Origin of the sequence: Glaciibacter kafniensis (assembly GCF_039538945.1) — a bacterium.
In the GTDB taxonomy this organism is placed as follows: domain Bacteria; phylum Actinomycetota; class Actinomycetes; order Actinomycetales; family Microbacteriaceae; genus Cryobacterium; species Cryobacterium kafniensis.
In genome coordinates this window covers 1-57671 of sequence record NZ_BAABCN010000006.1, presented here as the reverse complement: position 1 = coordinate 57671, position 57671 = coordinate 1, and the positions used below count along the sequence as shown (strand labels likewise).

Annotated in this window: 50 protein-coding genes, 2 pseudogenes and 1 riboswitch; of the genes and pseudogenes, 30 read left to right on the top strand and 22 right to left on the bottom strand. The window is 64.9% G+C overall.

The window, feature by feature from the left end:
* The first annotated feature begins 68 nt into the window (after positions 1 to 68).
* From ABD791_RS11470 to ABD791_RS11465, 3 genes and pseudogenes are all read left to right on the top strand, one after another.
* Positions 69 to 941, top strand: a complete 873-nt coding sequence (locus ABD791_RS11470) for an oxidoreductase (protein ID WP_345066488.1) — start codon at positions 69 to 71, stop codon at positions 939 to 941.
* 186 nt (positions 942 to 1127) lie between these two features.
* Positions 1128 to 1409 (top strand): annotated as a pseudogene (locus ABD791_RS21260) (DUF1016 N-terminal domain-containing protein); the annotation flags it as partial.
* A complete protein-coding gene (locus ABD791_RS11465; RefSeq protein WP_425562249.1) occupies positions 1386 to 2063 on the top strand; it encodes a PDDEXK nuclease domain-containing protein in 678 nt (225 codons plus the stop codon). The pseudogene ABD791_RS21260 and the gene ABD791_RS11465, both read left to right, overlap by 24 nt.
* Here ABD791_RS11465 and ABD791_RS11460 read toward each other — a convergent pair.
* Positions 2041 to 2973 (bottom strand): zinc-binding dehydrogenase, encoded by a 933-nt coding sequence (locus tag ABD791_RS11460; RefSeq protein ID WP_345066485.1) that lies wholly within the window; start codon positions 2971 to 2973, stop codon positions 2041 to 2043. The two genes, ABD791_RS11465 and ABD791_RS11460, sit on opposite strands and share 23 nt — an antisense overlap.
* A gap of 125 nt (positions 2974 to 3098) precedes the next feature.
* On the opposite strand from ABD791_RS11460, the gene ABD791_RS11455 reads away from it, so the two are divergent.
* Positions 3099 to 3707: a TetR/AcrR family transcriptional regulator gene (locus ABD791_RS11455; RefSeq protein WP_345066482.1), complete on the top strand. Its 609-nt coding sequence runs from the start codon at positions 3099 to 3101 to the stop codon at positions 3705 to 3707.
* Positions 3708 to 3826: 119 nt separating this feature from the next.
* On the opposite strand, the gene ABD791_RS11450 is transcribed toward ABD791_RS11455, so the two are convergent.
* Complete coding sequence (locus ABD791_RS11450) at positions 3827 to 4045, bottom strand: hypothetical protein (protein ID WP_345066479.1); 219 nt, start codon at positions 4043 to 4045, stop codon at positions 3827 to 3829.
* A 187-nt stretch (positions 4046 to 4232) separates the two neighbouring features.
* Between ABD791_RS11450 and ABD791_RS11445 the strand changes: the two genes are divergently transcribed.
* Positions 4233 to 4949, top strand: a complete 717-nt coding sequence (locus ABD791_RS11445) for an NADPH-dependent F420 reductase (RefSeq protein ID WP_345066476.1) — start codon at positions 4233 to 4235, stop codon at positions 4947 to 4949.
* A gap of 201 nt (positions 4950 to 5150) precedes the next feature.
* On the opposite strand, the gene ABD791_RS11440 is transcribed toward ABD791_RS11445, so the two are convergent.
* Positions 5151 to 5627 (bottom strand): winged helix-turn-helix transcriptional regulator, encoded by a 477-nt coding sequence (locus tag ABD791_RS11440; RefSeq protein WP_345066473.1) that lies wholly within the window; start codon positions 5625 to 5627, stop codon positions 5151 to 5153.
* Positions 5628 to 5736: 109 nt separating this feature from the next.
* Between ABD791_RS11440 and ABD791_RS11435 the strand changes: the two genes are divergently transcribed.
* Positions 5737 to 6261, top strand: coding sequence for an SRPBCC family protein (locus tag ABD791_RS11435; RefSeq protein ID WP_345066471.1), 525 nt, complete (start codon positions 5737 to 5739; stop codon positions 6259 to 6261).
* A gap of 186 nt (positions 6262 to 6447) precedes the next feature.
* On the opposite strand, the gene ABD791_RS11430 is transcribed toward ABD791_RS11435, so the two are convergent.
* Complete coding sequence (locus ABD791_RS11430) at positions 6448 to 7191, bottom strand: RNase H family protein (RefSeq protein ID WP_345066468.1); 744 nt, start codon at positions 7189 to 7191, stop codon at positions 6448 to 6450.
* Positions 7192 to 7258: 67 nt separating this feature from the next.
* Positions 7259 to 8443, bottom strand: coding sequence for a MarP family serine protease (locus ABD791_RS11425; RefSeq protein WP_345066465.1), 1185 nt, complete (start codon positions 8441 to 8443; stop codon positions 7259 to 7261).
* A 170-nt stretch (positions 8444 to 8613) separates the two neighbouring features.
* Here ABD791_RS11425 and ABD791_RS11420 point away from each other — a divergent pair, with 170 nt between their 5' ends.
* Entirely contained in the window at positions 8614 to 11130 is a 2517-nt protein-coding gene (locus ABD791_RS11420) for a DEAD/DEAH box helicase (RefSeq protein WP_345066462.1), read from the top strand.
* A gap of 30 nt (positions 11131 to 11160) precedes the next feature.
* On the opposite strand, the gene ABD791_RS11415 is transcribed toward ABD791_RS11420, so the two are convergent.
* Both ABD791_RS11415 and ABD791_RS11410 read right to left on the bottom strand, forming a co-directional pair.
* Positions 11161 to 13020: a glycerophosphoryl diester phosphodiesterase membrane domain-containing protein gene (locus ABD791_RS11415; protein WP_345066459.1), complete on the bottom strand. Its 1860-nt coding sequence runs from the start codon at positions 13018 to 13020 to the stop codon at positions 11161 to 11163.
* Positions 13021 to 13093: 73 nt separating this feature from the next.
* On the bottom strand, positions 13094 to 13987 hold the full coding sequence (locus ABD791_RS11410) for a DMT family transporter (protein WP_345066456.1): 894 nt from the start codon (positions 13985 to 13987) through the stop codon (positions 13094 to 13096).
* 45 nt (positions 13988 to 14032) lie between these two features.
* Between ABD791_RS11410 and ABD791_RS11405 the strand changes: the two genes are divergently transcribed.
* On the top strand, positions 14033 to 14524 hold the full coding sequence (locus tag ABD791_RS11405; protein ID WP_345066453.1) for a MarR family winged helix-turn-helix transcriptional regulator: 492 nt from the start codon (positions 14033 to 14035) through the stop codon (positions 14522 to 14524).
* Positions 14525 to 14671: 147 nt separating this feature from the next.
* On the opposite strand, the gene ABD791_RS11400 is transcribed toward ABD791_RS11405, so the two are convergent.
* From ABD791_RS11400 to ABD791_RS11375, 6 genes are all read right to left on the bottom strand, one after another.
* Entirely contained in the window at positions 14672 to 15364 is a 693-nt protein-coding gene (locus tag ABD791_RS11400; protein WP_345066450.1) for a DedA family protein, read from the bottom strand.
* Complete coding sequence (locus ABD791_RS11395; RefSeq protein WP_345066447.1) at positions 15343 to 16146, bottom strand: COG4705 family protein; 804 nt, start codon at positions 16144 to 16146, stop codon at positions 15343 to 15345. Before ABD791_RS11395 ends, ABD791_RS11400 begins: the two co-directional genes overlap by 22 nt.
* Positions 16147 to 16314: 168 nt before the next feature.
* Positions 16315 to 17334 (bottom strand): sensor histidine kinase, encoded by a 1020-nt coding sequence (locus tag ABD791_RS11390; protein WP_345066444.1) that lies wholly within the window; start codon positions 17332 to 17334, stop codon positions 16315 to 16317.
* Complete coding sequence (locus ABD791_RS11385; protein WP_345066441.1) at positions 17331 to 17996, bottom strand: response regulator transcription factor; 666 nt, start codon at positions 17994 to 17996, stop codon at positions 17331 to 17333. The genes ABD791_RS11390 and ABD791_RS11385 overlap by 4 nt, the downstream gene beginning before the upstream one ends.
* Before the next feature lie 103 nt (positions 17997 to 18099).
* Entirely contained in the window at positions 18100 to 18822 is a 723-nt protein-coding gene (locus tag ABD791_RS11380) for a phosphatase PAP2 family protein (RefSeq protein WP_345066588.1), read from the bottom strand.
* A gap of 135 nt (positions 18823 to 18957) precedes the next feature.
* Positions 18958 to 19941, bottom strand: a complete 984-nt coding sequence (locus ABD791_RS11375) for a helix-turn-helix transcriptional regulator (protein WP_345066438.1) — start codon at positions 19939 to 19941, stop codon at positions 18958 to 18960.
* A 60-nt stretch (positions 19942 to 20001) separates the two neighbouring features.
* Between ABD791_RS11375 and ABD791_RS11370 the strand changes: the two genes are divergently transcribed.
* Both ABD791_RS11370 and ABD791_RS11365 read left to right on the top strand, forming a co-directional pair.
* The gene (locus ABD791_RS11370) at positions 20002 to 21117 is read left to right on the top strand and encodes an ATP-binding cassette domain-containing protein (protein WP_345066435.1); all 1116 of its coding nucleotides are present in this window, start codon (positions 20002 to 20004) and stop codon (positions 21115 to 21117) included.
* Complete coding sequence (locus ABD791_RS11365; RefSeq protein ID WP_345066432.1) at positions 21114 to 21923, top strand: ABC transporter permease; 810 nt, start codon at positions 21114 to 21116, stop codon at positions 21921 to 21923. Before ABD791_RS11370 ends, ABD791_RS11365 begins: the two co-directional genes overlap by 4 nt.
* Before the next feature lie 10 nt (positions 21924 to 21933).
* Here the strand turns inward: ABD791_RS11365 and ABD791_RS11360 are convergent, their stop codons facing one another.
* The 3 genes from ABD791_RS11360 to ABD791_RS11350 form a co-directional block, all read right to left on the bottom strand.
* Positions 21934 to 23391: an MFS transporter gene (locus ABD791_RS11360; RefSeq protein ID WP_345066429.1), complete on the bottom strand. Its 1458-nt coding sequence runs from the start codon at positions 23389 to 23391 to the stop codon at positions 21934 to 21936.
* A 100-nt stretch (positions 23392 to 23491) separates the two neighbouring features.
* Positions 23492 to 23983 carry a LysM peptidoglycan-binding domain-containing protein gene (locus tag ABD791_RS11355; protein WP_345066426.1) on the bottom strand — a complete coding sequence of 164 codons (492 nt, stop codon included), beginning with the start codon at positions 23981 to 23983 and terminating at the stop codon, positions 23492 to 23494.
* A gap of 152 nt (positions 23984 to 24135) precedes the next feature.
* Positions 24136 to 25515 (bottom strand): L-serine ammonia-lyase, encoded by a 1380-nt coding sequence (locus ABD791_RS11350; RefSeq protein WP_345066423.1) that lies wholly within the window; start codon positions 25513 to 25515, stop codon positions 24136 to 24138.
* 153 nt (positions 25516 to 25668) lie between these two features.
* On the opposite strand from ABD791_RS11350, the gene ABD791_RS11345 reads away from it, so the two are divergent.
* The gene (locus ABD791_RS11345; protein ID WP_345066420.1) at positions 25669 to 26715 is read left to right on the top strand and encodes an ATP-binding cassette domain-containing protein; all 1047 of its coding nucleotides are present in this window, start codon (positions 25669 to 25671) and stop codon (positions 26713 to 26715) included.
* Positions 26712 to 27557, top strand: coding sequence for an ABC transporter permease (locus ABD791_RS11340; RefSeq protein WP_345066418.1), 846 nt, complete (start codon positions 26712 to 26714; stop codon positions 27555 to 27557). Before ABD791_RS11345 ends, ABD791_RS11340 begins: the two co-directional genes overlap by 4 nt.
* A gap of 147 nt (positions 27558 to 27704) precedes the next feature.
* Here the strand turns inward: ABD791_RS11340 and ABD791_RS11335 are convergent, their stop codons facing one another.
* Positions 27705 to 31052: an ATP-binding protein gene (locus ABD791_RS11335; protein ID WP_345066416.1), complete on the bottom strand. Its 3348-nt coding sequence runs from the start codon at positions 31050 to 31052 to the stop codon at positions 27705 to 27707.
* A 223-nt stretch (positions 31053 to 31275) separates the two neighbouring features.
* On the opposite strand from ABD791_RS11335, the gene ABD791_RS11330 reads away from it, so the two are divergent.
* Positions 31276 to 33867 (top strand): CBM96 family carbohydrate-binding protein, encoded by a 2592-nt coding sequence (locus tag ABD791_RS11330; RefSeq protein WP_345066413.1) that lies wholly within the window; start codon positions 31276 to 31278, stop codon positions 33865 to 33867.
* A 57-nt stretch (positions 33868 to 33924) separates the two neighbouring features.
* Here ABD791_RS11330 and ABD791_RS11325 read toward each other — a convergent pair whose 3' ends face one another.
* Both ABD791_RS11325 and ABD791_RS11320 read right to left on the bottom strand, forming a co-directional pair.
* Positions 33925 to 34551 carry a CoA-binding protein gene (locus ABD791_RS11325; protein ID WP_345066410.1) on the bottom strand — a complete coding sequence of 209 codons (627 nt, stop codon included), beginning with the start codon at positions 34549 to 34551 and terminating at the stop codon, positions 33925 to 33927.
* The gene (locus ABD791_RS11320; RefSeq protein WP_345066407.1) at positions 34548 to 35843 is read right to left on the bottom strand and encodes an O-acetylhomoserine aminocarboxypropyltransferase/cysteine synthase family protein; all 1296 of its coding nucleotides are present in this window, start codon (positions 35841 to 35843) and stop codon (positions 34548 to 34550) included. Before ABD791_RS11320 ends, ABD791_RS11325 begins: the two co-directional genes overlap by 4 nt.
* A 296-nt stretch (positions 35844 to 36139) precedes the next feature.
* Here ABD791_RS11320 and ABD791_RS11315 point away from each other — a divergent pair, with 296 nt between their 5' ends.
* Together ABD791_RS11315 and ABD791_RS11310 are read left to right on the top strand one after the other, a co-directional pair.
* Positions 36140 to 37291 (top strand): FAD-dependent oxidoreductase, encoded by a 1152-nt coding sequence (locus ABD791_RS11315; protein ID WP_345066405.1) that lies wholly within the window; start codon positions 36140 to 36142, stop codon positions 37289 to 37291.
* A 237-nt stretch (positions 37292 to 37528) separates the two neighbouring features.
* Positions 37529 to 37593: riboswitch (guanidine-III (ykkC-III) riboswitch) on the top strand.
* Positions 37594 to 37603: 10 nt separating this feature from the next.
* Positions 37604 to 37927, top strand: coding sequence for a DMT family transporter (locus ABD791_RS11310; protein WP_345066402.1), 324 nt, complete (start codon positions 37604 to 37606; stop codon positions 37925 to 37927).
* Positions 37928 to 38141: 214 nt separating this feature from the next.
* Here the strand turns inward: ABD791_RS11310 and ABD791_RS11305 are convergent, their stop codons facing one another.
* The 3 genes from ABD791_RS11305 to ABD791_RS11295 form a co-directional block, all read right to left on the bottom strand.
* Positions 38142 to 39149 carry a YeiH family protein gene (locus ABD791_RS11305; protein ID WP_345066399.1) on the bottom strand — a complete coding sequence of 336 codons (1008 nt, stop codon included), beginning with the start codon at positions 39147 to 39149 and terminating at the stop codon, positions 38142 to 38144.
* Positions 39150 to 39379: 230 nt separating this feature from the next.
* Positions 39380 to 40480 (bottom strand): fatty acid desaturase family protein, encoded by a 1101-nt coding sequence (locus tag ABD791_RS11300; RefSeq protein WP_345066397.1) that lies wholly within the window; start codon positions 40478 to 40480, stop codon positions 39380 to 39382.
* Between the two features lie 199 nt (positions 40481 to 40679).
* A complete protein-coding gene (locus tag ABD791_RS11295) occupies positions 40680 to 42275 on the bottom strand; it encodes a dolichyl-phosphate-mannose--protein mannosyltransferase (RefSeq protein ID WP_345066395.1) in 1596 nt (531 codons plus the stop codon).
* A 39-nt stretch (positions 42276 to 42314) separates the two neighbouring features.
* Here ABD791_RS11295 and rsmI point away from each other — a divergent pair, with 39 nt between their 5' ends.
* The 15 genes and pseudogenes from rsmI (at position 42315) to ABD791_RS11220 (ending at position 57225) form a co-directional block, all read left to right on the top strand.
* Entirely contained in the window at positions 42315 to 43190 is an 876-nt protein-coding gene (rsmI, locus tag ABD791_RS11290) for a 16S rRNA (cytidine(1402)-2'-O)-methyltransferase (RefSeq protein WP_345066392.1), read from the top strand.
* A 78-nt stretch (positions 43191 to 43268) separates the two neighbouring features.
* Positions 43269 to 44354, top strand: coding sequence for an NADP-dependent oxidoreductase (locus ABD791_RS11285; RefSeq protein ID WP_345066389.1), 1086 nt, complete (start codon positions 43269 to 43271; stop codon positions 44352 to 44354).
* 41 nt (positions 44355 to 44395) lie between these two features.
* Positions 44396 to 45970, top strand: a complete 1575-nt coding sequence (gene metG, locus ABD791_RS11280; protein WP_345066386.1) for a methionine--tRNA ligase — start codon at positions 44396 to 44398, stop codon at positions 45968 to 45970.
* Complete coding sequence (locus ABD791_RS11275; RefSeq protein ID WP_345066383.1) at positions 45963 to 46910, top strand: TatD family hydrolase; 948 nt, start codon at positions 45963 to 45965, stop codon at positions 46908 to 46910. The genes metG and ABD791_RS11275 overlap by 8 nt, the downstream gene beginning before the upstream one ends.
* 161 nt (positions 46911 to 47071) lie before the next feature.
* Positions 47072 to 47854, top strand: a pseudogene (rsmA, locus tag ABD791_RS11270) (16S rRNA (adenine(1518)-N(6)/adenine(1519)-N(6))-dimethyltransferase RsmA); the annotation flags it as partial.
* Between the two features lie 150 nt (positions 47855 to 48004).
* A complete protein-coding gene (locus ABD791_RS11265) occupies positions 48005 to 48475 on the top strand; it encodes a hypothetical protein (protein WP_345066380.1) in 471 nt (156 codons plus the stop codon).
* 117 nt (positions 48476 to 48592) lie between these two features.
* Positions 48593 to 49528 (top strand): 4-(cytidine 5'-diphospho)-2-C-methyl-D-erythritol kinase, encoded by a 936-nt coding sequence (locus ABD791_RS11260; protein WP_345066377.1) that lies wholly within the window; start codon positions 48593 to 48595, stop codon positions 49526 to 49528.
* 219 nt (positions 49529 to 49747) lie between these two features.
* Entirely contained in the window at positions 49748 to 51559 is a 1812-nt protein-coding gene (locus tag ABD791_RS11255) for an ABC-F family ATP-binding cassette domain-containing protein (protein WP_345066373.1), read from the top strand.
* Between the two features lie 509 nt (positions 51560 to 52068).
* Positions 52069 to 52434: a VOC family protein gene (locus ABD791_RS11250; protein ID WP_345066370.1), complete on the top strand. Its 366-nt coding sequence runs from the start codon at positions 52069 to 52071 to the stop codon at positions 52432 to 52434.
* Positions 52435 to 52452: 18 nt separating this feature from the next.
* Positions 52453 to 52647: a GNAT family N-acetyltransferase gene (locus tag ABD791_RS11245; protein WP_345066585.1), complete on the top strand. Its 195-nt coding sequence runs from the start codon at positions 52453 to 52455 to the stop codon at positions 52645 to 52647.
* 181 nt (positions 52648 to 52828) lie between these two features.
* Positions 52829 to 53392, top strand: coding sequence for a dTDP-4-dehydrorhamnose 3,5-epimerase family protein (locus ABD791_RS11240; protein WP_345066367.1), 564 nt, complete (start codon positions 52829 to 52831; stop codon positions 53390 to 53392).
* A 39-nt stretch (positions 53393 to 53431) separates the two neighbouring features.
* A complete protein-coding gene (locus ABD791_RS11235; protein ID WP_345066364.1) occupies positions 53432 to 54148 on the top strand; it encodes an ASCH domain-containing protein in 717 nt (238 codons plus the stop codon).
* A 340-nt stretch (positions 54149 to 54488) separates the two neighbouring features.
* Positions 54489 to 55385, top strand: a complete 897-nt coding sequence (locus tag ABD791_RS11230; protein ID WP_345066361.1) for a MetQ/NlpA family ABC transporter substrate-binding protein — start codon at positions 54489 to 54491, stop codon at positions 55383 to 55385.
* A gap of 137 nt (positions 55386 to 55522) precedes the next feature.
* The gene (locus ABD791_RS11225) at positions 55523 to 56566 is read left to right on the top strand and encodes a methionine ABC transporter ATP-binding protein (protein ID WP_345066358.1); all 1044 of its coding nucleotides are present in this window, start codon (positions 55523 to 55525) and stop codon (positions 56564 to 56566) included.
* On the top strand, positions 56566 to 57225 hold the full coding sequence (locus ABD791_RS11220; protein ID WP_345066355.1) for a methionine ABC transporter permease: 660 nt from the start codon (positions 56566 to 56568) through the stop codon (positions 57223 to 57225). The genes ABD791_RS11225 and ABD791_RS11220 overlap by 1 nt, the downstream gene beginning before the upstream one ends.
* The last annotated feature ends 446 nt before the right edge of the window (positions 57226 to 57671 follow it).

Genomic DNA, 57671 nt, shown 5'->3' with positions numbered 1-57671 from the left:
CCGATGGGTAGCAGCTCCTTCAGGATGGTGGACATCACATTGTTCCGCAAGTACTGAAAGGCACATCCATGAGCAGCACCACCCCTGACCTGCCCGGCGGCACCTGGACCCTTGGCGACACCACCGTCTCTCGCTTCGGATACGGCGGCATGCAGCTCGCCGGCCCGTGGGTCGTCGGCCCACCGAAGGATCACGATGCAGCCCTCGCCGTCCTCCGTCATGCGGTCGAGAGTGGGATCACCCACATCGACACTGCGGAAACCTACGGGCCCCGGGTCGTCAACGACCTGATCCGCGAAGCCCTTCACCCATACGCCAAAGATCTCTTTATCGCGACTAAGGCCGGCGGACGCCGCGACGCCCAGGGCGGCTGGCCGTCGGCACGGAAGCCCGACGAGCTGCGTGCACAGATCGATGACAACCTTGAAACCCTCGGGGTTGACGTTCTCGACCTCGTGCACCTTCGCCTCGGTGACGCCAACGGGCCGGTCCCAGAACAGATCAGCGAAGCGTTCGAGACCCTCGTCGACCTACAGCAGCAGGGCATCATCCGTCACCTCGGCGTCAGCAACGCCACTGCCGAGCAGGTCCAGCAAACGCAGTCGATCGCGCCGATCGTGTCCGTGCAGAACATGTACAACCTCGCCAACCGGTGGGACGACGCTCTCATCGACCGCCTCGCATCGGAAGGCATCGCTTACATTCCCTTCTTCCCGCTGGGCGGTTTCACCCCGCTGCAGTCCGACGCGCTTTCCGCCGTCGCCACACGCCTTCGCGTGGCCCCGATGTCGGTCGCTTTGGCATGGCTGCTGCACCGCTCCCCGAACATCTTGTTGATTCCGGGAACGTCCTCTGCGGCTCACCTCCGTGAAAACATCATCGGCGCCGCACTGACCCTGTCCGATGCCGACCTTCAGGAACTCGACCAGATCACCGTCTAGCGGATGCAGGTGGCATGGCGGGGCCCGAGCGCCGAACGCGCCGTGCCTCGTTGTGATGCCGCCCGAACGCATCCGTTCCTCGCCGCAGCAGTCCAAGCTCGCGACATCCCGGGATAACAAATGCACGCCATTTACTGATCAACTCCACACCAGTTATGGTCGCGAGAGAATGGGGGTGAGCAGGGTTGGGGCAGCGGAGTCATCAACCGTCTGTCACGGGATCTGCGACTGGAATTCCCTCACATGACGGGGTTCTCACCGAGCAACCTTCAGTACATGCGCAAATTCGCTGCGGACTGGACTGCCGCGACACCAATTTCCCAGCAGCCTGCTGGGAAATTGGCTTGGGGCCACATCATGGTCCTCCTCGACAAACTCGACGATGTCGAAACTCGCGACTGGTATGCCGCGGCAGCCGTGAAAAACGGCTGGTCCCGCAACGTACTGCTCAACCAGATCAAGAACCGAACCCTCGAGAGAACCGGCGCCGCGCCCTCGAACTTTAGTGCCGAGCTGGAACCGGCTGACTCCGACCTGGCCAGGGAGATCGCCAAAGACCCATACGTGTTCGACTTCCTTGAGCTGACAGCGGAAGCCGCCGAACGGGACCTGGAACAAGCGCTGATGGAACGCATCGTCGACACCCTTCGAGAACTGGGCACAGGCTTCGCATTCGTGGGACGGCAGGTCCACTTCGACGTAGCCGGCGATGACTTCTATCTCGATTTGCTGTTCTTCCACATCGAGCAGCTGCGGTACGTTGTCATCGAATTGAAAACCGGGAAGTTCCAGCCAGATCATGCCGGCAAGCTTGGTTTTTACGTATCGTTGGTCGATGACCGGCTTCGCAGGGAGGCCCACGCGCCCACGGTTGGCATACTCATCTGCGGTGACCGAAACGATCACACGGTCCGTTACGCGCTCGGCCGTTCCGGCTCTCCGATGGCTGTGTTGACCTACACGTACGACTCGCTGCCGCCTTCCGAAAAGAATGCGCTTCCCGATGCCGACGAACTCGCGTCGGCTCTTACGGGCATCTCACGCCCGAGCGCTCTGGGGAACCCGCGCTCTTGGGCGGGAGTGTCCGATAGGCGTCCATCTAACGGGCGCGCGTGGGGGTGAGCACGATCCGTCCGAACACTGAACCGGAATCCATTTGGCGGTGGGCCTCGGCAGCGTTTTCGAGAGGCAGGACGTCGTGCACCACGGGGTGCAGCTCGCCGCGCACAGCCTCAGCAAACTTCTCAGCTCGGATTGCGTCGCGCATCGCGAACGGGACCGTGTCGAGGCTGAACGTCGCGAACGAGCGCGACTGCTGGAACGCGAGCATCAGGCGCATCCCAAAATCCGCTGGCGGCAGCCCGGCGACCACGCCCACGGAGACCATGCGGCCGTTCGGTGCGAGTCGGTCGATGAATGTCGGCACATCGGCGCCGCCAACGATGTCGATGATGACGTCGAAGGTGGTCGGTGATGCGGGGTCGCCCTTTCCGGCGCGATCGAGCACGTGCGTTGCGCCGAGCCCGCGGAGTCGGCGGCCGCGTTCGGGAGAGGATGTGGTGACGGCGACGATGCTTGCTCCGCCACGCACGGCGAGCTCCACCGCAGCGATGCCGATGCTTCCCGCAGCGCCGCGCACGAGCACGGACTCGCCGGGTGCGAAGTGAGCGTGGGCGAGTGCGAAGTGGGCGACGGGTGCCGCGCTCCCGAGCGTCACCGCGTCGATCGATGACAGTTCGTCGGGGAGCAGCACGAGGTCGCCAATCCGTGCCACGGCCTGTTCGACGTAGCCACCGTCTGTACCGGTGAACGCCCACACGCGCTGCCCGATCCAGGAGGGATCGACATCCGCTCCGACTGCTGTCACCGTGCCAGCGACCTCGCTGCCGGGGATCAGCCCCTCACTGAACCCGTAGCCGCCGAGGGTGCCTCGGCGGATTACCGCATCAACACCACCGACCCCGATCGCCTCCGTTGCGATGGTCACCTGGCCGGATGCCGGACTCGGTTCGGGAACATCAATCACCGCCATGCCGCTCGGGTCCCCGAATTGTTGAATCGCTACTGCTTGCACATTGTCTCCGTCTCGTCGTCTGAACCTGCGGTACTCTCAGGACAGTAACGGACACCCCCGTCCACTTATCGGAAGTGAGATCAATGACCGAGCGATTGACTCACGTGCTCCGCTCCGACGCGCAGGACAACCGCGAGAGGATCCTCGAAGCCGCGCGCTCCCTCTTCTCGGAGCGCGGCCTCGACGTGCCGATGCGCGAGGTCGCTCGCCACGCAGAAGTGGGACCCGCGACCCTCTACCGCCGATTTCCGACGAAGCAGGCGCTGATCGACGAGGCTTTCGCCGACGAACTCGCATCGTGTCGTCGCATCGTGGAGGACGGTTGTGCGGACCCTGATCCGTGGCGGGGCTTTTGCTCGGTAATCGAACGTCTCATTGTGCTCAATGTCCGCAACCAAGCCTTTGTCGATGCCTTCATGTCTGCCAACCCGGAGGCGGTGATGTTCTCCCACCATCGCACCGCACTGCTGAACCTGCTCGCCGGGCTCGCCAGTCGCGCGCAGCGTGTCGGTCGGCTCCGTCACGACTTCACGATCGACGACCTCGTGCTCGTTCTGTTGGCCGGGCGGGGACTCTCACCGGCTTCCGCCCTGCCCGGCACGCGCGAAGCCGCAGCACACCGCTTCGCCGCTCTCGCGATCGATGCATTCCGGGAAGCCAACACAAACAGTACCCTGACGCAGAAGTTATGACTCGTACGCAATTAAGCGCGGTCTGCCCAGCCCCGTGGGATTGGCCAGCGCTGTCTATCCCATACAACGTTCGTCTAGCGTGCGTCGGAGCGCCGTCTAGGCTCGCGACTGTTGGGGTCTCACCTGCTCTTGCGGCCGTGCCCTGGCCGACGTAGGCCGAGCACAATCAGGATGATGCCGACGATGGCGAGGATGAGACCGATGGAAAGCCACGTGCGGCTTCCTGTCATGAAACTTCCCGGGATCAGATTCATACCCTGCCCGGCCCACACTCCACCAAGAATCAGAGCGATCACGCCGAAGGTGATCAGGGCGATGCGCCCGGTACGACTAGTCACGTTTCCCAACGTACCCGCGACCGTCTCACCCGTCGCCGGTAGAAGTTCCTCTTGCGCGGACTCGAGCGACGCCCGCGAGTTACGCGTGAAGGGAATCATTGCGGCTGAGGTCGGGTTCAAACCTAAGGAGTGTCGCTCGGTAGCCGGCTGGCACCCTGACCATTGAACTTTATCGAAGGGAATGCGCATGCCGACATTGGGAATCATTGGAAGTGGGAACATTGGATCGGCGGTCGCTCGACTCGCCGTTGCGTCGGGTATGAACGTGGTCCTTGCGAACTCCCGCGGACCTGAATCCCTCCGTGACCTCATTACAGAGCTCGGACCACTCGCCAAGGCTGGCACAGTCGAAGAAGCGGCCAGCAACGGAGAGGCGATTGTGCTCTCCATTCCACTACTCGCGGTCAAGGACCTACCTGCCGGACTGCTCCGCGACAAACTTGTGCTGGACACGAGCAACTACTACCCGTTCCGCGACGGCCGGGTCACGCAACTCGATAGCGAGACCGTGACGGCAAGCGAGCTGGTGCGTGGATGGCTCGCGGGAGCCCGCTATGTCAAAGCATTCGGCAATATCCTCGCCCACCACATCCCCCTCCTTTCACGTCACAGCGGTGCCGCCGACCGCTCCGCCCTCCCCATCGCGTCCGACGACCGCGAAGCAAAGCATGAAGCGGCTGTGCTCATTGACCGGCTCGGCTTCGACACAGTCGACGCCGGCACGCTCTCCGACAGCTGGAAGTTCGAACCCGAGTCCGGAGGCTTCACGCGCATCTACCTCGCGGATTCGAACACTCCCGATGACCAGCTTCTTTCCTCCGAACCCGGCCCGACATCAGCAGATCAGGTCAATGCCGCGCTAGCATCGGCCACTCGTGTGAAGGTCGCCGACCGCGTCTTCTGAGTTTCTCGCACTTTCTGTGCGGGACGAGATCGCGGTGTGGGCCGTGCTTCTACGAACATAGCAAGTGGGCAGGTCTACTTGTTTGCCGATCCTCCATGGAGCCACGGGACGAACTGTCAGTTCCGGTTTGGGTTCGGCTTACGGGTCAGGATTGAGAGAGCGGGTGGGTCCGCGACGAATCCCACCGGCCGCGCGGTTCGATCAGCTCGCGCGGGTTCCTCCGCGTCGCTCCGCCAGGTAATCGACGGGCATACCGGGGCCGATGCGAATGGTGATCTCCTCCGCGGGCACAATGCCACACGCCTCGCATGCAACGACGGCGTGCGCCGCGCCGTCGTGACAGGCGGCGTGTCGATACAGAATCGGCGGTTCGATAGGAGAGGCCCACGCGTCGCCCCACTCCGTGAGGGCGATGAGCGCGCCAGCGAGGGCGCGACCCTTGGTCGTGAGGATGTAGTCGGCTGAGCCTTCGCGCTCCATGATGCCGCTGGCCACGAACGATTCCAGTCGCGATGTGAGCACATTGGTCGCGATCCCGAGATTGTGCTGGAAGTCGCCGAAGCGCGTCACCCGAGCGAACAGGGCGTCGCGGATGATGAGCAGGCTCCACCGCTCGCCGACGAGCTCGAGTGATCGTGCGATCGAGCACACCTGGGTGTCATACGCCTTTCCCAACATGGCTCAACTCTATCACTTGCATGATGCAAGCAACTTTCATTACATTGACTTGCATCACGCAAGTCAACCAAGTCTCCTCTTCGAGAGAGGCGCGCAAAGGAGCAGAACAATGACCGCGAACTTCACCACGACGATCACCGTTGATACCACGCCGCGAAAAGCGTTCGATGCGATTAACGACGTCACCGGATGGTGGGGGCGGATCACGGGTTCGACCGCCGCAGTTGGCGACGAGTTCGTCTATCTCGTCCCCGGGTTGCACTACAGCGGATTCCGAGTCACCGAGATCGTCGCGGAGAGACATATTGCGTGGCTCGTCACCGGCAGCTACCTCGACCCCACCATCGACAAGCAGGAGTGGACCGGCACGACCGTTCGGTTCGGCATCGATGAGATCGACGGCACAACGCAGATCACTTTTACCCACGAGGGACTCAAGCCCGAGCACGAGTGCTACGAGTTGTGCTCGAACGCGTGGAGCATGTTCGTGAACGGCAGCCTCAAAGCGTTCATCGAAACCGGGGAAGGCAAGCCGTACTCATTTGACGGCGACGAGGCACTCACTGCCGCTGATCATGCAGAGCTCCACGATCAGGCGGCCGAAGCAACCGCACTCGCAAGCAACGCAAGCTGACGTGAACCAGGGGCCCGAGAGCAGCAATCACCGCCGAGCCCCAGCAACGTCGGTCCAGCGAGTCGCACCGTGCTGGCCCACGGTATCGACTCGGTTCCGATATGTTCACGCACCGTGAACACCAGGGTGGAGACCCACGTCTAATCCGCGGGGGAAAGCGGCAATCGCATGCGAACCGATGGAACCCTAGATCAAGCTGCGCAGATAGTCTTCGCTGCTCACGCCGCGCGCGGCAGCCTTCTTCGTCAACGCGGCGAACTCCGGACGGCTGAGTTTCAGTGTCACCGTGTGCTCTGAAGTCAGCGGTTCAGGGGAACCCAGGTCGTCGAAATCGAAGAGTCCCGGATGCGACGGGGCAGCAGCCTGCTTCGTCGCAGCCTGTGCCGCCGACTGAGTAGCAGGAGCCGATGCAGTGGCAGGTGAGGCGGCCGAGCGCGCAGCGGCAGGTCGCACCGCGGGGGTACCACCCTTGGTCCAACCCGGCCCCTCCGGAATCGGCGCCTTGCGCTGGAACGCCTCCGACACAGCGCGAGCGCGGGAGTCGGCCGCCTCATTGAGCGGATGGTTGGCGTGCCCCTTGACCCATTCGAAACGGTATTTGCGCCCGACCAGAGCCTCGTCGATCTCCTGCAAGAGTTCGAGGTTCATCACTGGTTTTCCGTCGGCCTTGCGCCAGCCCTTCTTCTTCCACCCCGGCATCCATTTGGTCACCGAGTTGATCACATACTGGCTGTCGCAGAGCACCAGCAGATCGTCGTCGAGGTGAGCAGTCGCCCGAAACAGTTCGAGCACAGCCTTGAGCTCGCCCTGATTATTTGTGGCGTGCTTCCAGCCACCGGCCGCCCAACAGGAGTCATCGACGTACCAGGCCCAACCTGCCGGGCCGGGGTTGCCGAGAGCCGAACCGTCGGCGGCAGCGGTGATTGTCATGCGAACCTCTCACTCGTAACCCCACAGAACAGGGTTCCCTCCAGTGTGCCAGGTGAGACGGATGCGCTCAGCCGCGCACGCAGCTCCCCGACGACACCGGCTCGCTCAGGCCAGCAGCCTGATCGACGACGGGGGAGACTTCTCGCATTCCCAGGGCATAGCCGACGTTGGGGGTCTGAGCCGACTTTGCGAAGACGACTCCGACGACGTGCCCGGTGTCGGAGAGCAGGGGGCCGCCCGACTCGCCCTGCTGAATGTCTGAGGCCAGCGTGTACACCTCGCGGGCGCTCAGGCTTTGGGAGGTGGTCTCCTGCAACACCAGAGGGCCGAGCGCGATCACCGTGGCCGGGTCTGCGACGAAGGGGCCGCCGAATGGATAGCCGGCGGCGACCCCGATCCCGCCGGGGGCCAGGTTCTTGCCGAGGTTTAGCGCCGGGGTGTTCAAGCCGGGGACAGCGATGACGGCCAAGTCGACGGCGGCATCGAAGTAGACGATGGTTCCCTGCAGCACTTCACCGTCTGGGGATTCGACGACGGGTTCGGTGACACCGGAGACGACGTGCGCGTTGGTGACGATCCGCCCGGGCGCCGCGACGAATCCGCTGCCCGACTGGTTCTGGCCACAGGCGAAAGCGTTGCCGGTGATGCGCACCACCGACTTCACCGCCGTCGCCACGTCGGGGTTGTCGATCGCCTGATCGGGAAGGATGGGGGCCGGGCCGTCGAAGACATCCGTGATGAGCGGAAGGCCCTCGGCGACAGCGACAGAGCGCAGCTGGGCGAGCCAGCTCTGAATCGGGTCAGGGGTGACCGAATTGATGGTGCGGATCACGCCCGAGGAGGCGATCGTTGTCGAGACGCCGGGAATTCCGAGAGTGCCAAGACTGAACGCGAGCATCGACATGGCGAGGGCTGTCGCCACGAGGGTGAATGCCGCGCCAAGCAGGCGATCGAGCCAGCCGAGCACGCTCTTGCGCGCACGTCGGCCGATGCGGCGACCGACCGACAGGCCGAGCGAAAGCCCGCCGAAGACCAGAACGATGACGGCGGCAAGCGTCGCCGCAGCGCGCCATTCGGGCGCCGGCACCCACGAGCCGACGAGGGGAACGACAAGATAGGCGGCGAAGGCGCCGAGAACGAGTCCGACAATGCCGCTGATGCTGCGCAGCAGACCGTTGCTGTAGCCGTTGAAGAACGCGGCAACGAGCACGAGAAACAGCAGGATGTCGATGATGAGGAATCCGTAAATCATCAGGTTCCTCTCGATGGTTCTGACGGGGTTCTGCGTCTGTTGTGACGCAGTTCTACGTTTGTTCTGGCCGGTGCGACGCAGCATACGCGCCTCGGTTGTTAATCGTAACTGACCGGTTGCGCGGGGTCAGGGCGAGAACGTGCAGCCAGATAGGGCAGGATCGAAGGATCATGGCAACTCTCGAAGCGCTCCCGCACGTCACCGATCCCGACGTGCTCTTTGAAGCATTCGAGCTGTGGGCCGGTGCTCAAGGGCTGTCGCTCTACCCGGCGCAAGAAGAGGCGCTGATCGAGATCGTCTCTGGTGCCAACCTCATTCTGTCGACGCCGACCGGCACCGGAAAATCACTTGTGGCGATCGGAGCGCACTTCGCGGCCCTCTCCGCCGGCAAGCGCAGCTTCTACACCGCGCCGATCAAGGCGCTGGTCAGCGAGAAGTTCTTCGCCCTGGTCGAAATCTTCGGCGCCGAGAACGTCGGCATGATGACGGGTGACTCTTCGGTGAATGCCGACGCGCCGATCATCTGCTGCACCGCCGAAATTCTGGCCAACCTGGCGCTGCGCAACGGCGAAGACACCCCGGTCGACCAGGTCGTGATGGACGAGTTCCACTTCTACTCCGACCCCGACCGCGGCTGGGCCTGGCAGGTGCCGCTGCTCACGCTGCCGCGCGTGCAGTTCGTGCTGATGTCGGCCACCCTCGGCGATGTCACAGAACTCGCCGCCGACCTCATCCGGCGCACGAAGAAGCCCACCGCATTGGTCACCGGTGTCGAACGCCCGGTGCCGCTTCACTACTTCTACCAAATGACCCCGATCCACGAGACCGTCGAGGAGTTGCTCGGCACCGGTCAGGCCCCCATCTATGTCGTGCACTTCTCCCAGGCTGCGGCGCTCGAGCGTGCACAGGCGCTGGCCAGCGCGAAGGTGGCCAACCGGGAGCAACGGGATGCCATCGCCGAGTTGATCGGTGAGTTTCGGTTCACGACGAGCTTCGGAAAAACGCTGTCGCGCCTGATTCGAATGGGCATCGGCGTGCACCACGCCGGCATGCTGCCGAAGTACCGCCGTCTGGTCGAGCAGCTTGCCCAGCGGGGATTGCTGCGTGTGATCTGCGGAACCGACACCCTCGGCGTCGGTATCAACGTGCCCATCCGCACCGTGCTCTTCACCGCGCTGACGAAGTATGACGGCGTGAAGATGCGCCAGCTCAACGCACGTGAGTTCCATCAGATCGCCGGCCGTGCCGGTCGTGCCGGCTACGATACGGCCGGGACCGTCGTCGCACAGGCTCCCGATCACGAGACCGAAAATCTCAAGGCCATCGAGAAGGCCGGCGACGACCCGAAGAAGAAGCGCAAACTCATCCGCAAGAAGGCGCCGGAAGGCTTCGTCTCCTGGGGTGAGCCGTCATTCCGCCGTCTGATCGAGGCCGAGCCGGAGACCCTGACCTCGAGCATGCAGATGACCAGCGCCATGCTGATCAACGTGATCGCGCGCGGCGGCGATGCGTTTGCTAACGTCTACGCGCTGGTCTTCGACAACCACGAGCCGTGGAAGCGTCAGCTGGAGCTGGCCCGTCGCGCTCTCGGCATCTACAAGACGCTGCGTGCAGCGGGCATCGTGGAGCAGTCGGCGAGCGGGGACATCCGTTTGACCGTCGATCTGCAGGCGAACTTCGCGCTCAACCAGCCGCTGTCGCCGTTCGCGCTCGCCGCATTCGACCTGCTCGACCCCGACCCGGCCGCTGAGACCGGAACCGGTCACTACGCACTGGACATGATTTCGATTGTCGAAGCAACGCTCGACAACCCGCGCCCGGTGCTCTCCGGCCAGCAGTTCGTGGCCCGCGGTGAGGCAGTCGCTGCGATGAAGCGTGAAGGCATCGAGTATGACGAGCGGATGGCGCTGCTCGAGGAGGTCACGCATCCCAAGCCGCTCGACGAGCTGCTCAACTATGCGTTCGACACCTACAAACTGTCACAGCCCTGGATTGCCGACTTCGAGCTCAGCCCCAAGTCAGTCGTGCGCGACATGTATGAGCGGGCGATGTCGTTCGGCGAGTTCATCGCGTTCTACAAACTCGCCCGCAGCGAGGGCGTGGTGCTGCGGTACCTCTCCGACGCCTACCGGGCCGCCCGGCAGACGATTCCCGACGAGGCGAAGACCGAAGACCTGCTCGACCTGATCGAATGGCTCGGCGAGCTCGTTCGTCAGGTCGACTCCAGCCTGCTCGACGAGTGGGAAGAACTGATCCACCCCGACGCCGCTGCCCATGCTGCCGGTGCGCATGTGGTTCTGCCGCCGGCTCCCAAGCGGCTCACGACGAATGTGCGGGCGTTCCGAATTCTGGTGCGCAACGAGCTGTTCCGGCGGGTGCAGCTGGCCGCGCGCGAGCAGTATGACGCGCTCGGTGAGCTGGATGCGGCATCCGGCTTCGACGCCGATGCCTGGGCCAATGCACTCGACGGCTACTACGACGAGCACGACGAGATTCTGACGGGTGCCAACGCACGCAGCTCTGCCCTGCTGATCATCGAGGAGGGCGCGACGCAGTGGAAGGTGCGTCAGATTCTCGACGACCCGGCCGGCGACCACGACTGGGGCTTCACCGCCGAGGTTGATCTTGAGGCGTCGGATGAGGCCGGCGAAGCCGTTGTGCGCCTCACGGAGATCAACCGCCTCTAGCGGTTGATCGCCTCGAGTGGGTTGCTGCCTCTAGCGGAACACGCTCAAGTCGCTGAGCGCGTCACTCACCTGAAATGAGAGCCCACGGCTGTCTGCGATGAGTGACCGGTAGCGGATGGCGGTGTCCGGATGGTCGGTGACGATGCCATCGACCGGAACACGCAGCAGGTCGCGGATGGTCTCCTCGTCGTTGACGGTCCAGACGTAGACCGGTTTTCCCATCGCGTGCGCTTCGGAGAGAAACTCAGGGCTGAACGACGCCTGTTCGACGACGAAAAAGTCGCAGTTGACGTCGGGCAGATCGCCCAGGGTCAGCGCGATTGTGTACCCGACAGTGAGCTCCGGGCGCTTCGCCGTGAGCTGCTCCACCGCATCGGCACTCAGCGAGTGGTAGATGTTGCTCTCCGTCACGCCAAGCGAATCGAGTTCGGCGAGGAACCGATCGACGAAGTCGGGTGTCTCGTGGCCGTGCACCTTGAGCTCGATGAGCAGGGGAACGCCCAGTTCCGCCGCACGAGTGACGTACTCCTCCATCGACGGAATCAGGGCGCTGTGCCCGCCGGCGCGCACCCGTGTCGACGTGACCTCCTCGAACGTCATGTCGAAGATGTTTCTGTTGATCCCGGCAACGATGAAGAGGTTGCTGTCATGGCTGGCGATGAACTGGCCGTCTGTGGTCTGCTGCATGTCGGTCTCGACGTAGTCGACACCCGCTGCGGCCGCGGCCTCCAGAGCGGGAATCGTGTTCTCGACCCCGCCGCCGACAAAGCCGCGGTGGCCGAGCACCAGGGTGTCAGAGGCTCCGGTGACCGGGGTGGCCACTGCGGGTGCGGCAGTCATTCCGATTCCCATGGCCATAATGGCTGCGATCGACCAGGCGGCGGCTGTGATGGCGCGGGCACCTCGTGGCCGTCCAGCGGCCGGAGCGGGATGAACGGTCGTCAGGCCCACCAACTCACGGCTGACCGAGATGAGGATGTGAGCGACGACGACCTGGGTTATTCCGATAACGATGAAGCCGAACACACGACCCGCGCCGATCGCGACGGATTCCACGACCACGGCGGCATCCGGGTTCAGGTTGGCGGCGAGCTCCGTCACCCGCACGATGATCTCAACGCCCAGTGACGACACGAGAACCGCCACGATGACCGGACCGCTCACCGACACGGCCAGCTTCCAGATGTGGCCACGGGTGGCGAGCATGCTCCGGCCGAGCGATCGGAGCGGTGTTCGGCCGGAGACCACCATCAACGGCAGAGTGAGCATCAGGCGCAGGTTCAGACAGAAAATGGTCCCGATCACCGCGGTGTAGCCGACGGCGCTAAGGGGCGACTTCATGAACTCGCCCGTCACGAACGGGGGAATCGCGATTCCGCGGGTGAGCACCGAGAGAAGACCGAGTCCGCCGAGCGGGGCGATCAGAAAGAAATATGCGAGCAGCACCGGGGATTGGTAGTGAAAAATGCGGCGTACCTGCCAGGTAAGCGCCGCGACGATGGCGCGCAGGCCCAGGGAACGTCCGCCCTGCTGCCGGTTGGCCACGATGAAGATCGTTGAGATCTGGAGGCTGACAGCGGCCAGGGCGATGATGGCGATCAGGAGCAGGAGGAGTACGGCGAGGGGATTGGTCAGCATTGTGACCAGATTGCGGTCGGTGAGGTTCGACAGGCCGGCTGACCCCAGCGCCAGCTCAAACAGGCTGGTGATGGCCGGAACCACGCACGTCACGATGGCGCCCTGCAGCACCAGGATGATCGCCAAGTAATGCCAGAATGACGCGCGCGTCAGTCGCAGCACTCCGATGAACCGGGTGCTATCGATGAGATCGACGCGTCGTCGAGGTGAGGGGGAGTCGCGCTCAACGTCACCGGGCTGTGAGGCACTCACCGGGTGAGCTGCTGGTGCGGCGAATCGCTCTCGGGGCGAGTTCGTTGCTCCAGCGGAATTGTGGATCTATGCACTAGTCAAGTGTAGTCACGCGTGGGTGGGAAGCCACCCAGCGAGGTCGCCCTGACACCGCCACCGCCACCGCGCCCAACACGATCACGATGCCCGCACACTGCGGGGGAGTGAGCGTCTCTCCGGCGATGAGCCAGCCGGCCAGGATGGCCACCACCGGGCTGAGCAAACCGAGAAATGCCGGGATGCTGGTGGGTAGTCGGGCGATTCCGCGAAACCAGAGCAGGTACGCGACCGCGGTTCCGACGATCGACAAGTAGGCGTAGCCCAGCAGATTCGTGGCGGTCAACGGTTCGGACGGAAGGCCCTCGAACACGAGAAGCAAAGCGAGAAGCGTGAGTCCGCCCGCGATGAGCTGCCAGGCCGTCGTCGCAAGGGGCGGTGCCGGCTGGCCCCACTTCTTCGAGAGAACGATTCCCGTTGCCATCGAGAGGGTGCCGCCGAACGCCGCGAGCACACCGATCGCGTCGAGCCTGCTCTGCGCTTGCAGAACGATCAGGCTCACCCCGACGACACCGGCCGAGCCGGCAACAATCACGCGCAGGGTGAGTTTCTCGTGCAGAAGCCGACTCGCCAGCACCGCGACGACGAGCGGTGAGATGCCGCCGACGACTGCGGCGACTCCGCCGGGGAGCCGGTAGGCCGCGATGAAAAGCAGCGCGAAGAAGGCGCCGATATTGAGCACGCCGAGAACCCACGACTTCCACCACCACGCGCCGTGCGGCATCCGTCTGGCGAGCATCAGTAGAAGGATTCCGGCCGGAAGGGCGCGCAATGTGGCAGCGAGCAGGGGGCGGTCCGGCGGCAGGAGCATCGTGGTCGTGAGGTAGGTCGTGCCCCAGAGCGCGGGGGCGACGGCCGTGGTGAGGATGAGGAGGGATCGATTGCTAAGCACTTAGTAATAATAGCTAAGTGCTTAGCGATTCGCTAGGGTGGCTTTATGGCCGACCAAGTGGATCGAATTCTCGAGCAGTGGCACGCGGAGAAGCCCGAGCTCGATGTGTCGCCGATGGCGGTGATTGGTCGGCTGAGCCGCACCGCGCTCGCCATCGATCTGCGCTTGGCCGAGACTTTCGCGCGGCACGGGCTTGATTCTGGCTCGTTCGACGTGCTCGCGACTCTGCTGCGAAGCGGGGCGCCGCACCGCATTGCGCCGGCGGTGCTCGCCAGGGACGCGATGATCACCTCGAGCGCGGTGGCGCAGCGCCTCAACAAACTTGAAGCTCGAGGGCTGATCGCTCGGGAAGCGAATCCCGATGACGGACGCGGCACACTCGTCGCGCTCACCGAGGCGGGCAAGACTCTGGTTGAGCAGGCGCTGCCCGATCACGTCGAGGCCGAGCGTGCGATGACGGATGCGCTGAGTGGCGAGGAGCAGGTGCTGCTCGCCGGTTTTCTCCAGCGTCTCGACGAGGCGGCGCGTTCTCGCTGAGCACTCTCGCTGAGGCTCCCTGATCGGGATCGGCGGGTCCGGGTTCAGGAGCGGAGCGCCTGTCGCACCGGCGAAGGGCCACCATTCTGCGGGGGCACCGCGGCCGACGCTGCTCCACTCCTGAACGCGATACCGCGCCGCACACGCTCACCGCGCATCCGCTGCTCTCACCTGACGGCGTCGGCGCAACACCAGGCTGCGCACGAGCACGGGAACCGTCGAGACGACGATGATGCCGACCAGGATCAGATCGATGTAATGCGCGGTGAACTCGGCGACGCCGGGAATGTGACCGAGACCGAAGCCGAGCAGAATGACCGAACCTGCCCACGCCACTGCGCCGATCACATTGAACATGATGAACGAGCGGTAACGCATCGAGCCGACACCGGCGATAACCGGGGCGAAGGTGCGAACGACCGGTACGAAGCGAGCGATCGTGACCGTCGCAGAACCGAACCGCTCGAAGAACGACTCGGTCTTCGCAACGCTCTCCCGGCTGAACAGCCCCGATTCCTTGCGATTGAAGATCGCGGGCCCGGCCCGGCGCCCGATCAAGTAGCCGACCTGGTCGCCGAGAATTGCGGCGACGCTCACCGCCGCGATCACCACCCCGAGCGGGGCGTGAATCGCACCGGTGAGAGTGAGTACGCCCGTGAAGAAGAGCAGGGTGTCACCGGGCAGAAAGAACCCGACAAGGAGCGCAGTCTCCGCGAAGACGATGAGACAGACGACCGCCAGCCCCCAGACACCGGCGCCGCTGATCAGCGCTTGCGGATCGAGGATGCCGCTGCTCAGCCCGCCGCTCAGCCCGCTGCTCAGGAGAGTTCCGGCTGCCATGAGGCGAGCTCCTTGCGCTGAGTGCGGGTCAAGAAGACGATGAGCCCGAGGATCGCCGTCAAGAAGATGGCGCTGGTCACGACGGTGCCGAGGCCCAGCCCGCCGTCGAGCAGCGGCTGCGAGAGAAGGTCACCGAGCGACGCTCCGAGCGGACGGGTGAGGATGTAGGCGATCCAGAATGCAAGAACCGCGTTCAGCTTGGCAAACCGATAGGCGCAGCCGACTACGGCGATCGCGGCGGCGAAGAGCAGCGCTGAGACGAAGTAGCCCAGGTTGAGACCCTCGGCGATCAGGTCGCCGGCGGCGGTTCCGAGCGCGAAGGTGAAGAGGATCGCAAGCCAGTAGAAGCCCTCACGACGCCGTGTGGTGATCGAGTGGATCGAGAGGGTGCGTTCACTGGCATACCAGGTGGCGAAGACGATGGCGAGTGCGATGGCGAAGACGATCGTGGTTGTCTCGAGCGGAATGCCGAAGTTGTCGGTGAGATTGTCGGTGATCAGGGTTCCGACGATGCTGATCAGCACCACGGCCAGCCAGTAGATTGCCGGCACGTAGCGGAGCGACCTGAACTGCAAGACGAGTACGATCGCCAGCAGAGCGCCCATCACGATCGTGGTGTTGGTCAGGCCGAGGTTCAAGTTCGTGGCCAGAAAATCGGCAAACGTCTCGCCGACCGTCGTGGCGAGGATCTTGATGGTCCAAAAGGTGGCAGTGGGGTCAGGAACCTTGTTGAGGCCGGTGGAAATGCGTCGGTCGGCACGTGTTGCCGTGAGATCTGACATGGGCATCCGTTTCGCAGGGGGCGCCGTGTGCACCCGTGTCTGACCAGTTGAGCGGATGCGTTCTCAGAAACGTCTAATCTCCCTCGCGAGCTGTGGCAGATTACCGTTTTGCCAGCAGAAACTGGTCATCTGCCACAGCTCGGTGGCCGAATGGCTGGCGAAAGAGGCTCAGCCCGCCAACGGCAGAGTCAGAACGAACGTCGTCCCGGAGGGCGAGGTCTCCCGCAGCTCGACGGTGCCGCCATTGCGCACGGCAATGTCGCGCACGAGCGCCAGCCCGATACCGAACCCGCTGCGCGGACTCGCCGACGGGAACTCCGGCGCGGTCGAATGCGCGAACCGGTCGAAAATATGCGCGGGGTCGATGCCCTGGATTCCCGCGCCCTGATCGGCGACAACGAGAGAGAAAGTCGACGTGGCGACGTGAAGCGACACTGTCACCCGCGAACCGTTCGGCGAATGGGCAATCGCGTTGTCGAGCAGAGCGACAACGCAGCGCTGGATGCTCGCGGCTGGGATCTTCGCGAGAACCTGACCGTCATGACGGGCGAGGTCGTCGCGATCGAACTCAACCCCCACGCCGCGCTGGTCGCCCAGCACGCTCATCGACGCCACGGCCCGCTCGACGAGGGGCACGACATCGACGACCGGCACCGCGCCCTCCGGAGCCTCGCTTGCCGCCGCCAGCAGAAGATCGTTCACGACCGCGACGAGCGCGAGAGTGTCACGACGGATGTCCGCCACCGCCGGCGAGATCGGATCGCCGGGTGCGAGTCCGCGCTGCAACACCTGGATCCGCGCGTCGAGAACGGTCAACGGGGTGCGGAGTTCGTGACTGGCATCCGCGACGAAACTCCGTTGCATCCGCAGTGCGTCGCCGAGCGGACGCACCGCGCGTCGGGCGACCACCCAGCTGAGCACCCCCGCGATCGCGATGGCGACGACGCCGACCACGATCAGGGCCACGAGCACTGCCGTCGAGTCAATGTAGATGCGGCTTTCGCCGGGCTTCGGTTTCTCCAACAGCTCGGCCGGCTGCGATTGATCGATGATGAAGACGATGGAGGCCGCCACCAAAAACAGCACGATCGCTGTCGCCCCCGCGGTGATCTGCCAGCCGATGATCCGTGACGCGCGCCCGACGGCCGCGGCATCGCTGTCGGGGGCCGCTCGGTGAGGCCCGCTCACAGCTGGCCCAGTCGATAGCCACGGCCTCGCACGGTCAGCACAATGTCTTTGTCGGTTTTGCGGCGCAAATAGTGCACGTAGGTGTCGACGGTTCCCGGCTGCTCGCCGACCTGAAACACGGCGCTCAACACCTGTGCGCGGCTGAAGGTGCGATCGGGCTGCGTGGCGAAGAGTCGCAGCAGGTCCGATTCGCGCGGCGTCAGCAGGATGCGGCCGATGTGCGGCGAATGGATGCTGTGGTCATCGGGGTAGAAGGTCCACTCGCCGATGTCGACGGCGGGCCCCTCTGCGGTGAACGCACGGGTGAGTGCGCGGAGGCGAGCGAGTAGTTCGTCGAAATCGAACGGCTTGACCAGGTAATCGTTCGCGCCGGCATCCAGCCCGTCGACCTTGTCCGCAATGGTGCCGAGTGCGGTGAGCAGCAGGATCGGCGTTGTCACGCGATGCGAACGCAACGCCTGCACCACGCTCAGCCCATCGAGAGCGGGCAGACGGCGGTCGATGACGAGAACGTCGAAGTCGTCACGGATGCCCCGGTCGAGACCGGTCTGGCCGTCGGCAACCAGGGCAACGTCATACGACTCCTCGAGCACCCCCTTGATCAGCGGGCCGAGCTCTGCGTCGTCTTCAACGAGCAGAAGCCGGGGCTTCGTGGTGATCATCGAGTGCCCTTCTTTCTGCTTCGCCTGGTCATAATCTAACTGCACAATCTCGGTGATCGAGGAGCGCCCGACGGAGTCGGCCGCTCCTCGACCAACGAGATGGCTACGGCCGGTCCCGGAGGGACGACGGAAAGCGCGGCAACAGATACTGCAAGCAGACGACGAGGGCGAGAGCGGATGCCGCGACCGCGTACACGAGAGACGCCGCGACATCCGTGGGGTAATGCACCCCGAGAGAGACGCGAGACGCGGCGACCAATACCGTCGCGAGGGCCGCCACGGTGATGACGAGAGGGCGCCACGGGTGATCCCTGGCCAGAAAGATCAGGGCAAGACCGAGGGCGGCGACGAAGCAGGTGTGCCCGCTCGGATAGCTGAACGAGTGCTCGGTGAGCAGCGGATGCGCCAGCAGACTGGCATCGGGACGTGGCCGTTGCACGATCCATTTGAGCACCTCGCTACCGCCCCAGGCGACGGCGATCATGCCGAGAAACGTCAGCACCCGGGCGGGATTGCGAGTGACGATGCCAATCAGGACTGCCGTGACCACAGTGATGACCACCGCCATTGCCGGATCGAACAGCCAGGCGATCGTGAGTGTCACTCCATCGAGAAACGGCGTGTGCTGCAGGCTCAGCCACTGATCGATGCCGAGTTCTGAGGTCGACCAGCTCGGGGTGCGGGCGACAAGCAGCCCGAATGCGATCACCGCGCAGAGAGCCAGAATGCTTGCGACAGTGACGGCTCGCGGGTGGGCGAGTGGTCGCAGCGGGTCGCGCTGCCGCTCGTGCGGGCGCCGTGTCGACACGTCGAAAATCGGGTTCATCACCGTCACTGCCATTCCGTTCTATCGGCGCGCAACTGGAGCGCGGCCAACAGTTTCGAGTCTCTGCCCGTGGGTCTCAGATTCCTCTAAGAACTCCAACCTGGCTCCGAGACCGACCGGATGACCCGGGCGAAACTAGCGAGCCGGGTCATCTGAGGGAGCGGGCAGAGCGGCGGCCAGACGACGGCTCTGTAAGCGGATGGCGTCAATCACCTCCGGCGATGCAGCCAGTGTGTACTCAACCTCGGTCGGGATCCACGACAGAGCGCTGCCCAGCGAGCCAATGGTGTCGCCGACGAGCGGCCAGACGGTGTGCTCTGGTCCCTGAGCCACGGCATCCCGCGCCCACCAGCCGAGCTGTGCCTGTGCCTCGGCCAGCGGCATCCGCAGTGTGATCGTCAGCCGGTAGGAGCTATCGCGCCAACGCACCGCAGCGGCGACCAGCGCTACCGCGTCATCCGAGCTCAGCGCGCGGGCCGGAAAGAGCACGCGCGTCTGCAGCAGTGTGCTGATCCGGTCGATGCGAAAGGTGCGCCAGCCGGCGCGATCCCTGTCCCAGGCGAGGAGATACCAGCGCCGACCGAGCGGCACGAGCATGTGCGGTTCGGTACTTCGCACAGATTCCGCACCCTTGGCATCCGTGTAGCTGAAGCGCACCCGTTCGCTGTCCCGGCAGCTGAGGGCAAGTTGGGCCAGGAGATCGGCGTCGACGACCGGGCCGTGGGCAGGCGGCAGTGTTGCGTGCGTCTGCAGCGCTTCGATGCGTCTCCGCAGGGCGGGCGGGAGCACTTGCTCGAGCTTGGCCAGCGCACTGAGCGTGGTGTGCTCAGAGCCGCGGAGCGCGGCGGTGGCCTGGGAGCGCAGACCAATCACGATGGCGACGCCCTCATCGTCGGTGAGAAGCAGGGGAGGCATGCCGGTGCCCGCTCCGAGCCGATAACCGCCCGCGGCGCCGCGGGCCGCATCGATCTGATAGCCCAGTTCGCGCAGACGATCGATGTCGCGGCGCACGGTGCGGTCGGTGACGCCGAGTCGTTCGGCCAGCTCGCTGCACGCCCAGTGTCGATGGCTCTGCAGAAGAGACAGTAAATCGAGGGTGCGTGACGTCGTATCTGACATATTTCAAGTATCTCGATTATTAGGACAGATAATGTCCTATTGGGTTTCTAATCTGTCGATATGACTACTCACACCAGCTCATCAACATTGATCAGGGCACGCGGTCTCGGCAAATCATTCCCGGTGAAAGGCGGCGCGGTCGACGCGGTGCGCTCACTGGACCTCGACGTCGAGCGCGGCGAACTCGTTGCATTTCTCGGGCCGAACGGGGCCGGCAAGTCGACGACGATCCGCCTGCTGACCACGCTGCTCGCGGCAACGGCGGGGGAGGCCAGCGTGGTTGGCTGCGACATCCGTCGAAACCCAGGAGGCGTCCGCCGACGCATCGGCTACGTCGGCCAAGGCGCGTCGGGCGGCCACACCCAACGGGTGCGTGACGAACTCCTCAGCCAGGGCGCGTTCTACGGCATTGGTCGTGCGGAGACCAGGGCGCGCGCCGACGAACTCATTGGCTCACTCGACCTCGACGCCATCGCGAACCGCCAAGTGCAGTCGCTCTCCGGCGGCCAGAAACGGCGCCTCGATATCGCGCTCGGCCTCATCCACCGCCCCGAACTGCTCTTTCTCGACGAACCGTCAACTGGGCTCGACCCGCAGAGCAGAGCCAACCTCTGGCAGCACATCATCGACCTGCGCGACCGGTTCGGCACGACCATCTTTCTCACCACGCACTACCTCGACGAGGCTGACCAACTCGCCGAACGGGTCATGGTGATGGATTATGGCGTCGTCATCGCCGACGACACCGCGCCGGCCCTGAAGGCAAACCTCGCCAGCGACACCATCACCTTGAGCTTCAGCACTCCAGCGGATGCCGCGCGCGCCGCCGTGCAGACCGGCGGACGGGCCGCGGGCACCGTCGTCACCCTCGCCGCGCAGCGCGGTGACCGGGAAGTTCCCCGCCTGGTGCGTGCGCTCGACGACGCGAACATCCCGCTCGTCGGGGTGACGCACCGGCAGCCGACGCTCGATGACGTTTTCCTGGCGCTGACGGGGCGACGCCTTCGAGAGGAGGGGCAGGTCGCCGAGGGCCACGAGCGGGCAAGCGGCCCTGAGAGCCCCATCGGCCACGAGAGGTCAATCGGCACTGAGAGCCCCAGCAGCGCTGCGATCCCCGGCCGCACCGAGACCGACGCATCCATTTCATCCACTACGCCGCAGGAGGCACGCTCATGACCTACGTCACCGACACCACACCGAGCCAGCGTTCGTTCGACACCGTTCCCGGCCGCACGATCCTCGTTGTCGACATCTGGAACGTGCTGGCGCGGGAGCTCCGCCCAGTCTGGCGCGACCCGTTCAGTGCGCTATTCAGTCTCGTGCAGCCGCTGGTCTTCCTCGGCTTGTTCGGGCCGCTGCTCGTTGCATCGTCCGGACTGCCAGCCGGGGAAACCCTGCAGTGGTTCGTGCCGGGCATCCTGGTCATGGTCGCCCTATTCGGAACGGCCAGCACCGGTGCGAACCTGCTCGCCGAGATGCAGACGGGGTCGCACGAGCGCACCCTCGTCGCCCCGCTGTCACGGGGCGCGCTGCTCATTGGCCGTGCGCTGAAGGAGGTCGTGCCGCTTACCGTGCAAGGCCTGCTGATCTGCCTGGTCTCGCTGCCGTTCGGCTTCACCGTGAGTGGGCCCGGCCTGCTCATCGGCTTCATCTTGCTGGCGATCTTCGGCATCGGCTTCGGTGCACTGAGCTACACGGTGGCGCTGGGCTGCCGCAACCGCGACTGGATGTTCTGGGTCATCCACCAGACCGTCATCTTCCCGTTGATGATCCTTTCCGGGATGCTGTTACCGCTTGAAAATGGACCGACCTGGATGCAGGTGGTCGCCTCGGTCAACCCACTCAGCTACGTGGTGCAGGCCGAACGCGCGCTGTTCGCCGGTGACCTGGCTACCGCGGCCGTGGCCGGAGGCTTCGTGGCCGCGATCATCACAGCGGCACTTGGTCTCTGGGTCGGCATCCGGGCAATGCGTCGGGCGTAGCTCACCTCTGCTACGACTGAACCGGCAGGCTCGCGGTGTCGTAGCGCGGCTGGCGACGGGGGAGCAGCAGGGTCAGCACCAAACCGATCAGCGCGGCACCGGCGCAGAGGGCGAAACTCAGTTGGAACCCGAATGTGCTGGGCGTCGTAACCCCGTTCACCGTGACGATGTTCACCGAGAGGATCACACCGATCACCGCGCTCGCCGCAGTCGAACCAAGTGTGCGCATGACCGAGTTCAGGCCGTTCGAGGCCGCGGTCTCTGAGGCAGGCACCGCGGCCATGATCAAGGTCGGCATAGCGGCGTAGGCGAAACCGACACCGAAGCCGACCAGGGTCGCCACGAGCACGGTGTGCCAGACCTCGGTCATCAGACCGATCGCGAGGGCATAGCCGATGGTGATCACAGCGATGCCGATGAGCAGGCTGGTGCGGGCGCCGCGCCGATCGGTGACCCGGGCGGCCGTGCTGGACAGCGCCCACATCACCAGACCGCTCGGCATCAGACAGAGGCTGGCGATCAGCATGCTCTGCCCAAAACCGACCCCGGTGTCGGTCGGTGACTCGAGCAGCATCGGCAAGGCGACGGCCGTCGCAAAGAACGCGAAACCCACGGTGACCGAGGCGAGGTTCGTGAGCAGCACCGAGCGTCGCATCGCCACCCGGATGTCGATGAGTGGGCTTTCGGTGCGTAGCTCGAACAGGGTCCACAAGATTAGAACCGCGACGCCGCCGAGCCCGATGCCGAGGGTGAGCGGGCTCGTCCAGCCCCAGGTCGAGCCCTTCGACACACTGAGCAGAATGCCGACCAGACCAACCGCGAAACCGATCGCACCGATGAAGTCAAACGTTCCGGCGCTTCGCAGCGTGCTGACCGGCACCAACGTGAACACCAGGATGAAACCGACGACCCCGAGCGTTCCCGACACCCAGAACAGCATGTGCCAGTCGAGAAACTGGGAGATGAGTGCCGACACCGGCAGACCGACCGCGCCGCCGATGCCGAGGGTCGCGCTGACGAGCGCGATCGCTTTACCGAGGCGGTCGCGGTGCAGAACGTCGCGCAGAATGCTGATGCCGAGAGCGATCACACCGAGGCCGGCGCCCTGCAACGCACGCCCGATCACGAGAGGAATGAGGGTGGACGAGAACGCGGCGATCACCGAACCGAGGATCAGGCTGCCCAGCAGCACCAACATCATCCGTCGTTTGCCGTAGAGATCGCCGAGTCGCCCGCCGATCGGCGTCGCGACGGCGGCGGCGAGCAGCGTGGCGGTGACCACCCACATCGAGTCGGTCTGGCTCACGCCGAGCAGATGAGGTAGCTCGGGTAGCAGCGGAGTGACCAGGGTCATCATGAACGATGCGACGAGGCCGGTGAAGGCGAGGGCCGCGACGATTGCGCCGTCATTGCGCTGTTTGCTCAGGCGTCGCCGCTCAGAATCGCTCAGCCACGAATCATTGCTCACGGAGCCTCCCAGCCTGCGTTGTCAGTAGTTGCTGCAACGCGTCGGAGTCTCCACTCTATTCCGGGTTCGCTGGCCGGGAGAATCCGTGCTCCGGAAGGCGTCAGCGCTTCGTCGTCCAGTCGAGGTTGATGATCTGCTTGATGTAGATGTCTTCGCCGAGGCCGGGAACCGACGGATTCATGTGCAGAAACTGCTGCACCGGCACGTCGAACCGCTGAGCGATATCGAAGAATGAGTCACCTTCGACAACGGTGTAGGTGTTCAGGCTGCCGTCATCGTTGGTGGTCGCCGCGCCGCGCGCTCCCGGCGCTTCGCCGAGATCAACCGCTGGGCCCGGTTCAACGATCGGCGCCGGCGCATTGGGAATCGGCTCGCCCACCGCTGGATTCGGCACGAGCTCCGGCTCTTCGACCGGCGCGGGTTCCACCGGTGGTGGCGTGGTTGCCGGCGCAGAGGGAGTAGCAGGGGGCGCCGTTGTCGCGGGCGGTGACGGTGCAACGGTGACGGTCACGACCGGCGTCGGAGTGCCGGCGCACGCCGACAACGTGAAGAGCGCCGCGACGGCGGCAGCGAGAAGTGCGTTGCGGCGCAACGGTGCATGAAAAATGATGGCCCCCAGAGATGTTCCGTCAGCCTACGGCATCGGTTGCGGCGCCAACAGCCCACTGATCAGGGGGTAGTCGCTCGATTCCCGGGACTGAGACTGAGCGGGAGACCTCGTTCGAGCCTCGTGGTCGCGGGCTCTCAGCACTCGATGACGTTGACCGCCAACCCGCCTTCGCTGGTCTCTTTGTACTTGGTCATCATGTCGAGGCCGGTCTGACGCATTGTCTCGATCACGGTGTCGAGCGAGACGAGGTGTGTTCCGTCGCCGTGCAGGGCGAGCCGGGCCGCAGACACCGCGGTCGACGACGCGATGGCGTTGCGTTCGATGCAGGGCACCTGCACGAGGCCGCCGACGGGGTCGCAGGTCAAGCCGAGGTGATGCTCCATCGCGATCTCCGCGGCGTTCTCGACCTGGCGCGGGGTGCCGCCGAGTACGGCGCAGAGCGCACCGGATGCCATGGCGCACGCCGAGCCGACCTCCGCCTGGCAGCCGCCTTCCGCGCCCGAAATCGACGCATTCGCCTTGACCAGCGAGCCGATGGCCACGGCAGTCAGCAGGTAGCGACGCAAGCCAGCGGCATCCGCGCCCGGAACGAAGCGCAGGTAGTAGTGACCGACGGCCGGGATGATGCCTGCCGCGCCGTTGGTTGGAGCGGTCACGACGCGCCCGCCCGAAGCGTTCTCTTCGTTCACGGCCAGGGCGAATGCGTGGAGCCATTCGGTTGAGGTGTCCCGTTCTCGCTGCGGCAGACTGTCATATTCCTCCAGCTGCATACGAATTGCTTCGGCGCGTCGCTTCACCTTGAGGCCGCCCGGAAGCGTGCCGCTGGTCTTCAATCCGGCTTCCACGCAGACGTGCATGGCGTTCCAAATCGCATCAAGACCCGCGTCGAGTTTTTCCTGGCCGTGAATCGACTCCTCGTTGATGCGAGCCACTCCGGCGATGTCGAGGCCGTACTCATCGCAGAGCGCGAGCAACTCCACACTCGACGAATAGGGCATCGGCTGCGTGACGATCGGGGTGGCCTGACCGAGTGTGTCGCCGTCGCGGCGGATGAACCCGCCGCCGATCGAGTAGTACGTCTCCTCGAAGATGGGCAGAGCATCGGTCTCGGTCCAGGCCACGAGCGTGAGGGCGTTCGGGTGGCCGGGCAGACGGGTGCGCGGTTCGAAGCTCACGTCGTCTTTGCTGATCGGAATGCTGTGGCGACCGAGCACGGAGAGCGTCGCACCCTCGGCCAAACCGGTCCAGGCCGAGCGAACGTCGTCGGGATCGCAGGATTCCGGCCGGACACCGGCGAGACCGGCGATCACCGCATCGGGGGTGCCGTGGCCGAGCCCGGTTGCGCCGAGCGATCCGTAGAGTGTGCAGCTGATGCGCGAGACGTCGGCCAGGCGCCCGGTCTCGGCGAGATGCTCTGCGAACGTGAGCGCAGCACGCATCGGGCCGACGGTGTGAGAACTGGATGGGCCGATTCCGATGGAGAACAGGTCGAGAGCCGAGACGTATGCAGTCACGGTTCTATCGTAAGTCGGCACCTTGCGAAGATGCGCTGTGTTCTCCGCAATCGACAGTGCGCATCTAAGCGGGGCGGGCCATGCCGGCGGCATGACAGCACCATGAAAGCGGTCTGTGAGCGTCACGTGAGCGGCCCCTTCGACGATGGAGCCATGACAAAAACCAACACCAGCGACTGGGCCGTCGAGGCCCACGGACTCGTCAAAGCGTTCGGCACAAACCGCGCAGTCGACGGGATCGATCTCTCCGTTCGCACCGGCACCGTCTATGGCGTGCTCGGCCCGAACGGGGCAGGAAAAACCACCGCGATTCGCATGCTTGCGACACTGCTGCGCCCGGATGCCGGCTCCGCGACAATTTTCGGCCATGATGTGCAGCGCGAAGCTCAAATCGTTCGGCAGCTCATCGGCGTCACCGGCCAGTACGCGTCGGTTGACGAAACGCTCAGCGCCACCGAGAACCTCGTACTGTTCTCTCGTCTCCACGGCCTCAGCCGGGCAGCCTCAAAACGCAAGTCAGCGGAACTCCTCGAAGAGTTCGGGCTGACCGAGGCAGCCACCCGGCCCCTCAAGAACTTCTCCGGCGGCATGCGCCGTCGACTCGACCTGGCCGCGAGCCTGATCTCACAGCCCCCGCTGATCTTTCTCGACGAACCGACCACCGGCCTCGACCCGCGCACTCGCTCGCAGATGTGGGACACCATCCGACGTCTCGTCGCAACAGGGTCAACGGTCATGCTGACCACCCAGTACCTCGACGAAGCTGACCAGCTCGCCGATCGGATCGCCGTGATCGACCGGGGGATCGTCGTCGCCGAAGGTACCGCCAACGAACTCAAGGCATCGATCGGCGAGTCGTCCCTGCAGCTGCGCCTCGAAGACCCGGCCGATCTCGACGACGCCCGTCGCGCCATCCACTCGTTGCTCGGCGTGCAGTCGGTGCTTTCGCCGGAGCAGGCGACAATCAACGCTCCGATGAGCGACCCGGATCGCGTGACCGACCTTCTCGTCGTGTTGCGTGAGGCGGGCATCCGCCTGAATGAGATCTCGGTGCAGAAGCCGTCGCTCGACGAGGTCTTTCTCGCGCTCACCGGTCACGGTGTCTCTGACGACAACGCCGACGACAAGGCCGCCGACGATGTCGATGGCACCCCAGCAACGGATGCGCGTGCATCCGACACCGAAAGGATCAGCGCATGAGCGCCACAACTCTGACCCCCACACCACCGGCTCCCGGGCGTATCGCGCCAGGGGCCAGCCGCACTCTCGGAAATCGTGTCAGTCTCGAACAGTCGCTGCGCAACTCGTTCACCATGGCCTGGCGGGGTCTGCTCAAGATCAAGCGCACGCCAGAACAACTCTTCGACGTCACGCTGCAGCCGATCATCTTCACCCTGATGTTCACCTACATTTTCGGTGGTGCGATCTCGGGTGATGTGCAGAGCTATCTGCCGGTGATCATCCCGGGCATTCTCGTGCAGACGGTCATCACGACGTCGATTGTGACGGGCGTGCAGCTGCGGGAGGACATGGACAAGGGCGTGTTCGACCGGTTCAAGTCGCTGCCGATCGCTCGCATCTCGCCACTGGCCGGTGCGCTGTTGGCCGATACCGTGCGCTACGCCATCGCGACGACCCTCACCTTTGTGATGGGCTACATCATGGGCTTCCGGCCCGAAGCCGGTCTCGGCGGTGTGCTGATGGGAGCCGTGCTGGTCATCGTCTGCGCCTGGGCGATCAGCTGGGTCTTCGCCTTCTTCGGCGTGATCGCTCGCACCGCGAGCAGTGTGCAGGGCATCTCGATGCTGATTCTGTTCCCGCTCACGTTTCTCTCCAACGCCTTCGTGCCGGTGGACACCATGCCCGACTGGTTGCAGGGTTTCGTCAATGTGAACCCGGTCTCGCACCTGGTCACCGCGGTGCGTGAGGTCACCACTTCCGGAACTCTCGGAGCGGATGCCGCGTTCGCGTTGATCGGGGCGGCCGTGATTGTGGCCGTGTTCGCGCCGCTCACCGTGAGGGCGTATATGCGCAAGGCGTGATTTGGCGCGGGGCGCCAAATCACGCCTTGCGAAAGGCGGCAGCCCCGTACGAGGGAATCCCGGGAGCAAAGCCGATGCTCATGGGGGCTCCTTCGGCGAAAGCCCCGGCTGGTCACACACACGTGCCCAGCCGGGGCTTTGGCGTGCCTAGATCAGCTGCGAATGCTTTTCAGAGTCGAGCGATTCAGTGTTAAGCCGCAGCGCAAACAACTCATGCGCACGGTTCGCTCGCTCGGCGAGCGACAGCGCCGCGACCTTCGCGCGCGCCGCGGCCAATGCCTCCGCACCGACAATCTCCTCGGCCGCAGCGAGATGGATGTCGAGGTGCAGCACCGGCTGGTCTTGACGGGAACGCAGCCCTTCGGCGACGGCGAGGAGCTCAAGTCCGACGTCGCGGTGCTCGTCGAGGGTCAGCACCCAGAGCGCGTAGCCGAGGGCGGCCGTGCCGAGCACCGGCTTGTCAACCATCTCAGGCCTCGCTCGTTTCAGTGCGAGAACGCGGGTGCGCAGCACCCGGGCGTGACGGGCGATCTGGGCGGGGTCACCCGTTTCGTCGGTGATCCAGGCAGCGATGAGGGCGGCCGTGGCCAACAAGAACCAGGGGGAGCCGCGCTCTCTCGACCCCGCGAACGTGGCAACGGCCTCGAGGTACAGCTGGGCGGCATCATCCAACTGTCCGTCTGCGCGTGCCAACTCGGCTTGCCCGGCCAGACCGATCGAACGGATGTCGCCTGCTTGGGAGTGGCTGACCGCTGAATTCATGAATCCGTCGAAAACGACACGGGCCTCCTCGAGTCGACCGAGGCTGACCAGGTTGGCGCCTCGCATCCACTCGAGCTGATACAGATCGTCTTCGGCGTTGAGGGCACGCAGACCGATTTCGGCCCGTTCCGACCAGAGCAGCGACTCGGTCGGAAGGTTTTGTTGGCTGGCAAGTTGACCCACCATGGAGGCAGCCATTGATGCTGCCCAGACATCGCCGCGGGCCGACGCAATCGCCCAGGCCATTCGGCCGGCCTCGTTGGCGAGTTCGAAATCGCCGTCGTTCTCGGCGAGTTGCGACACGACGAGGTGCCCGACGAGTGCGACCGAATCGTCGGGAGAACGACGAATCGCCTCAAGTTGCGTCAGCGCGCCGGTGATCCCACCGGGAACGAGCAGAAAACCGGCGATAGCGCCGAGGCGGGGGCTGAGCACCGCGCCGGAACGCACGAGTGTGCGGATGCCGCTCAGCGCACGTGCCGCGTTGCGGTCGTTAAGGATCGAGAAGATTGTCGCGATGGAGATCAGGCTGGCCGCGGCGACGTCGGCGTGGGCCGCATCCGGACGGTACCGCGTGGTAGCGGTCAGGATCAGCGGACCGAATGTCGCAACCTCGCTGTGGTTGCCCCGCATCGTCCAGAACTGAGCGAGCACGGCAAAAACGCTCACGACCACATCGGGTCGACCGGCGTTCACCGCGAGACGCATGATCGCGAGCAGATTGTCGTGTTCGAGAGTGATCAGCCGGTAGCGTGCGAGTTGGTCTGGGCCGTCGAGCTGCGGGTAGCTCTCGAGACAGAACGCCTCGGCCCAGCGAAACATCGACTCCTGAACGACCGTTGTCTCGCCGCTCTTCTCGAGCTCGATGACCCCGAACTCACGCACCGTCTCGAGCATGCGGTAGCGCAGGCGGCCGGTCTCCGCGTGCTCGCTGACGCCCAACAGCGACTGGCTGGTCAGCGCGTCGAGCAGGTCGACGATCTCCTGCCCCGGCACGAGAAACTCGGCGGCGTCTGACCCGAAGCCGTCGGCAAAGCGAGACAGGCGGCGAAGCGCGCTCTGCTCACTCGACGACAGAAAATTCCAGCTCCAGTCGATGACAGCCTGCAAGGTGCGGTGACGTTCGGGCGCTGAACGGTCGCCGGTGGTCAGGAGCGTGAAGCGGTTCTGCAACCGACGCTCGATCTCGTCGACCGACATCGAACGGATGCGTGCGGCGGCGAGTTCGATCGCGAGCGGCAGCCCGTCGAGCTTGGTGCAGAGGCGGGCGATTGTGTCGACGGGGAGTGCCGCACCGGGACGGGCCGCGGTGGCGCGATCGATGAAGAGTTGCACGGCGGGGCCGTTGGCGTCCGTAGCATCCGTGGCCGTTGCATTTGGTGTCGCCGTTGTCGTCGTTGCGGTCGAGTTGCTCGCGAGTGAACCGAGCGGGTAGACGTGCTCGGCACCGATGGCGAGCGGGCTGCGGCTGGTTGCCACCGCGCGAACCGTAGCCGCGCTCGCCAGGATGTCGGCCACCCAGCGCGCCGCCCCGTCGATCACGTGCTCGCAATTGTCAATCACGAGCAGGGTCTCGTGCTCGGCCAGTTGGGCCAGGATGCGGGAGCGCAGGTCGCCCATCGGAACATCGCTCAGACGTTGCCCGGCCGAACGCTCCCGAATGCCCAGCGTCGTCGCGAGGGCGAGGGTCACGTCGTCGTCGCTGCCGACGCTGGCCAACTCGACGACGATCACCGCCGCCGCGTTCGAGCGCTGCGCCAGCTCCTGCGCCAGTCGGGTCTTACCGAGGCCGCCGGGCCCGAGGATCGTCACGAGCCGGGATCGACTGAGCAGTTCTTCAACTGAAGCAAGGTCGGCGTCGCGACCAATCAACGCATTGGGGGCGAGACGCAGGCCGATGCGGCGCCTGAGCGGGGTGCCGGCGCTCGGTGCCGGGGGAGCCGGTGAAGCACTGTGTGCACTGTTCGTGCTGACCGCAGTGTGTGTGGCGTCCGAGCCGTTCGAGCTGTCTGGGTCGTCCGCGCGGAGAAGAGCGGTGTTGAGAGAGACGAGCGCGCGGGAGGGGGAGCTGCCGAGCTGCTCGCCCACGAGCTCCCGAAAGTCAGCGAACTGCCGCAGCGCTTCGTTGCGTCGGTCGAGGGCAGCGAGACTGGTCATCCGACTGAGCACGAGGTGTTCGTCGAGTGGGTCGATCGCGAGCAGCGCGTCGATATCGGCCAGCGCCGCCTCGTGCTCGCCGAGGGTGCTCCGCAGCTCGATCCGGGCGCGTGCGAGTGAGGTTCTCAGCTGACGCGGCACGGGGGAGTGGTCGTCGGCATCGCCCCTCCACAGCGCAAGGGCTTCGTCGACCAAAGCGAGGGCCGCGCGCGGGTCGGCCACGAGAGCTGCGGCCTGGGTCTGCAGTGCGCGGGCCAGACCGACATCGGTCTCGTCAGCATCCGTCGAGAGCGCATAACCCGACGCCGTCGAGAGGAGAAGACCGTCGGTGACGGCCCCGCGCAGCCGGGAAACGAGCGTGTGGAGCGCGGCCTTCGCATTGCTCGGCGGCTCGTCGGCCCAGAGGTCGTCGATGAGGGCTTCCGTGCTCAGAGCGTGGTTGCGGGCCAGTACGAGGGAGCGGATCAGGCGCTGGCCGAGCGCGCCAGACGGCTCGACGAGAACGCCGTCGCGTCCGGCAACCAGTACGGGACCGAGGATCGCGACACGAATGCGCGGATCAGGGGTGAAAACCACTCTGACGATCCTACCTATCGCGCCGCACCCGTTTGTGAGTGGCTCACTCCGGCCGGGGAAATTGGCTGACTCAGGAAATCTGCCGCGCCTCAGAAGTAACACGAATACTTGACAAAACCTCATGAAGAGAGGACAAAGTCACTAGGAGCTTGCGGTTGCTCGGATTCACCAGCCATCTGAGGTGCAACGCTCGACTGATTCTGGCCTACCCGAAGGGCTCATGATGAGACTTGCCCGCACCCTCAGCGCTGTTGGTGTCGGGGCGATGATCGTCGTCATGATCGGTGTTCCACCGGCGTTCGCCGCGGACACGCAGGTGGCGGTGGTGGATGTGGCCGATACCTATACGGCGGCGTCGGCGCCGTCGGCGGACTATGGGACGAGTGGGTCGCTGGGGGTATACGGCACTCCGGCGATTGTGACGGTGGTGCGGTTTGTGATTCCGGCTGCCCCGGCTGGGCAGTCGTTGAGCTCTGCGGTGTTGCGACTGACGACGACGAGTCTGGCCACGGCGGGGTCGGTGAATGCGGTGACGGTGCGGCAGGCGACGGACAGCTGGTCGGAGACGGGAACGGTCTACGCGAATCGTCCGGTGGTGTCCGGTGCGGTGCTCGGGACGTTGCCCGGCGGAACGGTGCCGAGCACGGTCTACGACATCGGGTTGGCGGCGTTGGCCGGCACGTCGGGGTCGGTGACCTTGGCGTTGGAGGGGACGGGGGCGGATAGCTCGTGGTTCTGGTCGCGGCAGGTCGCCGCGTCATTGCGGCCCGTGTTGAATCTCACCTTCACGGGTGGCATCCCGGTCGACACGACGGCGCCGTCGGTACCGGTGGGGCTGGCGGCGACGGTGGTGGGCGACACGGTGGGCCTGGACTGGCAGGCGTCAACGGATGACGTGGGCGTGGCCGGGTATGCGGTGCACCGGTCCGCGTCGGCGGTCTTCACTCCCGACCTCTCGAACCGGATCGCGACGGTGACCGGGCTGGCCTACTCGGACGTCGCCCGCCCGGTCGGCACCTGGTATTACCGGGTGACCGCATCCGATGCCGCGGCCAACACCAGCGCCGGCTCCACCCCGGCACCCGCCACCGTTGCCGCTCTGCCGGACACCACTCCGCCGTCCGTGCCCACCGGACTGGTCGCGACGGTCACCGGCAGCACGATCGGCCTGACCTGGCAGGCGTCGACGGATGGCGTGGGCGTCGTCAGCTACGCGGTGCACCGCTCGGCGTCGTCCGGTTTCATTCCCGGCCCGTCCACCAAGGTCGCCGACGTGGCCGGCCTCACGTACTCCGATCCGGGGCGCCCGGCAGGCTCCTGGTTCTACCGGGTCACCGCGTCGGACGCCGCCGGCAACACGAGCGCCGGCTCCACGCAGGCCGCGGGCACCGTGCAGGTCGCTTCTCCGCCAACGCAGGTGGCTGTGGTGGCTGTCGCGGATACCTATACGGCGGCGTCCGCGCCGACGGTGGACTACGGGACGAGCGGGTCGTTGGCGGTGTATGGCACGCCGGCGATCGTGACGGTGGTGCGGTTTGTGATTCCGCCTGCCCCGGCTGGGCAGTCGTTGAGCTCTGCGGTGTTACGACTGACGACGACGAGCCTGGCCACGTCGGGGTCGGCGAATGCGGTGACGGTGCGGCAGGCGACGGACAGCTGGTCGGAGACGGGAACGGTCTACTCGAATCGTCCGGCAGTGTCCGGTGCGGTGCTCGGGACGTTGGCCGGCGGAACGGTGCCGAGCACGGTCTACGACATCGGGCTGACGGCGGCGGCGTTGGCCGGCACATCGGGGTCTGTGACCTTGGCGTTGGAGGGGACGGGCTCGGATAGTTCATGGTTCTGGTCGCGGCAGGTCGCCGCGTCGTTGCGGCCCGTGTTGAACCTCACCTTCACGGGCGGCATCCCGCCGGACACCGGGACGGTGACGGTGATGGCGGTCGGCGATATCGCTTGCCAGTCCGGCACCCCGGTGACGTCCACCACCTGCCGGCACGGCGACGTGGCCTCCCTCATCGCCGCGGCGGCCCCTGATCGATTCATCGCGCTCGGCGACCTCCAGTACCAGCAGTCGACGCTTGCGCAGTTTCTGGCGCCCGGCGCCTACAACGACACGTTCGGCGCCGTCAGAGGCATCACATTGCCCGTGCTCGGCAACCACGAATACCTCGACGGAACGAACGGCTACTTCGACTACTTCTACGGCGCCGGCGTCAACTCCGGTGCCTTCGGTCCTCGCCCGGACGGCTACTACGCAACCAGCATTGGCTCATGGACATTCATCGCGCTCAACACCGAATGCACCGCAGGTGGGGTGACCGGAGGATGCGGGGTCGGCAGCGCGGAGTACGTCTGGCTGCAGAACCAGCTGGCCTCCTCAACCCAATGCACGATCGTGGCTGCCCACCACCCGCGCTGGTCGACCGGAACCAGTCATGGCTCCTACCCGCAGATGTCGGCGCTGTGGGACCTGATGGCCACCAACGGTGTCGACGTCGTTCTCTCCGGGCACAATCATGTGAGCGAGATCTTCACACCGATCGGAGCCTCCGGAGCCGGGGCGACACCCACCCTGAGCGCCACCGGCATCCGGTCGTTCACCGCCGGCGATGGGGGCGCCAATTTGCAGGCTCTGAGCGCGAACAGCGACCCCCTGCTCTCGGCAGTGGAGGCGCGGAGTGCGAGCGCTTTCGGGCCGCTGAAGCTGACGCTCGGGGCCGGCTCCTACTCCTGGCAGTTCTTGCCCGTCTCGGGCATGACCTTCACGAACGCCGGGACAACGGGATCGTTCACCGGCACCGACAGCTGCCACTGAAACTCCGCACGGCGACGAGCGGATGGTCACGGCTGACTAGCGGACGGTCGCGGCCGACTAGCGGATGGTTTTGCGCGCCGTGATCTGCCCGGTATCGAAACCGAGCAGATGCAGTCCGCCGTTGAAACGGGCGTGCTCGATCTTGAGACAGCGATCCATGACGACGTTCAGCCCCTTCGACTCGCCATACTCGGCGGCCTCCTGGTTCCAAATTCCGAGTTGCACCCAGATGGTCGGTGCACCGACGGCGAGCACCTCATCGATGATCGCGGGGATGTCGCTGGCCTTGCGGAACACATCGACGATGTCGGGAACTTCGGGCAGCGAGGCGAGGTCGGGGTAGGCCTTCTCGCCGAGGATGGTGTCGGCGTTCGGGTTGACGAAGTAGACCCGGTAATTGCTCGACTGTTGCAGGTAAGTGCCCACGAAATAGCTCGACCTGGCCGGATTCGGGGAGGCCCCGACAATGGCGATCGACTTCGCCTCGCGCAGCAGCCTCAACCGCGCCTTGGCGTCTGGGCCCTCCCAGGTGCGCTGCGAACGCAGCAGCTTCGCGAGCGGTGAGTTGGACGGCACCGAGCAGCTGAGCCCGTTGACCAGCTGAACCGTGGTCTCAGCGGATGCGGCGGTGGCGGCATCCGTCGTCACATCGGTGAGTACGTCGGCAGTCACATCCGTGGTCATTTCGATCCTCCCGCCGCCTGGGTCAGTGCCTGGTCGAGGTCATAGATGATGTCCTCGACGTCTTCGATGCCGACGCTGAGCCGCACGAGGCCAGGCAGAACTCCGGCATCCAGCAATTGTTGCTCGGTCAGCTGAGCGTGGGTCGTGGATGCGGGGTGGATCACCAGTGTCTTCGCGTCACCGATATTGGCGAGGTGGCTGGCCAAGTCGACCGATTCGATGAAGGTGCGACCGGCATCGCGCCCGCCCTTCACGCCAAAACTGAACACGCTGCCCGGACCCTTCGGCAGGTACTTGAGACCACGCTCGTAGTGCGGGTGGCTCGGCAGTCCGGCCCAGTTGACATAGTCGACGCGCGGGTCGGCATCCAACCATTCGGCCACGATGCGGGCGTTGTTGATGTGCGCCTGCATCCGATACGGAAGCGTTTCGACGCCCTGCGCGAGCAGAAAAGCCGAGTGCGGTGCCAGGGTCGGGCCGATGTCGCGCAGCTGTTCGGCGCGCAGTCGGGTGAGAAAGGCGTATTCGCCGAAGTTGCCCGACCATTCGAGGCCGCCGTAGCTCGAAACCGGTTCGCTGAACAGCGGGAACCGGTCGCTGTGCCAGTTGAACCGGCCGCTCTCGACGACGACGCCGCCCAGGGTGGTGCCGTGCCCGCCGAGAAACTTGGTGGCGGAGTGGATGACGATGTCGGCGCCCCACTCGATGGGGCGGCAGAGGTAGGGGGTGGCGATCGTCGAGTCGATGATCAGCGGGATGCCCGCGGCGTGGGCGACCGCGGCGAGTCCCTCGATGTCGGCGACCTCGCCCGACGGGTTGGCCACGGTCTCGGCGAAGATGAGCTTGGTCTTGTCGGTGATCGCTGCGGCGTAGTCAGCCGGGTCTGCGCTCTGCACGAATGTCGTCTCAACACCGAAACGGCGCAGCGTCACGTCGAGCTGGGTGATCGAACCGCCGTAGAGGTTGGCCGAGGAGACGATGTGGTCGCCGGCGCCGGCGAGGCTGGCGAAGGTGATGTACTGCGCGGCCAGGCCGCTGGCGGTTGCGACGGCGCCGAGACCGCCCTCGAGGCTGGCGATGCGTTCTTCGAACGAGGCCGTTGTCGGGTTTGACAGGCGCGAGTACACGTTTCCGTACTTCTGCAGAGCGAACCGCGCCGCGGCATCCGCCGTGTCATCGAACACGAACGCGCTCGTCTGGTAAATCGGCAGCGCGCGGGCTCCCGTCACCTGGTCGGGGATGTTGCCCGCGTGAATTGCGCGCGTCGAAAAACCATATTCGCGATCAGCCATGGCACAACGCTAGTGCCCCCGCGAGGGCGGGCGGCGAATGTGACGTAACCGGGCGACATCGGGGTGGTGGGCGACACGGGGTGGCGGGGTGCTGGTGCTGGCCGTGGCGGCGGTGTTGTGACATTGCGCGGGTCGGGTGCCGCTGCGCTTGTCGGCGCCGGCCAGCGCTGCGGCGCCCGACCCGCGCGGCGAGGTTCGGCGACTGCAAGCCGGTGGCGATCCAGTCGCCAGCCGGCCGCGCCCCGCTGGCGTGGGCTGCGACGAGCGGATGCCCACGGTGCGGCAGGATGGATCGCATGACGCAGATGCTCGAAACAGTGGTGATCGGTGGCGGGGCGATGGGGTCGGCGTCGGCCTGGCAGCTGGCGCGGCGCGGCCGCTCGGTGACGCTGCTGGAGCGATTCGCCCCCGGGCACACGAACGGCGCCTCGCACGGGGCCTCCCGCAACTTCAACACGGCCTACGCCGATCCCACCTACGTGGCCATGCTCGCCGAGGCGCTGCCGCTCTGGCGCGAGCTCGAATCCGAATCGGGCCGCCGGCTGCTCGACCAGGTCGGCATCGTCAATCACGGCCCGCACTCCGGATTCGACGAGATCGCCGCGCGCCTTACCGCGGCGGGACTGGGCGCCGAGTTTCTGACGCCGGAGGCCGCGGGGGAACGCTGGCCGGGCATCCGTTTCGAGGGGCGCGTGCTGCACACCCCCGACGCCGGTCGGTTGAACGCGGATGCCGCGGTTTCGGCGCTGCAGAGCGCCGCGGCGGCAGCCGGGGCAGACATTCGTCACCACACGCGCGTGCTGCGCCTCGACGTCGTCGGCGACGATCACGTGCGCGTGACGACCGAGGCCGGTGTGATCGACGCCCGCCGCGCGGTCGTCACGGTCGGCGGCTGGACCAGCGGTCTGCTTCGCGATGCCCTGCCGGTGCCGCTTCCGCGCCTGGTCGTGACGCAGGAGCAGCCGGCTCACTTTGCTTTGCGTGACAGCTCGGCGGATGCCGACGCCCGCGCCGCCCGTGACTGGCCAGGGTTCAACCACAACGTCGACCGCTCGCTGCCGCACTCGTCGTGGTGGTACTCGCCGGTCTACGGCATGTACACCCCCGGTCAGGGAGTGAAAGCGGGCTGGCACGGAGTCGGGCCGGTCGTCGACCCCGATAGGCGCAGCTTTCTGCCGGAGCCCGTGCAGCTCGCCGCGCTGCAACGATACGTGCGCGAGTGGTTGCCGGGAGCCGACGCCGATGCGCTCGAGCCGGTCAGCTGCACCTACACGACCACTGTTGACGAGAATTTCGTGCTCGATCGAGTGGGCCCGGTCGTGGTCGGTGCCGGCTTCAGCGGCCACGGTTTCAAGTTCACGCCGAGCGTCGGGCGCATCCTGGCCGATCTCGCGACGGATGCCGCGGTGCCAGCCCCGGCGCTCTTCGCGCTGGCGCGCCGCCGCTGACGCTGCGCGCTGCTGACCTCGCCGCGACCACCGCTGTCGCTCGACGTGTTGGTAACTCCGGTAACCCGACGTGTTGGTAACTCCGGTAATACGACGGCGACTGAGTGTGCCGGCGCGAACTAGACCGGCCGAAACTCGATGTCAGCCGGGATTACCGGAGTTAGCCACTGTCGACGCAGACGAAGAAGGAAGCGCAACACTGCCCAGCACCTGATCAGCCCCGTTTGCTAGTCTGAGATTCAGGCCGCAAACCCGGCCCCGGACGAGGGATCAGTACCCGGAACGCGACAAGACTGGCCAAGGAAGCGTGCCATGTCGTGGATCATTCTCATCGCCTCCGGAGTTCTCGAAGCAGTCTGGGCGACAGCGCTCGGAAAATCCGAGGGCTTCACCAAACTGTGGCCGTCGATCATTTTCGGCGTGACCCTCCTGCTCAGCATGGGCGGGCTCGCCTATGCCATGCGTGACATCTCGGTTGGCACCGCCTACGCGGTCTGGGTCGGGATCGGCGCGGCCCTCACCGTGCTCTACGCCATGATCTTCGGCGGCGAGCCGGCGTCGCTGATCAAGGTGCTGCTCATCCTCGGCCTCGTCGGCTGTGTCATCGGCCTCAAGCTCGTCGACGGCAGCCACTAGCCGGCAGTAGGCGACGAGAGTCGCCAGCGCGACCGAGAATCGCCGTTCGAACGGCGACGCTCGGCGCAAACGGCGACTCTCGCGCGAACGGACGAATCACGCGCGCTTCGCCGAGCTTGACACCTCCGGTCGAGACTCCCTGGTGCGCCGGGGGAACTCGACCGGAACGGTCAAGCCCGGTGGCATGTGCCGGGGGGAGCAACCGAAGCTGCGCCTAGCCGAGCTGCACCGCGCCATACGCCAGAGCCGCGATCAGCGCCCATGACAGCAGCCCGACGATGAGGGCGCGCCAGCCGGTGCGCACGAGAGTCGCAAGCCGCACGGAGGAGCCGAGACCGAACAGCGCCATCGCGAGCAGCGCGGTCTGCGCGGTGTCGGCGACGTCGAGGACGACCTCCGGCACCGGCAGCAGCGTGCGCACAAGCACCGCGGCGATGAACCCGGCCACAAACAGCGGAACGATCGGCGGGCGCTTCGCGGCGACATCCGCGATTGACGCGGTTCCATTGCCCACGGCGAGAGCGTGCTTGCGTCGTTCGACGGCCGAGGCGACTGCCACGATCGGCGCGAGCATGAGCACCCGGGTGAGCTTGACGACAATGGCGACGGCCAGGGCGGCCGAGCCGGCGATCTGCGCGGTCGCCACAACCTGGCCGACATCGTGCACGCCGGCGCCGACCCAGTGGCCGAACTGCAATGCGGTCAGGCCGAGCGGATGCCAGAGCGCCGGCAACACGGCGATGGCCAGGGTTCCGCAGAGGGTCACGAGCGCCACCGGGGTCGCCGTCTCCTCGTCCTTTGCCTTGACCACGCCGCTCATCGCGCCGATGGCCGAGGCTCCGCAGATCGAGAACCCGGTCGCGATCAACAGCGGCTGGTGACCAGGGAGCCCGAACGCCCGCCCGAGCCAGAGCGTGCCGGCGAAGGTGAGCAGCACGATCGCCACGGTTGTCGCAATCGTCACCCAGCCGAGACCGGCGATGTCGATGAGACTGAGCTTGAGGCCGAGCAGCACGATGCCGAGACGCATGAAACGCTTCGCCGCGACAGACAATCCGGGTGCGAGCACCCCCGTCAGTGCCGGCCGCGCCACGGGGATCTGCCCGACGATGATGCCGAGCGCGACCGCAACGGTCAGCAGCGGAATCGCCGGAACGAGAGCGTGAATGCCCCACGCCGCGAGGGCGGCGGCGGCCGCGGTCAGAACTCCGGGCAGCCACATGGGTTCCAGCCTATTGCGGTGCTCCTCTCACCGAGTGCAACGCATCCGACGCCGGCATCCGAGCCGGCCATCCGTCGTCAGAAACCGCAACCATCACCCGATGCCGCACAATCTGTGCGGTCTACGCTGACACTCGCTCAATCGAGACGGTGTGAGATGACAACAAAAAACGGATGCGCAGCCACCGTGGGCTGCGCATCCGTTTCAATCCGCGAAAGCGGGAGTGCTGACTACCGCACCCGGAATCGAGAGACCATCGGGCAGTCGAACGGGTCGCGGGCGGAGAGCCCGACCCGGTTCAAGTACTCGATGACGATCTTGTAGGACTGCGTCAGCGAGGTCTCCGTGTAGAGGATGTTGTGGTTCTCGCAGTATTCCTTGGTGATTTCCTGGGCACGGCGCAGGTGCGGCCTGGCCATGTTCGGAAACAGGTGGTGCTCGACCTGGTAGTTGAGGCCGCCCATGAAGGTGTCCATGAGGGTGCCGCCACGGATGTTGCGCGAGGTGAGAACCTGGCGACGCAGAAAGTCGACCTTGCTCTCGTGCGGCAGGATCGGCATGCCCTTGTGGTTCGGCGCGAACGAGGCGCCCATGTAGACACCGAACACGGCCATCTGCACGCCGACGAAGGCGAATGCCATGCCGAGCGGCAGGAAGTAGAAGATGACGCCGAGGTACAGGGCGAGTCGAGTGACGAGCATGGAGATCTCGAGCCAGCGCTTGTCGACCTTGCCCTTGCCGAAGACCGTGCGAAAGCCGTGGATGTGCAGGTTGATGCCCTCAAGTGTGAGCAGCGGGAAGAAGAAATACCCCTGCTTGCGCGTCATGAAAGAAGTGATCCAGTTGACCTTCTTCGCATCTTCTTCGAGGAAGACGATGAAGTCGGGGTCGATGTCGGGGTCTTTGCCGACGACGTTCGGGTTGGCGTGGTGACGGCTGTGCTTGGTCATCCACCAGGCGTAGCTGATGCCGACGAACAGGTTCGCGAGCACGCGGCCGGCGCGGTCGTTGGCCGGCCCTGACTCGAACACCTGACGGTGCGACGCCTCGTGGGCGAGGAACGCGAACTGGGTGAAGATGATGCCGAGCGCACCGGCGATGATCAGCTGGAACCAGCTGTCGCCGAGCAGCACAAAGCCGGTTGCGGCACCAATGGTCGCGACAATGAGAATCGAGAAAACCATCCAGTAGAAGCCCGTACGCCGACGCAGCAATCCAAGGTTTCGCACTGTATGCAGAAGCGAGGAGTACTCAGTGGTGGGGTTCTTCGAGTCACCACCCGGGCGGGTTCTGATGATGCGTACCGAGGGTGCAGCTGTAGCGTCCGACATGAGGCCTTTGTTTAGATCTTGACTTCTCAGTCGGAGGTCGAGCAATTACTCACAAAGCAGATACGAGTCATCCTATGGGCGGGGCCTGAGTTCCCGCCGCATTTCACAACGCATTCTCAGTCGATATATGCTAGATCTGGAATATGTCGACTCGAAAACCCCGGAAACATGCGGGAGTTGATATTCGCTCGCGGTAAACTCACACCCAACTGGGCAGCCACATGTGCATCTGCCAGAACCACAGCGGCGTCTGAATTCCCGCCCAGAGCGGATAGAAGAACAGGCTCACGAGCAGCGCGACGGCCAGGAAGATCGTGACGACACGGATGCCGGTGGTGCGGCGAGCGGCCTCCGCGCGGTCTGACTCGTCGAGGAGGGCATCGCGCAGATCGGCCGGCATGTCATCGGGCAGCTCGGGGGGAGCCGGCCGGAATCCGGGGGACTCCCGAAGCAGCATGCCCAGCACAAAGGTCAGGCCGAGCAGCATGTACGGCTCGAAGGCGATTGTGTAGAACTGAAAGACCGTGCGATTCAGGTAGGCCAGCCAGGGCAGGTAGCCGGCGACCATGCCCATCAGGATCAAGCCGACCTGCCACTGGCGGTACCGAGCGAAGCGGTAGACCAGGTAGAGGATGGCGGCGCCGGCGGCCCACCAGATGAGTGGGTTGGCGACACCGAGGATGGCCTGCGAGCAGCTCGCCGATGTGCATCCGTCTTGCCCGAGCGTCGACCCCTCGTAGAACATGCTCGTCGGTCGGGTCATCAGCAGCCAGGTGAGCGGGTTCGCCTGGTAGGGGTGCGGAGTCGAGAGGCCGACGTGGTACTGGTAGATCGCCACCTGGTAGTGCCAGAAGCTCTGCACGACCTGCGGCACCCAGGCGAACGGCCCCGTCCACGCCGCGCCCGGCTCGCTGGCGTACTGCCGGTAGAAGCCGCCCTGGGTGACGAACCAGCCGGTCCACGAGACGAGCAAGCTCAGAACGGCGACCGGAACCATCAGCACGAAGGTGGCGGGCGCCTGCTTGAGCACCGCGCCGCTCAGCCAGAACGGCACGCCCGCGCGACGGCGCGCCAACGCGTCCACGACAACCAGATACACGCCGAATGCCGCAAGAAAGTAGAAGCCAGACCATTTGACCGAGCTGGCCAGGCCGAAGGCGAGACCGGCCGCAATCACCCAGGGACGCCACCAGAGCATCGGCCCCCAGCTGGGTTGCAGGCCGGACTCCCGGCGCGCGGCGAGCCACTCGGCCAAGCGGTGCTCGTGCCACTTGCGGTCCATGAGCACCGCACCGAAACCGAGCAGCGCGAAGAACATCACCGAGTTGTCGAGAATCGCCACCCGGGCCATGACGATCGCGTTGCCGTCGATGGCGAACAAGAAACCGGCGATTGTGGCGAGCAGGGTCGAACCGAACAGCTTCTTCGCGATGACCATCAGCAGCACGACGGCGAGGATGCCGATGAGGGCGGTGGCAATGCGCCAGGCCCAGCTCTGGTCGGCGCCGAACGCCGCCATCCCGAGTGCGATCAGCCACTTGCCGAGCGGCGGATGAACGACGAATGAACCCACGTCGGTGAAAATGTTCGACTGGCCGGAGTTGAAGAGTTTGTCGGCGCCCTCTGGCCAGGTGGACTCGTAGCCGTTGTTCCAGAGGCTCCAGGCATCTTTCACATAGAAGGTCTCGTCGAAGACGAGCGAATGCGGGTTGCCGAGATTCCACAGTCGCAACACCGCGGCTAGCAGAACAACGGTGAGTGGTCCGGCCCAGCGGAACCAACGAGATGCGAGCACCTGACCATCGTAGTGAGCGAGGACTGCGAGACTGGGACCATGATCATTCTCGCTGCGACACCGATCGGAAACCTTGGGGATGCCTCGGCCCGCCTCGTTGAGGCCTTGAGCACGGCGACGGTGGTCGCCGCCGAAGACACCAGGGTGACCGTGCACCTGTTGAAGGCGCTCGGCATTGAGAACCGGCCGAAGCTGATCAGCCTGCACGACCACAACGAGCGGCAGAAAGCGGCCGAACTCGTCGAGATCGGCCGCGACACCGACCTGCTGGTGCTCAGTGACGCAGGGATGCCGACCGTATCCGACCCCGGATTCCACCTCGTCGACGCGGCGGCGGCGGCCGGGGTTCAGGTGACGGCGATCCCCGGGCCGTCTGCAGTCGTGACGGCCCTCGCCGTCTCTGGCCTGCCGACCGACCGCTTCACGTTCGAAGGGTTTCTGCCGAGAAAACCCGGCGATCGGCGTTCTGCTCTGCGCGAGCTGGCGAACGAACGACGCACCATGGTGTTCTTTGAGTCGCCCAATCGCCTGGCGGCCTCGCTGACGGATGTCGCAACCGTGTTCGGAGCGGAACGTCGCGTCGTCGTCTGCCGCGAACTCACGAAGTTCTATGAAGAAGTGAAACGCGGGACTGCGGCCGAACTCGCCGAGTGGGCTGCCGGCGGCGTCAAGGGCGAGATCTGCGTCGTCATCGCCGGAGCTGAGGTGCGGGTGCTCGACCTGGAGACCGGCGTGGCCGAGGTGCTCGCACTCGTGGCGGGCGGCATCCGTTTGAAGGATGCCGCAGCCGACGTGTCAGCGGCCACCGGTTTGAGCAAGCGCGACCTCTATGAGGCGGCCCTGAGTCGCAAAGATGGCGCGAGCGGTGTGGCGAAGGCTCCGAAAGCTGCCCAGATGGACCTCCCGCTGAACTGACGCACGCCCCGCGGCAACGACAACTAGTAGAGTATTCCTCACGAAGTGACTCTGTTGGGTTCTGGTCGGAGGTGCGCGGTGGCACATGCGGTGATGTTCGCTCGATTCGGCGGCCCGGAGGTCCTCGAACTCGTTCCGATGGCGAAGCCGGCCGCCGGCGCCGGTCAGGTCGTCGTCGAAGTCATGGCTGCGGGACTGAACCCGGGCGAGAGCGCCATTCGGGAGGGCAAGCGTCAGGATCAATGGCCAATCTCGCTGCCATCCGGACAAGGAACTGATTTCGCCGGCTTCATCGTCGATGTCGGCAGTGGTGTTCTGGGCTGGAACGTCAACGACGCCGTGTTCGGTCATGCGGTGCGGGCGGCGCAGGCGAGTTTTGTCACCGTCCCGGCCGGAAACATTCTGCACAAGCCAGAGCACCTCCCGTGGGAGATCGCCGGCAGCCTGTTCGTCGCAGCGACCAACGCGTGGGAAGCCGTGGCGGCGGCGAACCCCGTGCCCGGTGAGACGGTGCTCGTGCATGCGGCAGCCGGAGCGGTGGGCGGAATCGCCGCTCAGCTCGCGCGACTGCGCGGCGCGACGGTGATCGGAACGGCGAGTCGTGACCACTTCGACCATCTGCGTCAGATCGGCGTTGTCCCCGTGGAATACGGACCAGGGCTCGAATTGAGGCTGGCCGCACTCGCACCAGACGGCATAGATTCCGAACTCGATCACCTCGGCGACGAATCTCTGATCAACGTGGAATCAACCAACGAACGCGACCTGGCGAATGTTGCGGTGATGGTAGCGAACCACCAGATCTCGGTGCCGGTGGCGGCTATCTACCCGCTCGAACATGTGCAGGATGCCTACCGCGAAATCGAGGTCGGCCACGCTCACGGCAAGATCGTGCTCAGCATGGTGCCGGTCGGCTACGCCCGTCAGAAAGTGCGCGGAATTGACATGCGCGAGACCGAGGCCACGAAAGACGACCCGAACCGGCCGCCAATTCCGCACACGGTCGAAGCGCTCCCGCCGGTGATCGGGCACCTGCCCGGCCACCCGCATCCGCGGCCGGGCTTCGATGCCGAGTTCAACCCGCCGGTGCCTGGCGAAGTGGATGCGGCCAATTCCGCCGCTGCGCCGGCCGCCGCGCCCGCGGCAACCCCGGGTGCCGAGTAACAACGGCAGCGGTACTTGCCCGGCTCCAATAAGATGTGAGCATGTCCGACGGCTCCTCTTTCTACATCACCACGCCGATCTTCTACGTGAATGATGTCCCGCACATCGGGCACGCCTATACGGAGGTGGCCGCAGACGTGCTTGCCCGCTGGCATCGCCAGAAGGGTGAGAAGTCCTGGCTGCTCACCGGAACCGATGAGCACGGTCAGAAGATCCTGCGCACGGCGACCGCAAACGGCACCACTCCCAAGGAGTGGGTCGACCGCCTGGTCGAGACCGCATGGAAGCCGCTGCTCGACACCGTCAACATCGCCAATGACGACTTCATCCGCACCACCGACGCGCGTCACGAAGTGAACGCCGCCAAGTTCTTGCAGCACCTCTACGACTCCGGTCACATCTACACCGGTGAGTACGAAGGCTTCTACTGCGTCGGCTGTGAAGAGTACAAGCAGCCGAGCGACCTCGTCGCCGGCACCGGCGAGTTCGCCGGCCAGCAGGTCTGCGCCATCCACTCGAAGCCCGTCGAACTGCTGCACGAGAAGAACTACTTCTTCAAGATGAGCGCGTTTGCCGACCAGCTGATCGAGCTCTACGAATCGAACCCCACCTTCGTGCAGCCGGAATCGGCACGCAACGAGGTCATTGCGTTCGTCAAGAACGGCCTGAGCGACCTGTCGATCTCCCGGTCGAGCTTCGACTGGGGCATCAAGGTGCCGTGGGACGAGAGCAACGTCGTCTATGTCTGGTTCGACGCGCTGCTCAACTACATCACCGCGGCCGGATACGGTCACGACGACGAGAAGTTCGCCGAGCTCTGGCCCGCGACGCACATCGTCGGCAAAGACATCCTGCGTTTCCACGCGGTGATCTGGCCGGCCATGCTGATGGCCGCCGGCATCGAGGTGCCCAAGCAGGTCTTCGGCCACGGTTGGCTGCTCGTCGGCGGCGAGAAGATGTCCAAGTCGAAGCTGACCGGCATCGCGCCGAGCCAGATCACCGACACCTTCGGCTCCGACGCCTTTCGCTACTACTTCATGCGCGCCATCAGCTTCGGCCAAGACGGCTCCTTCTCCTGGGAAGACCTCTCGGCGCGCTACCAGTCCGAGCTCGCCAACGGCTTCGGCAACCTGGCCTCGCGCGTGATCGCCATGGTCAACCGCTACTGCGCAGGCGAGATCCCTGCCGCCGGCGCGCTGACGGAGGCCGACGAGGCAATCCTGGCCACCGCGAAGCGCGTGACGGATGCCGCGTCAGAGGCCATCGATCGTCTCGCCATTCACGAGGCCCTCGCCTCGGTCTGGGAGCTCGTTGACGAGCTGAACGGCTACATCACCCTTCAGGAGCCGTGGGCCCTGTCGAAGGACCCCGCCAACCGCGAACGCCTGGAAACAGTGCTGAACACGGCAGTGCGCGGACTCGGCACGCTCGCCGTGCTGCTGTCGCCCGTCATTCCTGAGGCGACCGCCACCCTGTGGGCCGCTCTCGGCGGGTCCGGTGCCGTGACAGATCAGCGCATCGACACCGCATGGGAGTGGACCGGCGGCACGCACGTGAGCACTCTCGACGCCCTCTTCCCGCGCATCGAAGCAACTGTTGAGGCCACTGTTGGCTAACGATTCCGACCACGTTCGGAAACGCGAGCAGACCTCGGGGCGGGATCTCAGTTACCCGCCACTGCCGCAACCTCTCACCGTCGGGGTGTACGACAACCACACCCACCTGGAGATCGCTGACGGCGACGACCCACTGTCGTGGCTCGATCAGCTCGACCGCGCCTCGAGCGTCGGCGTGCGCGGGGTGATCCAGGTCGGCAACGATCTGGAGACCTCCCGGTGGTCAGCGGCGATGGCGGCGCGCGAGCCGCGCATGCTCGCGGCCGTGGCCATCCACCCGAATGAAGCACCGCGCTACGCCAGGGAGGGCACCCTCGACGACGCCCTTGCTGAGATCGCCGAACTGGCTGCCCAGCCCCGCGTTGTCGCGGTGGGGGAGACCGGACTCGACTTCTTTCGTACCGACGTCGCCGGCCAGCCGAGCCAGCACTACTCGTTCGAAGCCCACATCGAGATCGCGAAAGCGAACGGCGTGGCCATGCAGATCCACGACCGCGACGCCCACGACGAGGTCATCGGCACGCTCAAGCGCGTCGGCGCGCCCCAATTCACCGTGTTCCACTGCTTCTCCGGCGACGCGGAGATGGCAAAGATCTGTGCCGACAACGGCTGGTATCTCTCGTTCTCCGGAACGGTCACGTTCAAGAACTCGGTTGCACTGCGTGAGGCGCTGGCCATCACACCGCGCGAACTGCTGCTGATTGAGACGGATGCGCCCTTCCTCACTCCGATGCCGTACCGCGGCCGCCCGAATTCCCCCTATCTGCTGCCGAACACGCTGCGGGCCATGGCCGAGCACCTGGACACCGATGTCTCGCTGCTCGCCGCCCAGATTTCATCAAACACTGAACTCGTCTACGGCCGCTGGGACGCCCAGCCGCTGAACGGCCACCATGCCGATATCGACGAGAACGCCCAGCCCATCGGAGGCATCGCATGAGCGAGACGCAGAACGACCAGCCGTCAGAGAGTCCCACCGAGGCTCCTCTCGCCGAAGGTCCTCTCGCCGAGGAGCACCACGAACACGGCCGTCACGCGGCGGCGCCTGTCAAAGCGCCCAGCGCTTTGCTCGGGCCGGCGGAGATCCGCGACCTGGCCGAAATGCTCGGGGTCAACCCGACGAAGAAGCTCGGTCAGAACTTCGTCATCGACGCGAACACTGTGCGTCGCATCGTCAAGGTCGCCCAGATCTCGCCCGGCGACACCGTCGTCGAGGTCGGGCCGGGGCTCGGCTCGCTGACCCTCGGCCTGACCGAGGTCGGAGCCCGGGTTGTTGCCGTCGAGATCGACGCCCGACTGGCCGAGCAGCTTCCGCTGACGGTCGAGCTCATGCAGCCGGGGGTGCCGCTGACGGTCATCCGCGACGATGCTCTGAAGGTGATGGAGCTGCCCGGCGACCCGACGAGTCTCGTGGCGAACCTGCCGTACAACGTGTCGGTGCCCGTGCTGCTGCATCTGCTCGAGCACTTTGCGTCGATTCGTACCGGTGTCGTGATGGTGCAGGCCGAGGTCGGCGAGCGGATTGCCGCGGCCCCCGGCTCGAAGATTTACGGCAGCCCGAGCGTCAAGGCCGCCTGGTACGGGGACTTCCGCACGGCAGGCAAGGTGAGCCGTCAGGTGTTCTGGCCGGTGCCGAACGTCGACTCGATTCTGGTGGCCTTCGAACGGCGGAGCGAACTTCTGGAGTCTGAGGAGTTGCGCCTGGCGACGTTCGCCCTCGTCGATGCCGCGTTCCAGCAGCGTCGCAAGATGCTGCGTCAGTCGCTCTCTGTGCTGTTCGGCGACTCGGCGACGGCGTCTGCGGTGATCTCCGCCGCCGGCATCGACCCGACGACCAGGGGCGAGCAGCTTACGGTTCACGACTTCTTGGCGATCGCTCAGGCGTGGCCGGATGAGCCGGGCGAGTCGAGCGACGAGTCGAACGAGTCGAACGAACTGACAGAGTCGAGCGAGTCGAACGAGCAGAACGAGCAGAACGAGTCAGACACGCCGAACGAGCAGAACGAGTCAGACACGCCGAACGAGGAGTAGCCGATGGTCGACACCCCGGTGAACAGTCGCCGCGAGAACATGAGCGATGACGCGCTAATCGCGGCAACCGGCAAGCCGTGGGCCGAATGGTTCGCGATTCTCGACGCCGCGGGAGCGACGGCCCTGACGCATCCGCAGATCGCCGGCGTGTTGCAGAGCGAACACGCGGTTGCGCCCTGGTGGTGCCAGATGGTCACCGTGGGCTTCGAACAGGCCCGCGGGATGCGTCTGCCCGGGCAGCGCGCCGACGGAACGTTCGAGGTCGGCGCCTCAATCACGCTGCCGGTGGCGCAACAGGAGGCACTCGACGCCGTGATCGACGCTGTCAGCGCGGGGCTCGGTGAGCCGCCGATCCGGGTCAGTCGTGACGTGAAATTCATCACCGCCAAGTGGATGACGGGGGAGAAGTCGTCGCTTCTCGCGACGGCCAATCCGGCCGTTGGCGACAAGACATCCGTCTCGCTGACACACTAGAAACTCGACGATGCGACGGCCGTCGCCCCGGCGAAAGAAGCAATGAAAGCCTGGCTGGCCGATGCGCGCACGACGGCCGCGTCATCGCAGCAACGGGGCCTGAGCTAGGTTGGATTCATGACCATCCCGGAGGCCTCAACGGTTGTGCACGCGAGAGCGCCGGGCAAGATCAACGTCTTTCTCAAGGTCGGGGCCCTGCAAGACGACGGCTACCACGAACTTGCGACGGCGTTCCAGGCCGTTTCGCTCTATGAAGACGTGTGGGCTTCACCGGCTGACGATTTTTCGGTTGAGTTCTCCGGTTCGATCGACACCTCCGGCCTCGTCACCGACGGCAGCAACCTGGCGATCAAGGCAGCACGCGCTCTGGCGCGTAAGGCCGGCTATCGCGGCGGGGTGCGCCTGAAGATTTCGAAGAACGTGCCGATCGCTGGCGGCATGGGCGGCGGGTCAGCGGATGCCGCTGCAACGCTTCTCGCTTGCGACGCGCTCTGGGGAACCGAAGCCAGCAAAGACGAGTTGCTCACGATCGCGGCCAAGCTCGGGGCTGATGTTCCGTTCGCGGTGACCGGCGGAACTGCGATCGGCACCGGTCGTGGCGACCAGCTCAGTCCGGCCTTGGCCAAGGGACAGTTCCACTGGGTCTTGGCCGTCGCTGAATTCGGGATGTCGACACCCGGCGTCTACGCCGAACTCGACCGGCACCGTGAACGCCACGCCCAAGACATCTTCCCTGCCGCTCATCAGCCGAGCGTCGACGCGAATGTGCTGCAAGCGCTGCGCGCCGGCGATCCGGCGATGCTCGCCGAATCGATGTACAACGACCTGCAGGCACCGGCTTTGCACCTGGCGCCTGGCCTCGGCCGTGTGCTCGAGCTGGGCGAAGAGAACGGCGCACTGGCGGGCATCATTTCGGGTTCTGGCCCGACGGTCGCCTTTCTGGTTTCCGACTCCGATAGCGCTCTCGAATTGCAGGTGGCGCTGTCGGCGCTGCGCGTGCACGCGGTGCGGGCCTCTGGCCCGGTGCACGGCGCGCGTCTGATCCACGCCTAGCCTCTGCCACCCTTTTTCCCGCATCCCTTTCTCGCCTGCCTCCGTTTTTGCCTGCATCCGTTTCGCGAGAGGTCGCAGACCGCCCCTTCGTCGCGATTGATGGGGCGATCTGCGACCTCTCGCGGTGAGAAATGCGCCTCGAGAGCACCGATGTTGACGGGGAGCGGGCGACGGATGCCGCAGGGCTTGCACATCCGGGCCAGATAAGCTCAAGGGATAATGGCACATTTGCTCGGGGCCGAGTCCCTGCACCTCGAATTTCCTACCCGCGTCATCTTCGACAGCGTCACCGCCGGCCTCAATGAGGGCGACCGAGTGGGCGTTGTCGGCCGCAATGGCGACGGTAAGTCCACCTTTCTCAAGCTCCTCGCCGGGCGCATGGAGCCCGACGCCGGCCGGGTGACCCGCCGACGCGGCGTCACGATCGCGATGCTCGACCAGTCAGACAAGCTCGTCGAAGGCGTCACCGTCGGTCACGCGATCGTCGGCGGCATCGAAGAACACATCTGGGCCGGCGACTCCAAGGTGCGCGACGTGATCGGCGGACTCGTGCGGGACATCCCGTGGGACGCCCTCGTCGACGACCTGTCGGGTGGCCAGCGCCGCCGCGTCGCCCTCGCCGCGGTGCTCGTCGGCGATCACGACGTCATTTTTCTCGATGAGCCCACTAACCACCTTGACGTCGAAGGCATCTCCTGGCTCGCCGGGCACCTGAAGACCCGCTGGGCCGCGAACTCCGGCGGCCTCGTGGTCGTCACTCACGACCGGTGGTTCCTCGACGAAGTCTGCAACCAGACCTGGGAGGTGCACGACCGCATCATCGAACCGTTCGAAGGCGGCTATGCGGCGTACATCCTGCAGCGCGTCGAGCGTGACCGGATGAACTCGGTCGTCGAGGCCAAGCGTCAGAACCTGATGAAGAAGGAGCTGGCCTGGCTACGCCGCGGCGCACCCGCCCGCACTGCCAAGCCCAAGTTCCGCATCGATGCGGCCAACGAATTGATCGAGAACGAGCCGCCGCCCCGCGACACCGTCTCGATGCAGTCGATGGCGATGCAGCGTCTGGGCAAGGATGTCGTCGACCTGATCGACGTCACCGTCACCTACCCGACGAAGACCGGCGAGAAGACGGTGCTGAACAACATCACCTGGCGCATCGCTCCGGGCGAGCGCACCGGCATCCTGGGCATCAACGGCGCCGGAAAGAGCACCTTGCTCGGCTTGGTCGCCGGTACCGTGAAGCCGACCAAGGGCACGGTCAAGCGCGGCAAGACCATCAAGGTCGCCGTGCTCACGCAGCAGCTGCAGGAGCTTGACGGCATCCAGAACGACCGTGTCAGTGAGGTCATCGCACGCCAGAAGACGTCGTATGTCGCCGGCGGCAAGGAGATCACCCCCGGCCAGATGCTCGAACGCATGGGCTTCATGAGCGCGCAGCTGTCGACTCAGGTCAAAGATCTCTCGGGTGGCCAGAAGCGTCGCCTGCAGCTTCTGCTGATCGTGCTCGACGAGCCGAACGTTCTCATCCTCGATGAGCCCACTAACGACCTCGACACCGACATGCTTGCCGCGATGGAAGACCTGCTTGACTCCTTCCCCGGCACGCTGCTCGTCGTCTCGCACGACCGCTACCTGATCGAGCGCGTCACCGACAACCAGTACGCCGTAGCGGATGGCGCCTTCCGTCACCTCCCGGGTGGCGTCGACCAGTACCTGCAGTTGCGTACCAAGGGTGAATCTGCTCTGACCGGCTCACCGACTGAATCGGCCGGCGGTGCGGTCGGCGGATCGAAGAAGCCAGCACTCGGCGGCGCCGAACTGCGCAACGCTCAGAAGGAGCTCGCGTCGATCGACCGCAAGGTCGCCAAGCGTCAGGCCGAGATCGCCGCACTGCACGAGAAACTGGCCACTCACGACCAGTCGGACTTCGCGGGACTCGGCAAGCTGAGCACAGAGCTCGGCGAGCTCGAAGAGTCGATCGCGAGTTTCGAGACGCGTTGGCTGGAGCTCTCGGAGTTGCTCGGCGAGTAGTCGGTCGCCGATCTCCGATATCGGTGATCGGGCCCGTGTTTGCTCGGTGTGTGGCCATTTCGTTGATCGAGGAGCAGCCGACGAAGGAGGCCGCATCTCGAGATCCCGCGAGCCAACCCTTGAACTTGAGTTGCGTGTGAACAGTGGCTCACGAGGTCTCGAGCTTCGGGGCTGCTGCGCGGCATTGTGGTGAACGAATTTGACCATTTCGTTGGTCGAGGAGGCCGCCCGCGGCCGTCTCGAGACCCCGTGAGCCAATGTTTGAAAGCAACCCGAGTTCAAGGATTGGCTCGCGAGATCTCGAGACGCGTGCTCGCAAGCTCGCGCGCTCCTCGATCAACGAAATGGCCATATGCCTAATAGACACGGGCTCGCTTCGCTCGCTCGTTCCTCGACCAACGAAGTGGTGATACTCGTCCATTACCACTGAGTCGAGCCTGTGGGGCAGTTGACGCACGACGGGGAGATGTGCAGTGGCGCCACGCCCCACGTGCGCATAGTGTGGAGCGATGATCGGAAGCATCGAATCGCTCATCATCGATTGTCCGGACCCTCGTGCGCTTGCCCGCTTCTACTCCGAGCTCATCGGGGCGGAGATCGTTGGCTATGACGCCGATTGGGCGGAACTCGTGCCACCCGGTAGCCCGCGCCCGCTTCTCGCATTTCAACGCGTGGACGACTACAACCCGCCGCGGTGGCCGAGTCAGGATGTCGCCCAGCAGATGCATATCGACGTCAAGATCGATGACTTCGATGTCGCCGAGGCCGCTGTCCTGGCGTTGGGGGCGACGAAGGCGGGGTCAGATACGCCGACGTTCAGGGTCTATCTTGACCCGGCCGGGCATCCGTTCTGCCTGATCAAGCCTGAAGACTGACGACTCCTCACAGGGCGGATCGCCGCGCGTGGTCGAGGGATCGCGCGTGCACTGTTGGAGGCCATGGTTGCCAGAGCACAGGCCGTGGGTGTGCGGAGCCTGGACCTAACGTCGCGCCCATCCCGAGAAACCGCGATCCGGCTCTACGAGGCTTCCGGCTTCGTACGGCGTGATTCCGTCTTGTTTCGATACCAGTCCATCGATTCTCGATGAGCGTTCCAGCGATCTGAGCGTGCGCTTCAAGCTCGGTGGCGATGTCGACCGGGCGAGACCACTCTGGTCGCGACCCTAGATTCTCTCGGAGAGCCTCAGCAACGGCACGCCGCTCGCCGCCTAGGTTTCTCAGTGTCAATGGTTTTGTTGACATCGACAGACGGGCACGGAGGAACTGAGGATGAGTTCGGCCACAACGAGTTTCACTGCAACGACGACGGAGATCCCTGGATTGCTCCTGTTCGATGTATCTCGCGTCGACGATGGTCGGGGCTGGTTTCAGGAAAAGTTTCATCGCGAAAAGCTCGTCAGCGTGGGGCTGCCCGAGGAGTTCAACGTCGTCCAGTCGAGTGTTGCTTTCAATGTGGAGGGATCGACGCGGGGTTTTCACGCCGAACCCTGGGACAAGTACATCTCGATCATCGACGGGAATGCTTTTGCTGCCTACCTCGACCTTCGGGCCGGCGACTCGTTCGGAAAGATTGTGACGACCGAGCTTCGCCCCGACAACGCGGTCTTCGTTCCCGCAGGTGTCGCAAACTCCTATCAATGTTTGAGTGCGCTCCACTATCTGTACAGCGTGAACAAGCACTGGACGCCCGACGCCTATGAGCTGTACACCTTTGTGAACCTGGCAGACCCCGACCTGGACGTGGAGTGGCCCATTCCGCTCACTGAGGCAATCCTCTCGGACAAAGACCGTGTTCATCCTCGACTACGGGACGTCGCACCGATCTCTCTCTGATCTCAGTTCCATCGAGCGGGAGTCTGCCAGACTCGGCAGATGCTGCAAATCAACGAACGTCGTCTCGTGGCTGCCGCCGAGGCGATCGTGCGATCTCTGCCCGACAACGACACGCACACGGTGGCGTCCGCGGCCATGGACATCCGCGGCACTATCCACACCGGTGTGAACGTCTTTCACTTCACGGGTGGCCCGTGCGCCGAACTCGTCGCGATTGCAGCTGCAGCGCAGGCCCTCGCCGGCCCTTTGGCCACCATCGTCGCGGTCGGTAACCGCGACCGCGGTGTACTCGCGCCCTGCGGCCGATGCCGACAAGTCTTGCTGGATCTTCATCCCGATGTGACGGTCATTCTGCCCAACCCCGCTGGTGACCCAATCGCGGAACCTATCCGCAACCTGCTGCCGCATAGCTACGTCGCCCCGGAGCGCACCGATGGGTCCCGAATCGTCTACTTCAATCCTCGCTATTACGACAGCGTAGTTTCGGGTCGGAAGACAATCACTGTGCGCTTCGGCGAACCCATCCAGGTGGGATCGGCCGTGTTCGTATTCGAAGACGAGCACGTCGTCCGCCACCTGAGCGCCGAAATCGAGAGCGTCGAATCACTCCGATTCGATCAGTTGAGTCACGAGGATGCCCATCACGAGGACCTCCCCAATGCGGATGCTCTGCGCCGTCTGCTGCGTACGCACTATCCGAATATCGAAAACCACGATCTCGTGGATGTGGCGAGGTTTCACTCGGTGAGCGCCTGACACTGCCTCGCGCATGCTTGACAGCGATGTCGAGGATACGTCAATTGGCAACGGCCACGAGCTTGGTCGTTGCGCAATCTGGACGGGCCCGATCGCCCGTTCGCGGCGTTTCGCGGCGATGCTGCGAGTAGCCCGTCAGGACTCGAAGAAGCTGTGACCCAGTGTGACGTAACGTTCAGCGGGCCGAATTTTCTCCGGCTAACGTAGAAATGTGCCTCGCAACGCAGCGGCACAGACCCCCACCTCTCTTTGCACCCGTGGTTTCTCTGTGCCGATTTTTTGCCCCTCTCGCCGAATGATCGGTGCGGACCAGGCGCTCACAGTGAAAGGGAAAGTAAACGTGAAGAAGAAGATTTTGGCCGCCCTCGCGGTCGTACCCCTCGTGGCACTCCTCGCCGGCTGCGCCGGTGCATCCGGGGGCAGCTCCGACACCGCAGACAGCTCAGACAAGGTCGTGAAGATCGGCGTCGTCAACGCCGGTGACGCCTACTGGGCCGACTACACGAAGGCTGCTGCAGACGAGGGAATCACCGTCAAGATCGTCAGCTTCTCGGACTACCCGCAGCCGAACCCGGCACTGACCGAGGGCGAAATCGACCTCAACCAGTTCCAGCACATCGTCTACCTTGCCGACTACAACGTGTCGGCCAAGGAGGACCTGACCCCGATCGGTTCCACCGCGATCTACCCGCTCGGCCTCTACTCGACGAAGGTCAAGGATGTCGCGGAGATCAAGAAGGATGACACCGTCGTCGTTCCCAACGACAACAGCAACCAGGCTCGCGCTCTGCTGATTCTGCAGTCGGCCAAGCTCATCACGCTCAAGAGCGGTGGCAGCATCTTCTCCGACCTGAGTGACATTGACACCGAGAAGTCGAAGGTTCAGGTCAAGGCGCTCGAGGCTGCGCTCATCCCGACCTCGCTGCCGGATGTCGCCGCAGCGGTCATCAACAACGACTTCGTCGCTAAGGCCGGTCTCAGCCTCGATGACGCCATCGCCAAGGACGACCCCTCCGACCCGAACGCCTTGCCCTACGTGAACGTTTTCGCCGCCCGCGCCGAAGACAAGGACAATAAGACCTACCAGAAGCTCGTCGAGATCTTCCAGAACACGAAGGCCGTGCAGGATGGCGTGCTGAAGGTGTCCGGCGGAACCGCCGTGCTGCTGAAGACCCCCGCTGCCGACCTCCAGAAGTCGCTCGCCAAGGTTGAGAAAGAGACTGCAGCGCAGAAGTAGCCGCATCACCCGCGTCACCTGTATCACCACGTTGTGCCCGCACCACCGCTTTACCCAGCACGACTCAGCAGTCCCGATGATGCCCACAAGGCGTCAGCGGGACTGCTTGGTCGTGAACGCATCACCGAAGGAATCACATGCCAGTCGCCCCGAACGCCGTTGTTGAACTCCGCGGAGTCAGCAAGGTCTATCCCGCTACCGCGAAGGGCGGCTCACCGGTTGTCGCCATCGACGACGTGAGTCTCACGATCGAAGCGGGCGACGTGTACGGCATCATCGGCTACTCCGGTGCAGGCAAGAGCACACTCGTGCGCCTCGTCAACGCGCTCGAGCGCTCGACCGGCGGAGAGATCCTGGTCAACGGCACCGATATTGCCGCGTTATCGGAGCGCGACCTCCGGCCCGTTCGAGCCGGCATCGGCATGATCTTTCAGCAGTTCAACCTGCTGAACTCTCGCACCGTCGCGGCCAATGTCTCCTACCCGCTTGAGGTTGCCAGGGTGCCCAAGGCCGAGCGCCAGGCTCGCGTCGCCGAACTCCTCGCATTCGTCGGCCTGAGCGACAAGGCCAAGGCCTACCCCGATCAGCTCTCCGGCGGGCAGAAGCAGCGTGTCGGCATCGCCAGGGCGTTGGCCACGTCGCCCAGCATCTTGCTCGCCGACGAAGCGACGAGTGCGCTCGACCCCGAGACCACCCATGAGGTGCTCACCCTCCTCAAGCGCATCAACCAGGAGTTCGGCGTCACGATCATCGTGATCACGCACGAGATGGATGTCATCCAGACCATCGCGACGAAGGTCGCGGTGATGGATCAGGGGCGGGTGATCGAGCGCGGCGACGTCTTCGACGTGTTCTCGAATCCGCAGCAGACGGCATCCGCCCGGTTCGTCGCAACCGTGGTGAAAGGCGTGCCGTCCGCGGCCGAACTTGAGACCCTGCAGGCGCGGCACACCGGCCGGATCGTCACCCTCTCGTTTCGCGACGCAGCGGTCGACCAGACGGCGGTGTTCGGGGAGCTGACCCGCGCCGGGGTCGCCTTCGAGGTGGTCTACGGCGGCATTCATGAGATCCAGGGCCGCCCGTTCGGGCACCTCACGCTGTCGTTGACGGCCGACGACACCGCCGTCGACACCGCACTGACCCGAATCCGAACGCTCACGACCGTGACGGAGGTGCGCTGATGGATGCCTTCCTCGATCTGCTTCCCCAGTTCGGCACTGCTGCCGTCGAGACGCTGTACATCGTCGGCCTCACCCTTCTCTTCGGCGGAATCGGCGGACTCATCGTCGGGCTCGGCCTCTACCTGACCCGTGCCGGAAACATCCTCGAGAACCGCACGATTTCGGTGATTCTCAACGTGCTGGTCAACTTTGTTCGACCGATCCCCTTCATCATCTTCATCGCGGCGGCCCAACCGCTGGCCCGCGCTGTCGTCGGCACCGGAATCGGCAACGCTGCAGTCATCTTCACAATTTCGCTGGCCGCGACGTTCGGGATCGCCCGCATCGTCGAGCAGAACCTGATGACCATCTCACCTGGCGTGGTTGAGGCCGCGCGATCGGTCGGCGCCAGCCCGCTGCGGATCATCCTCACCGTGCTGCTGCCCGAGGCGCTCGGCCCGCTGATTCTCGGCTACACCTTTGTCTTCGTCGCGCTCGTCGATATGGTCGCCGTCGCCGGCGCCGTTGGGGGAGGCGGGCTCGGAGACTTCGCGCTCACCTACGGCTACCGTCAGTTCAACCCGGTCGCGACCTGGGCGGCTGTTCTGGTGATCATCGTGCTGGTGCAGGTCGTGCAGTTCGTCGGCAACTGGTTGGCGAGAAAAGCTTTCCGGAGGTAGACCACTTCGTTGATCGAGGAGCGCCCGACGGAGTCGGCCGCGTCTCGAGATCCGGCGAGCCGATCTTGCGGATGTTGGTTGCGTCTGAGCGTTGGCTCACGAGATTTCGAGCTATGGCGCCGCTGCGCGGCATTGTGGGACACGTAAATACCTTGTGGTCGGGTTGGTCAGCGACGGATGATGGTGGTGTCGCGGTCGACGCCGTTGCGTCTTAGTGCTCCGAGCCTGTTCTCGAGCGTGGCGTGGAGGGTTTCCACGGGAACCGTGGATTGGTGCCTCGAGCCCGACTAATAGATTCCACTTTGATCTTTTACCCTCCCCGCGGCAGCGGGATCATCGGCCGATGGTTCCGGGTTCTGAGGAGGAATCATGGACCTTCTCCATGAACGGTGCGCGGGTATGGATATCTCGAAGAAGGACGCGAAGGTCTGTGTTCGGATACCAAG

Coding starts and splice junctions, on each gene's coding strand:
- ABD791_RS11405 (WP_345066453.1), top strand. CDS start 14,033: ATGGCCGACCAAGTGGATCGAATTCTCGAGCAGTGGCACGCGGAGAAG.
- ABD791_RS11375 (WP_345066438.1), bottom strand. CDS start 19,941: ATGTCAGATACGACGTCACGCACCCTCGATTTACTGTCTCTTCTGCAG.
- ABD791_RS11300 (WP_345066397.1), bottom strand. CDS start 40,480: ATGTCGGACGCTACAGCTGCACCCTCGGTACGCATCATCAGAACCCGC.
- ABD791_RS11250 (WP_345066370.1), top strand. CDS start 52,069: ATGATCGGAAGCATCGAATCGCTCATCATCGATTGTCCGGACCCTCGT.
- ABD791_RS11395 (WP_345066447.1), bottom strand. CDS start 16,146: ATGTCAGATCTCACGGCAACACGTGCCGACCGACGCATTTCCACCGGC.
- ABD791_RS11345 (WP_345066420.1), top strand. CDS start 25,669: ATGACAAAAACCAACACCAGCGACTGGGCCGTCGAGGCCCACGGACTC.
- ABD791_RS11340 (WP_345066418.1), top strand. CDS start 26,712: ATGAGCGCCACAACTCTGACCCCCACACCACCGGCTCCCGGGCGTATC.
- ABD791_RS11330 (WP_345066413.1), top strand. CDS start 31,276: ATGAGACTTGCCCGCACCCTCAGCGCTGTTGGTGTCGGGGCGATGATC.
- ABD791_RS11460 (WP_345066485.1), bottom strand. CDS start 2,973: ATGGCGGTGATTGATGTTCCCGAACCGAGTCCGGCATCCGGCCAGGTG.
- ABD791_RS11400 (WP_345066450.1), bottom strand. CDS start 15,364: ATGGCAGCCGGAACTCTCCTGAGCAGCGGGCTGAGCGGCGGGCTGAGC.
- ABD791_RS11255 (WP_345066373.1), top strand. CDS start 49,748: ATGGCACATTTGCTCGGGGCCGAGTCCCTGCACCTCGAATTTCCTACC.
- ABD791_RS11470 (WP_345066488.1), top strand. CDS start 69: ATGAGCAGCACCACCCCTGACCTGCCCGGCGGCACCTGGACCCTTGGC.
- ABD791_RS11240 (WP_345066367.1), top strand. CDS start 52,829: ATGAGTTCGGCCACAACGAGTTTCACTGCAACGACGACGGAGATCCCT.
- ABD791_RS11440 (WP_345066473.1), bottom strand. CDS start 5,627: ATGTTGGGAAAGGCGTATGACACCCAGGTGTGCTCGATCGCACGATCA.
- ABD791_RS11260 (WP_345066377.1), top strand. CDS start 48,593: ATGACCATCCCGGAGGCCTCAACGGTTGTGCACGCGAGAGCGCCGGGC.
- rsmI (WP_345066392.1), top strand. CDS start 42,315: ATGATCATTCTCGCTGCGACACCGATCGGAAACCTTGGGGATGCCTCG.
- ABD791_RS11430 (WP_345066468.1), bottom strand. CDS start 7,191: ATGACAATCACCGCTGCCGCCGACGGTTCGGCTCTCGGCAACCCCGGC.
- ABD791_RS11420 (WP_345066462.1), top strand. CDS start 8,614: ATGGCAACTCTCGAAGCGCTCCCGCACGTCACCGATCCCGACGTGCTC.
- ABD791_RS11435 (WP_345066471.1), top strand. CDS start 5,737: ATGACCGCGAACTTCACCACGACGATCACCGTTGATACCACGCCGCGA.
- ABD791_RS11220 (WP_345066355.1), top strand. CDS start 56,566: ATGGATGCCTTCCTCGATCTGCTTCCCCAGTTCGGCACTGCTGCCGTC.
- ABD791_RS11325 (WP_345066410.1), bottom strand. CDS start 34,551: ATGACCACGGATGTGACTGCCGACGTACTCACCGATGTGACGACGGAT.
- ABD791_RS11385 (WP_345066441.1), bottom strand. CDS start 17,996: ATGATCACCACGAAGCCCCGGCTTCTGCTCGTTGAAGACGACGCAGAG.
- ABD791_RS11425 (WP_345066465.1), bottom strand. CDS start 8,443: ATGATTTACGGATTCCTCATCATCGACATCCTGCTGTTTCTCGTGCTC.
- ABD791_RS11265 (WP_345066380.1), top strand. CDS start 48,005: ATGGTCGACACCCCGGTGAACAGTCGCCGCGAGAACATGAGCGATGAC.
- metG (WP_345066386.1), top strand. CDS start 44,396: ATGTCCGACGGCTCCTCTTTCTACATCACCACGCCGATCTTCTACGTG.
- ABD791_RS11380 (WP_345066588.1), bottom strand. CDS start 18,822: ATGAACCCGATTTTCGACGTGTCGACACGGCGCCCGCACGAGCGGCAG.
- ABD791_RS11370 (WP_345066435.1), top strand. CDS start 20,002: ATGACTACTCACACCAGCTCATCAACATTGATCAGGGCACGCGGTCTC.
- ABD791_RS11455 (WP_345066482.1), top strand. CDS start 3,099: ATGACCGAGCGATTGACTCACGTGCTCCGCTCCGACGCGCAGGACAAC.
- ABD791_RS11315 (WP_345066405.1), top strand. CDS start 36,140: ATGACGCAGATGCTCGAAACAGTGGTGATCGGTGGCGGGGCGATGGGG.
- ABD791_RS11235 (WP_345066364.1), top strand. CDS start 53,432: ATGCTGCAAATCAACGAACGTCGTCTCGTGGCTGCCGCCGAGGCGATC.
- ABD791_RS11365 (WP_345066432.1), top strand. CDS start 21,114: ATGACCTACGTCACCGACACCACACCGAGCCAGCGTTCGTTCGACACC.
- ABD791_RS11225 (WP_345066358.1), top strand. CDS start 55,523: ATGCCAGTCGCCCCGAACGCCGTTGTTGAACTCCGCGGAGTCAGCAAG.
- ABD791_RS11445 (WP_345066476.1), top strand. CDS start 4,233: ATGCCGACATTGGGAATCATTGGAAGTGGGAACATTGGATCGGCGGTC.
- ABD791_RS11305 (WP_345066399.1), bottom strand. CDS start 39,149: ATGTGGCTGCCCGGAGTTCTGACCGCGGCCGCCGCCGCCCTCGCGGCG.
- ABD791_RS11320 (WP_345066407.1), bottom strand. CDS start 35,843: ATGGCTGATCGCGAATATGGTTTTTCGACGCGCGCAATTCACGCGGGC.
- ABD791_RS11310 (WP_345066402.1), top strand. CDS start 37,604: ATGTCGTGGATCATTCTCATCGCCTCCGGAGTTCTCGAAGCAGTCTGG.